This window comes from Pantoea sp. X-Soil-TKNS-1279, assembly GCF_059730565.1.
The window spans coordinates 978841-1036511 of sequence record NZ_AP035948.1 but is presented as its reverse complement, the minus strand read 5'-3'; the positions used below and the strand labels follow the sequence as shown (position 1 = coordinate 1036511).

Sequence of the window (57671 nt, the reverse complement as noted above, 5' to 3'; positions counted from 1 at the left end):
AACTGACGTCCGGCCATCTGTCCGATATGAAAGCTGTCCAGCCCGGTCACCTGCCCGGCAACGATAATCGGAATCCCCATCGCGCCAAATGCCACCGGCGCGGTATTGACGATCAAGCACAGCCCGGCAGCATATAACGGATTGAAGCCCAACCCCACCAACAAGGCTGCGGTGATCGCCACCGGTGCGCCAAAACCCGCCGCCCCTTCGAGGAAAGCGCCAAAAGAGAAGCCGACAATCAGCATCTGCAAACGCTGGTCAGGGGTGATCGACAGGATCGAGGCACGAATGATATCGAACTGGCCGGTTTTAACCGAGATTTTGTAGACAAAGACCGCAGCGACAATGATCCAGGCAATTGGCCACAAACCATAAAGAAACCCATACGCCACCGAGGCCAGCGCCTGTCCCACCGGCATGCCGTACAACAGCAACGCCACCAGTAGCGCTATCACCACCGTTGCAGTGCCCGCCTGATAGCCCTTCAGCTTGAGCTTAATCAGTGCGAAGAAAAAGAACACAATCGGGATCACCGCCACCAGGCTGGAGAGCCAGATATTATTGAGAGGATCGTAATTTTGTTGCCAGACCTGCATAGCGTGATCTCCAGAGGTCATCAGAAGCCTGCGTGACGGTTACGCCACACGTTACTGCCCGTGTTTATCACTGAATTGGTCGGACCAAAAATCAGTTTCCCGGGCTTTCTGGCTCCAGATAGTTAACGCATTGTTAATCTAAAGCAACGGAACTGGCGTGATTTTTCGTGTTATGTGACCTCCCGGAAACATTTTCGCTACATTGGTAGGACCAATTAAAGACCTGGTTGACCAAAAGCCTGACGATAACCAGCGCCCCTCGACGATCGCGCCACGCGCCGCCAACGCCACCAGCAATAACGTTAATCCTGCCAGCAGCAGGCGTCGCAATGGCAAGCGTTGCATCAGCGGTGCGCCCAGCAGCGCAACCGCGCCCATCATCACCATCGGGACGGCGGGCAATAACGACGCTGCCAGCGGAGAGAGGCCGATACTTTGACGTAACTGTCCCAGCAACGGGCTGACGGAGGTGAGTAACGGACGCATATTCAGCCCGGCCAGCACCAGGGCGGAGAGCGTCGGTCCGTTGGAGTGTCGGGTCATACACAATCCTGCGGGGAAAAGGTTGTCAGGAGGGCAGGGACGGTTACTATTTGGAAATGAAATAACACCATAGTGAACAGTGGAAAAATGAATCGTCAGCCCATGTTTACCCCGCAACAGTTATTAAGCTTTGTCGCGGTGTGTGAAACCGCCAGCTTTACCCGCGCCGCCGACCGGGTGCATTTGTCGCAATCTACCGTCAGCCAGCAGGTGCGACGTCTGGAGGAGATGGTGGGCAAAGCGCTGCTGCAACGCACCTCACATCAGGTGGCCGTCACCGAAGAGGGGGAAAAACTGCTGGGCTACGCGCGCCGCATCATTGCGTTGAACAGTGAGGCACACGATGTGCTGAGCGACAAATGGCGGGATGGTGTTTTGCGTCTCGGTGTGCCGGAAGATTTTGCCGCCCCCACGGCGGGTCTGCTGGCCGATTTTAGCCGCCAGCACCCGCAATTGCGGCTGGATGTGATGAGCGGAATGTATGTTGATTTGCACGCGGCATGGCAGCGAGAAGAGCTCGATATCATGCTGATTAAGCAGCCGGGCGGCGAACGCCCGCTGGCAGCCAGACCGGAACCGCTGCTGTGGCTCGATAGCGCCGATCACCCCTGCTTTGCACAAAACCCGCTGCCGCTGGTGGTTTTCCCGCAACTGGGCTTATATCGCGAGGAGATGTGCCAGACGCTGGATTGTCTGGGTCGTAGCTGGCGCATCAGCTACAGCAGCACCAGCCTGGTGGCGTTAGCCAGCGCGGCGGCGGCGGGTCTGGGGCTGACATTACTCCCCGCCAGTTGCCGCCTGCCGCAACATCGTGTGCTGGGCGAGGCCGAGGGATTGCCGGTAATCAGCCATTTCGAGCTGGCGCTGTTTTGCCGTCAGCCACAGGACGCTCTGCAACAGGCACTGACCGCCGCGTTGGTGGATTTTTGTCAGTTGCGTTGGCAGTGATTTTTCCACTGCCAGCCAGTGGTAAATATCGCAGCGCAGCGGCGAGGCTTTTGCCAGATTAGGTTTTTCCCTTTTGACTGGAGCCTCTGATGCAACTCTCTTCCCCCAGCCGTCGTGATTTCCTTAGCCAGACAGTTCGCTGGACCGCCGCCGGTAGCCTGCTGGCGGCGGGTATGGGCCACGCCAGCCAGACCGTTGTCACCCACTCCGAACGTCCAGCCCTGCCCCGCACCCGCCATTACCAATTGTTGAATGTACGCCTCGAAGAAGGTTTCGAACGTGAAGGTAACGAGGTGATTGCCACGCGTACCGCGTTATATGACATCACCATTAACGACGGGAAATTTATCGCCATCGATCCGGCCGGAAGCGCGCGTAACAGCGACTTAGCCAACTGGGATGCACAGGGTTTATTGCTGCTGCCACGCACCCGCGACATGCATATCCATCTCGACAAAACCTTTTACAGCGGCCCCTGGCAGGCACCCCGGCCACGTCAGGGCAAAACCATTATGGATATGATCGCCCGTGAACAGGTACTGATCCCACAACTGCTGCCCACCTCGCAGGCACGGGCCGAAGCACTGATTGGCCTGCTGCAAAGTAAGGGCAGCACCGCAGCGCGCAGCCACTGCAATATCGATCCCGTCAGCGGCCTGAAAAGCCTGGAACACCTCAAGCTGGCGCTGGCTAATCACCCGGATTTCGACTGCGAAATTGTCGCCTTTCCCCAGCACGGTTTGCTGCATTCAAAGGTGGATGGCCTGATGCGCGAAGCGATGGCGCTTGGCGTGCAATATGTCGGCGGCCTCGACCCCACTAACGTGGACAGCGCCATGCAGGCATCGCTGGATGCGATGTTCCAGATCGCCCTTGATTACCAGCGCGGCGTGGATATCCATTTGCATGAAACCTCCCCGGCAGGCGTGGCGGCGATTCAATATATGGTGGATACCATCGCGAAAAACCCGCAGCTCAAGGGGAAAGTGACCCTGAGTCACGGCTTTGCACTGGGCACGCTGGAAGGAAAAGCGTTGGATCAAATGATTGACGGGATGGCCGAGCAGCAGATGAGTGTGGCCTCCACCATCCCTATCGGCAAGCTGACTATGCCGCTGCCGCAATTGCAGGCGGCAGGAATTACGGTGATGACCGGCACCGATAGCGTGATCGATCACTGGTCGCCGTTTGGCAGCGGTAGCATGCTGGAGAAAGCCAATTTGTATGCGCAACTGTACCGCGGCTCCGATGAGTTTGGCCTGAGCCGGGCATTGCATATCGCCACCGGCGGTATTCTGCCGTTATCCAATCAGGGTGAACGTCAGTGGCCACAGCTCCAGGATGAGGCCAGCATGATGCTGGTGGCAGCCAGTTGCTCCGCCGAAGCGGTGGCGCGCATTGCGCCGGTTCACGCCACATTCCGACGCGGTACCGCCGTGTACGCCGCCTGAAGCAAAAAAGCCTCCGGGAAGGAGGCTTTATGAACGTAAAGGCTGGGACAAGGTGCGTCCCCCGCCGTGCTGGATTATTACGATAACATCTGAATAGCCAGCGCATAGAGCCGCTGGTTTTCTTCGTCGCTGACAGGCTCTTCTTCCGCGTAACAGGCAATCATGGAGCTGACTTTGTCAGATGACAGCGTCTCTCCGTGAATGTGTAGGGTTAACACGGCGCGGCCGACGATTTTCAGAATGTCCTCGTTTTGTCCCTGGACGTAGTGACTCAATGAAGTGACCTCTGAAGTTGTTTTATATCGCCAAATGGCGCGCTAAATATAAAACAATCCAGAGAACGATTTTAATCGGAATTTCCTGTAACAGACGGGACACATAAACATAACAGCAGCAAATGGTCGCCATCGTGCCGCCAGCATGTCGCTATCGTCTGATTAACTCAGCTTTTTTTCAGTTGCGATGGTTTTATGATCATGAGAGTTTTCGGAAAATTCATTAGAACTTTGCGACAATAACCGTCGAAAAACAAACCAAATATTGCCAGATGCTTATTGATTCCCCGCAGTGATCATTCCGCTGATTGCCGCGTGATTTATCATTGATGAGACAGGCCCTTTCTGCCAGACTGGCCGCCGCAACTCCGCCCGATATCAGAGACTGTTCCGTGACTGCTTTTTCTACCCTGACGCAACTGCCCACCAGCCAACTCGACAACCTGCGCGAGATGGGGTTTGACGCCATGACGCCAATCCAGGCTGCCGCCCTGCCCGCCATTTTGCAGGGGCGCGATGTGCGTGCTCAGGCGAAAACCGGTAGCGGCAAAACCGCCGCCTTTGGTATCGGCCTGCTTCAGCGGATTGATAACAGCCAGTTTCATACTCAGGCGCTGGTGCTCTGCCCGACACGCGAACTGGCCGATCAGGTCAGCAATGTGCTGCGTCAGCTGGCGCGTTTCACGCGTAACATTAAGATCCTGACGCTGTGTGGCGGCCAGCCGATGAGCGCTCAGCGTGATTCGCTGGTGCACGCCCCGCATATTGTGGTCGGCACACCGGGACGCATTCTTGATCATCTGAAACGCGATAACCTCGATCTTAGCCAGTTGCAAACCCTGGTGCTGGATGAGGCCGACCGTATGCTGGAGATGGGGTTCCGTGATGATATGGAAGCCATCATCGGCTTTACCCCCTCGTCACGCCAGACGCTGCTGTTCTCTGCCACCTGGCCCGATACCATTGCCAGCCTGAGCGAACGCTACCAGCGTGATGCACTGGCGGTGGCGACCGAAACCGAAGCCGAGTTGCCAGCGATTGAGCAACGCTTTATTGAAGTCAACGCCAGTGAACGCATCAATCTGTTGAGCGCCCTGCTCAGCCAGCAGCAGCCCACCTCCTGCGTGGTGTTCTGCAACACCAAACGTGAGTGTGATGATATTGCCGCCGCCCTGAACGATCGCCAAATCAGTGCCCTTGCGCTGCATGGCGATCTTGAGCAGCGTGACCGCGAGCGTGTGCTGATCCGTTTTGCCAACGGCAGCATCCGGGTGCTGATTGCCACCGACGTGGCAGCACGCGGTCTGGACATTAAATCGCTGGCGCTGGTGGTGAATTTCCATCTGGCGTGGGACCCGGAAGTGCATCTGCACCGCATTGGTCGTACCGGCCGCGCCGGTGAGTCTGGTCTGGCGGTCAGTCTGGTCGCCGCCGATGAGATGGCGCGCGCCCATGCGCTGGAAGATTATCTGCAACAATCACTCAACTGGGTTGCCGCCAGCACGCTGAAAGGCAGTGCGGCGAAAGCGCTGCCAGCTACCATGATGACGTTATGCATTGATGGTGGTCGTAAAGCGAAAATTCGCCCTGGCGATATTCTCGGTGCGCTGACCGGTGAGGCCGGATTCAGTGCCGATCAGATCGGTAAGATCGATCTGACCCCAACCCATGCCTATGTGGCGATTGCCGCCTCTCAGGCCAAAGCCGCATTGATCAAGCTAAAAGAAGGCAAGATCAAAGGGAAAAGCGTACGTGCCATCCTGTTGAAATAAGTCGCTAAAACGTGAGGGCGCTCGCCCTCACGTCAAAATTCCACCCGCCGCTCTCTATTTTTTAACCATCCTGCCGATAACTCCATCACGGCGATGTTGCCATGCCCTTAACGCAGCCCTGAGCGAGGCCAGGATGGATAATTTCCAGAAAGAGATCGATGAACGCGCTAACCTCGCGTTATCAAACAAATTCGAACTGTTGTTGTTCCGCCTCGGCTCCGATCAGCGGAAAGGCAAATCCGAGCTGTACGGGATTAACGTATTCAAACTGCGTGAAATCGTGCCGATGCCGAACATCACCCGTGCTGCCGGAATGCAATCGCCGTTGTTGGGCATGGCCAGCATCCGCGACCAGTTTATCCCGGTGATTGATCTACCGGCGGTGACCGGTTGCACCCCGGAAACCGGCCTCAACCTGCTGCTGGTGACCGAATATGCCCGCAGCACCCAGGCGTTTGCGGTGGAATCGGTAGAAAATATTGTGCGCCTCGACTGGAATCAGGTGCATACCGCTGAAGCGGGCATTGGTAGCCGCAATATCACCAGTATCGCCTGTCTCGACAGCGACGGAGAAAGCAACAATCTGGCGCTGGTACTGGACGTGGAACAGATCCTGTATGACATCATTCCGTCTGTTCGTGGTGTCGAGCCGGGTGAAGAAACCGTGAAAAACTTCAACCTGAAACCGGGTCAGGTCGCGATTGTGGCGGAAGACTCCAAAGTGGCGCGCCAGCTACTGGAGCAAGGCCTGAAAAGTATGGGCATTCCGGCACTGATGCATAACACCGGTCTCGAGGCATGGCAGAAAATCACCCAGATGCAACAGGAAGCGCAGGCGGCAGGTGAGTCGATCCACGACAAAATCGCGCTGGTGCTGACCGACCTCGAAATGCCCGAAATGGACGGCTTCACCCTGACGCGTAACATTAAACGCGATGATGTGCTGCGTCATATCCCGGTGGTGATCCACTCTTCACTCTCCGGCAGTGCCAACGAAGACCATGTGCGTAAAGTGGGTGCCGATGGCTATGTGGCAAAATTTGAAATCAATGAACTGTCGAATGTGATTTATCGGGTACTGGAAGCAGCGCATTAATGCTTACCCTTGTCGTAGCGGCGCGATTTATCGCGCGGGTTTTTCCAGCATCGTGCATGGAATTGCGCGATAAATCGTGCCGCTACACATCCCCTGCGAAGTTTTTGTGACAAACCTCTAAAAAATTAAAGTAAAAACATTAACATCCGATAACCCATAGCGCTTGCGCGTGCGGGTCAAGGCTTCCCCCGCCGCAGTAAGTAAGCAATTTTCGCTTAAAAAACATCAACCTGATGCAGATGTTCCATCTGCTTTTCTATCTTGCAAACCAAACTTTTTGGCATCACGGGGAGAAACCTATGTTGAGCTTTAAGAACCTGAAGGTCGGTGTCCGGCTGGGCATCGCCTTTGGCCTGGTCGTGGCGTTGCTGGTCGTGGTGGGGATCACCTCTATCACCAAAATCAGCAATATTAAAAACGGCATCACCTCGATCGTGGAAGATCGTTATGTAAAAGTACGACTGGCCTATGATGTGCGTGATGGTGTGAACGATCAGATCAAATACCTGCGCGGCATCGTGATTGATACCACTCGCCCGGAAAATAACGTCAAACGCTTCCAGCAATTGGCCGAGGCGACTGACCGTACCAACAGCGCGATGAAAAAGATCGAAGCCATCCAGACCACGGTTGTGGGTAAAAAGAAGATTGCTGGTCTGCTGGCTGCCAGCCATCTGTTTGAACAACAGAAAGATCAGCTGGTTGCGCTGGTCAAATCGGGCGATCTGGAAGCCTCCAGCACCTTTGTGCTGAAAAAGATTACCGACACTCAAAACGCCTTTCTGGATAGCGCCAATGCTTTTGCCGCTTCTCAGTCCGAGCAGTTACAGAATGAAGGTATTAACATCATTGCCGATGGTTCCACCGCCATCATGGTAACGCTGGTGTTCTCCGCCGTGGCGATTGTGGCCTCCATTATCCTCGGCTTCCTGCTGACCCGTTCGATTGTGCGCCCGCTGAATGAAGCAGTGGAGATTGCCGGGAAAGTGGCAGCAGGCGATCTCAGCACCCATATCGAAGTCAAAAGCACCGATGAAACAGGCGTGCTGATGCGTGCGCTGCAAAGCATGAACGACAACCTGCTGACCATCGTTTCGGATGTGCGCGCCGGTTCCGACACCATCGCCGTGGCATCAAATCAGATTTCCAGCGGCAACCTTGACCTCTCTTCACGTACCGAGCAGCAGGCCAGCTCACTGGAGGAGACAGCTTCAGCCATGGAGCAGATGACCTCCACCGTGAAGCACAATGCCGAAAACGCGCGCGAAGCCAATAAACTGGTCGCCAACACCTCTGATGTGGCGAAAGAAGGTGGCGTGGTGATGGAACAGGTGATTGAGAAGATGGAAGCCATTGCGCTCTCCTCGAAGAAGATCGTCGACATTATCAGCGTCATCGACTCTATCGCCTTCCAGACCAACATCCTGTCGCTTAATGCGGCGGTGGAAGCGGCGCGTGCCGGAGAACAGGGACGCGGCTTTGCCGTGGTGGCCAGCGAAGTACGTAACCTCGCACAACGTTCAGCTTCCGCAGCCAAAGAGATCAAAGTGTTGATTGAAGATTCTGTCGCGAAAGTGGATGAAGGGAGCCGCCTGGTCTCTCATGCCGGTTCAACCATTGGTGAAGTGGTGAACAGCGTGAAGAGCGTGGCGGATATCATGAGTGAAATCACCATCGCCAGCAGCGAGCAGAGTAGCGGTATCAGCGAGATCAATCTGGCGATTACCCAGATGGAAGCGGTGACGCAGCAGAACGCCGCACTGGTGCAGGAAGCCTCGGCAGCCTCACAGGCCTTGCAGGAACAGGCCGAGCGTCTGGCGCAGTCGATGAGCGTATTTAAGACCGGTCGAAGCATGGAACTGAGCGTGGTGTAACCACGCCGTTCAACCGTGGCGGCGCGATGAATCGCGCCGTTACGGATTTGGGTTTAATTCGCCAGCGAATAGAAAATCGAAGAGATTGCCAGCAGCCCGACAATCACCACAAATCCATTGCTGATTTTGCCGCTGTACTTGCGCATCGCCGGTACTTTCTGGATGGCATACATCGGCATCAGGAACAACAGCATAGCAATCACTGGCCCGCCAAGCGTTTCAATCATCCCCAGAATACTCGGATTCATTGTCGCCACCAGCCAGGTGGTCAGCAGCATAAACAGCGACGTCATTCGGTTCAGACGTTGTGGCGCAACGCTCTTGCCACGGCTGCGCAGTGACTTAATCACCAGGCCGTTAAAACCTTCACGCGCACCAAGATAGTGACCGAGGAACGATTTGGTGATCGCCACCATCGCCACAATCGGTCCCAGCCAGGCGATCATCGGCACATTAAAGTGGTTCGCCAGATAAGACAGGATGGTGATGTTCTGCGCTTTGGCCGCATCAAGGTCGGTGGGTGACAGGCTCAGTACGCAGCTAAAGACAAAGAACATTACTGTCAGCACCATCATCAAATGCGCACTGGCGAGGATACGTGAGCACTTTTGCTCCGCCGCAGCGCCATACTCTTCACGCTTCGCCACCGCGAATGAAGAGATGATCGGAGAATGGTTGAAGGAAAACACCATCACCGGGATGGCTAACCACAGCGTCATCCAGATATTGCTGTCGCCACTGCTTTGGCCGGATGACAATGTCTCCAGCGCGGCACCGTGCCAGTGTGGCACCAGATAGCAGGCCAGCAACATCAGCACCGCAACAAACGGAAACACCAGCACGCTCATCGCTTTAACGATCATCTGCTCACCAAACCGCACCACGGTCATCATGCCGACAATCAAAATCAGCGACAGCACCGCACGCGGTGGCGATACCAGGCCCAGCTGATGCACGATGAAGCTGTCAACGGTGTTGGTGATCGCCACGCTGTACATCAACAGAATGGGATAGATAGCAAAAAAGTAGAGCAGCGTGATGATCTTACCGGCACCTGCGCCAAAATGCTCTTCCACCACCTCGGTAATATCTTCGCCGGGGTTTTTCCCGGAGAGAACAAAGCGCGTCAGGGCACGATGGGCATAAAACGTCATCGGGAAGGCGAGAGCGGCCATGATAATCAACGGAATCAAACCACCTGCCCCGGCATTGATGGGCAGAAACAGCACGCCTGCGCCAATTGCCGTGCCATACAGCCCCAGCATCCACACGGTGTCACTTTTACGCCAGCCCTTTGCGGGCGCCTCAACGGCACCTAATGTGCCGGTTTGCGAGGTTTCCATCTGTCTCTCCAGAATTACTCTTAATCAAAAGCACAGCCGCCAGGGCTGCGAATTATGACGCGGTTGGCGCGACGTGATCATGCTAACCGTTTTTTATCGGCGCGCATGACTTAAACGCAAAAATCAGTGCATAAAGTCAGCACTTGTGTGCAATACGATGCATTTATCATCTAAAAATGCACGATACACGCACGCAACCGTTTGCCTGGGCGCTATTTGACCTGAGACGCAGAGAGAGTGCAAGGGAGAACTCGTAGCGGCGCAATTTATCGCGCCGCCACGGTGAGGGACAGTGATGGTCAGAATGCACGCATTCTGTAGAGGGCATAAAGAAAATAATACGCTGTGATAGTATTCAAATTCATAATCATATATTTCATCTTCTCATTTTTATTCAACAGAATAAAAATGCCTTTGGAATATTTCCCCCGCTTAATTTCATTAATCTCCTGAGCAATATCGCCCGGTGTAAAAGATGAATGATACATGGCTGTGACAATTTGCATATCCAGCGCCAGAACGCGTTTAGAAATACCCTTAAGAAAGTAATCGAGATCGCTTTCCTTATATTTTTCCACAATTCCATCATACAACACCGTCAGTGATGTTTTTCTCACCTTCAACTCATTGTAATTGGACTTGCGTTTGGAGAGCGAGCCTTCAATATCTTCATAATGATAGGCGCTACCCGGCATCACCAAAAAGTTACTGACGCAGCTAAAAAATTTAAGGTTGAATAATAAATCTTCGCTCATTGAGATACCTTCAATAAAGCGCAATCCCATCTCTTCAACCATTTTTCGGCGATAACATTTGTTATGCAAATAACCAATATTGTCGCTCATCTCCAGCTCTCCGAGCACGAAAGGAATATCTTCCAGCTCAAAAAAACCCGCGTGAGAAACCTTGCCTACACGATCATCATTCAGGTTTCCCACCATCAGATCAATCGTTTGGGCTGGCCAGGCTGCAAGGTTCTGCTTAAACACCATAAGAAAGTTAGTCTCGACCCAATCATCCGCATCCAGAAATAATACATATTCTCCACAGGATAATTGCAAGGCGTTATTTCTCGCCGCACTGACACCTGCATTCGTCTGGTGAAGAATGGTGACTTGCGGCCAGGAGAGAAACTCTTCAAGTATTCGTGGGGTTAAATCACTACTCCCATCATTAACAACGATAACTTCATAATTTCTGTAGGTTTGATTAAGCACACTCAGAATTGTTCGCTTAATGGTTTTTTGTGCGTTAAAGGCTGGGATAATAACACTAAATAATGGCTTTTCATTCATGATAAACTCTCTTTACTGTCTGAGGTTTTGACATTGTTAAATAACAGCCATAGTTTCCTGGGGTTGATAAAAATGAGATGAATACGCATGACTGGTTGCGCAAAAAAGAAATAATTAAGCAGCGTAAAAGACAAAAACTCGGTCAATACCACGCTAATTGCGGCACCAGTCAGACCGAAATGCGGCACCAAAAGGAGTGATGACGCAAGACAGATTAATAAAACAGCGAAGGTTTTTTTCACCAAATAACGATAACCGTTGTACTTAATAATGAAGCGGTCCATTACGCTACTTAACACAGCGCACATCGCGCCAAAACTGAGGAGCACCGTTGGCGCGATAGCATCCAGCCAGGCCGCGCCGTAAAAGTCACGAATAAACCAGCCCGAGAGCAACCAAATAGAAAAAATCACGCCAGCGGAAACACCAATCACCAACAAATGCAGCTTCTGGGCTTTCACAATGGCCTGTTCAGGATCGCGCTCGGCAAAGAATGAGGGATAAAACGATGCCAGCAAGGCGCTGGGCAAAAACACCCAGGCCGTGGATAACGTCAGTGCAACCGAGAATATACCCGCCTCTTTCACCCCAAGAAAATAAGAGACGCTGACCTGATTAACTCGGGTATACAGCGCAACGGCAATCACAGATAAAATCAGTGAGAATCCCGATGCCACCATATAACGTGAATATTTTTTGAACTGCCGAATAGCGGGTATCGACCTCTGTTGCTCCGCCAGCAAAAACCAGCCCGTCTTCAACACAAACGGAATCAGCGTGGCCAATACGATAGGAATCGCCAGATATTTGGGATCGAGAGTGAAGTACGAAATAAAGTAACGCACCGTCAGGCTGATAACCAGGCCAATAAGATTGGCAATAACATTCCGCCGCGCATGCAGCATCGCTTCGTTATAGACATTCACCAGGTCGATAGCGGAAAACAGACAGGCAAATGCGGCGGCACCAATAAACACCAGTGCATCTGAGCTCAGTTCTTCCTGCATCACCAGAAATCCCACCAGCGACAATAGCGCGTACAACACCAGCACCAGGAAAAAGGTCGAGATCATCAATCTGATGCCGGAATAGCGCTTCTGTGAAATGCGTTTCAACAGAATCACATCGCTGCCCATCTGGGCGATGGTTTGCACAAACTGAAACACCAGCATGGAGAGGGAGATAATGCCGAAAGTGGTTGGACCGACGTATTTCGCCACATAGGAGGTAACGAAAATCAGACCCAATACCGCGATCAGCTTCTCAGCAATCATCCATAATGAGTTTTTTAATTTATCTTTCACAACGTCACCCCAAAGGGAATTATTTCCGCACCCACTTGCGCAGACGCGACACCAGACGAGGGCTGAGGAAGAAAAACGTGAAGTACAGACTCCAGGCATTGATCATCAACCCCGAGGAGAGATAGGATTTAAACGATTGCCGATAAAGCGCAATATATTCATCGATAAAGTCGCGACTGAACCCCTCACTATTAAGTGCTTTGTAGATATAGGAGGAAGTGACTTTCAGATAGAGATGGTAATAACAACGATGATGCTGCGCTGACAAAAACGTTTTCATGCTGCTAAACGAACGGGCAAACGAAAAATGTTTTTCCTTTAATGACGATCGGGTTGCCGAGTGGGTCGATTTAACGTAGTGATAAACCACTTTATCGGAGAACACCACCTGACGATGTTGTTGCAGCCAGAGATAGTTCATCACAAACAGCAGGTCTTCGAAGTTATAAATCTCCTCATTGAAACGCAGATGATGTTGGCGAATAACATCACCGCGAAATACCTTGTCGCAAATGCCGTGTCGTGGATTGAAATAAAGCAATTCATTAATCGCGGCTGACACTGCCATCGGTCTGGCATGATCCGATGCCACCGGAAAATCCAACGCTTGTCCCTGTGGCGTAAAGTGTTGCGACTGACCAACGGCCATACAAACATTTTGCTGCATCAGACACAGCCAGGTCGAAAATGCCGTGGAGGGGAGAAAATCGTCGGCATCCAGAAAGCAAAGAAATTTGCCGCGCGACGCGCGAATACCATGATTACGTGCCGACGAGACGCCACCATTCACTTTATCGATGATGTGAAAGTGTGGATAGTGCGCGTAATTTTGCAGCAACGACAGCGAGTGATCTGTCGAGCCATCGTTAATAAAAATCACTTCAAAGCGAGATTCATCCTGCTGGATCAGACTATCAATGCATCTCTCCAGATAGGCTGCGGCGTTATATACCGGCACGATGACGCTCAATAACACATCGTTGACAGGATTTAGCATGTGACCTCTGAAGCATTAAACCGATTAGCCAGTAATGTTACTTCCGCATGATACTTATATTCGCCTTATAATTTATTTCGGAGTTTCCTCAGGTAAAAACACCAGAAATTAAAGAGGGGCGAATGATTGAGGCCATTAAGAATTACGCCATATAAACAGGACAATTTAAATATTGATAAATGGCAAGAAAAAAACAAGCTACCGCCCCTGGCTTACCGTCACCAGTTAAATAATTGGGGTTAACTCTTTTTTTTGGCAAAAGTCACCAGACTGAACTCTGTTGGGTCCAGTTAAATTTCAGCCACTTAAATTGTCATACCCGGGTGAAAAGGTGCATCTAAAAATGGGCCTTCCCATCGCGGGCATCTACATTAATGATCTTGCTGTATGTCCTGCATTTTTATTACCGGGAGCATCTCAGCCCCGGCGAAAAATGCAAGGGGCGTTAATTCAGCACGGTCATCGCGAGCGCACTGCAACAGGCCATAAGCCAAAAAATTGCGATCTGATTCAAAACTCCGTCCAATAATCTTACCAGGCAGGGTTATAAGGTCAATGTCAGCTATATCAAACCGGAATTTCCGTATCAGCCATCATCCTGTAATGGTGCCAAATAGATTAGCCAGCATGAATTAAGAATTGATGCATTGATTAGCGCAGGTCGTCGAAATACCAGGAATTAAGTGAAGGTAATGTAAGGTGATGTACCAAAATATTTCTGCGGTATTTTTCACTGTGACATTTATTCCACGCTCACTCCTGGCAGTTATACACGCGCGTCCTTCAACAGAGGGGTTAATGCGACGCAGCGACATGCTCAGGAACGATGAATTCCACCGTTTTGCTGTCCAGCGGTTTATGCGTGGGATCGGCAAGAATAATGGTCACTTTATGCTTGCCTGCGGGCAGCCCTACCAGGATCACCGGTTCCCCACTGGCGTCAGCCCAATGCCAGGGATTGCCGTCAACAACGACGTGGATATGACCGATACGTGGCGTGACCTTTAACGCCTCTGGCCCAAATACCGGTTCGATACGCAGGTTTTCCGCCCGATATTGAATAAATACCGCGCCCTTACGCAGCGGCCCGGCCAGCGGCGCATCAACGATAAGCCTCGCTGGTGGCTGTGGTTTTTCCAGCGGAGCGACGGCGGCAGGCCCCAGGACGTCGCCCGCACTCAGGCCGCCCAGCTCAGCGGCCCATACGCAGGTGGCGGATGAGAACAATATCGGGGAAATAAGGATCAGTTTACGCAGCATGATGGTGGCTCCTGTGGGTAAGTAAATAACAACAGACACAGAAGACCACGCTGATGTATCGGCTTTATTTGGGCGATGCCGCGTTATGTATTGCTCTGTAACACCCGCCGCGTCAGATACAGAGAGAAACCAAAAAAGATGATTATGCGAGTGCAGCCAGCACCCAGGCGACGGCCAGCAAATCGGCACTGCCGCCAGGACTTAAACGCCGCGCCATTAACGCCTGATCCATCTGGCGCAGCGCGGCGTTATCCCAACCGGTTGCCAACAGCATCGCGGCATACCGCTGGACATAGCGCAGCCCTGCCTGGCCCCCACGCGACACCAGATTGCTGTCCGGGTTTGATGCCATCAGGCGCAACAAAGCATGTTGTAACTGCCGCTCGCCCTGCTCCAGATGCCAGAATGGCAGCACCCTATTGCGTACCGTGGCGAAGCCACTTTCCACCTCACCACGCACGCCCGTCAGGCCATAGTCACGAAACTGCTGCTCCCCGGCAGTACAACAGGTTTTGCGGTTAACCAGTTCACGCGCTACCAGGCCTCGACATATCTCACTCACCTGACGGCACAAGGCGTCAGCACTCACCCTGCGCCCCTGCCCCTGCAAACGCCCGGCAGCAAAGCACAGCAATCCCAGAGAGAAAATGCCGCCTTTGTGGGTATTCACCCCACTGGTGGCAGTGAACATCGCCTGCTCACAAGCAATACCCGCCGGACGTAACAAACGCAGCTGTTCTGCGGCGGGATGGTGCGCATGCTCAAACCCGATGTTGGCAAAAACCGTCAGCCAGGGGGTGATGGCCGTAATGCTGGTTAACAGCAAGGCATGATCCATATCCTGATGCGAACCGTTATTAGCCCGATCCACCAGCCCCGGTTTCGGCGTTAAATCCAGTTCCAGACGCAACGCCAGTGCTGCAAAGCCGGGCACGTCGGGTTCTGTGGCGTTAATCGCGAGCAAACCAGCCATCAATCATGTTCTCCACACGCGCTACCACCTCCTCAAGCTGATGGCGGCGCGAACGCGCGCAACCATGCGCCGGTTGATCGCAGACCAGACAACGACGGGTGTGCAAATCCAGTGAATGTCGTCCAATCTGCCCCAGTTGCGGGCAAAACACGTCAAAATCCCACAACCTGCCGAGCGGGAAGGTTTGTTCCAGTTCGACGCACTGCGCTTTGATTTCCACTGCCGGATGTTCCACGCACCACAGCGCTTCCGGTCCGGTTTCCAGCCACAACACCTGGTGGGCCAGCACCGGCCAGCGATGCTGCCACAGCAGTTGGTCGCAGGCCTGCACAGCCACCCCCATGGTGTTGCGATAACGGATGCTGTCTTTCACCGCTCCCGGTGTCACCAGCGTCAGCGAAATGATCGGTTGTTGATAGCGAGTGAGCCAGTCAGCCTGACGCGCCGCGCGAGCCTCTTTCGCCGCCAGCAGCGCTGTCAGACTGACGCCCGCTTGCACGGGCGTCATCATGGTCATAGTTCTTCCTCTTTAACCTGCCGAACAACGTCAATCACGCTGCCATCACGATAGCGGATCACCCCGACAATCCGGTCGGTAAAGGCGATCGGTTTGGGTTCACCGGTCAGCGAAACCGCACGCTGATAGAGCGCCTCGATATCGACCACTTTCAACCCGGCGGCCAGCAAGCGCTCGCGAATTTCCGGGCGCGCCGGATTCACCGCGATACCGTGGTCGGTCACCAGCACATCAATACTCTCGCCGGGCGTCAGCCGGGTGGTGACGCGTTTAACCACGGTGGGAATGCGACTGCGCAGCAGCGGCGCGACCACAATCGTCAGATTGGCGGCGGCGGCAACGTCGCAGTGACCACCAGAGGCACCGCGCATCACGCCATCGGAGCCGGTAATGACGTTCACGTTGAATTCAACGTCAATTTCCAGTGCGCTCAGGATCACCACATCAAGTTGATCGCAACTGGCCGCTTTGCCGCCGGGATTGGCATACACGTCGGTGGAGATCTCCACATGATTCGGGTTGCGATGCAGTGAGGCCGCTGCTTCACTGTCAAAGCATTGGGTATCGAGTAATTTTTCGATCAATCCCTTTTCGTGCAGATCGACCAGGCCCCCGGTGATACCACCAAGAGCAAAACGCGCTTTGACGCCGTGGCGCGCCATTTTTTCTTCCATAAAACGGGTGGCCGCCGTGGCCGCTGCGCCCGAACCGGTCTGCATCGAAAAGCCTGGGCGGAAATAGCCCGAGTGTTCAATCACATCGGCGGCGTAGCGGGCAATCATCAGCTCACGCGGGTTGCTGGTGACGCGTGCCGCCCCAACGCTGATTTTCGCCGGATCACCCACACTGGCGACCTGAACGATCAAATCCACCTGATCCTGGCCGAGGCTGGCGGGCATATTGGGAAACGGCACCAGCTCCTCGGTCAGCAGCACCACCTTTTTGGCGAAACGGGCATCAACCATTGCATAACCGAGCGACCCACACGCGGAACGGCCTTGCGTACCATTGGCGTTGCCAAACTCGTCGCTGCACGGCACGCCGAGGAAAGCGACATCAATGTTCAGTTCGCCATCCTGTAATAGCTTGACCCGACCACCGTGGGAATGGATCTGCACCGGTTCTTTCATCAGCCCATGTGAAATTGCTTCCGCCAGTTTGCCGCGCATCCCGGAGGTGTAGATACGCGAGATCACTCCGCTTCGAATATGCTCGATCAGTGCATCGTTGCAGGTCATCAGCGAACTGGAAGCCAGCGTCAGATTTTTAAATCCGAGCCGTGCCAGCGCCGCCACCACATTGTTGATAACCTGATCGCCTTCGCGAAATGCGTGGTGGAAGGAGATGGTCATACCATCCTGTAAGCCGCTACGCGCGATGGCATCATCCAGCGAGGCACACAATTTACGGGTGTGTTTGGCATGGATATCTGCCAGCCACGGCGTGGTGTGATGGGCGCTTTCAAAAGGTTTTAACTCACGCAGATGCGGGAAATTAACGTGAAGAAGTTCTGTTTGATTCATGATTTTTTCCTTAACGCCGCACGCCGGATGCCGCCGCACGTTCCAGTACCATCAGCGCGTGATTGATAATCGGGGCATCGATCATTTTGCCGTTTAGCGACACCACGCCGAGGCCATTACGCTCACCCTCTTCTGCTGCTTCGATCACGCGTTGCGCGTGATCCACTTCCTGCTGAGTGGGTGCATAGGCGTTATGCAGCAGATCAATCTGGCGCGGGTTGATTAACGATTTGCCGTTAAAACCCATTTTGCGGATCAGCTCGACTTCACGCAGAAAACCGGCTTCATCGTTCACGTCTGACCACACCACGTCAAAAGCATCGATACCAGCAGCGCGGGCGGCGTGCAGCACGGCACAACGGGCATAGAACAACTCGGTGCCATCGCCACGTTCGGTTTGCATATCCATCACATAATCGAAAGCCGCCAACGCAATGCCGATCAGCCGCTGGGAGCTGCGCGCGATCGCCACGGCGTTGATTACGCCAATCGCGGATTCAATCGCCGCCATCACTCGCGTAGATCCGACTTCACGACCACAAGCTAACTCGATCCGTTCGAGGTGACGCTCCAGTTCGTAGATATCTTCCGGGGTATCGGTTTTCGGCAAGCGCACCACATCAACACCCGCACGCACCACCGCCTCCAGATCCGGCAAACCAAACGGCGTGTTCAATGGGTTAATGCGTACCACGGTTTCAATGTCCTGATACATCGGGTGCTGCAATGCATGGAACACCAGCAAACGCGCGGTATCTTTTTCCCGGAGTGCGACCGCGTCTTCCAGATCGAACATGATCGAATCAGGCCGATAGATAAAGGCGGTGGAGAGCATGGCCGCATTGGCCCCCGGCAAGAACAGCATGCTTCGGCGTAGTTTCCTCATAGCAGTTTTCCCCAATCGATCTCCACGTCTGGTGCGGCGCGCAGTATGGCGCTTTGCAAACGAGCGCGGATCACACAATCCAGCGCGCCTTTGTCTTCGATAATGATCAAGCCCTGATGGACCTGCATATCACGCAGCGTGCTGTGCACCACCTGGCGGATCTGATCGCCGAACTGCTTGATCACCTCGCTATGAATCACCACTTCCAACCCGTCTCCGGCGGGGGCGATTTTTACCATCAGGTCGCTGGACTCCAGGGTTCCTGCCAGCGCCTCCCTCACAATTTTCATATTTATATTCCTGATTTTTAAGCAACTTCTGCGCTGTAATGGGATGTCAGATGCGCAAAAGTGGTATCCGGTACGATTTCCCGAATGCGGGAAAACTGGTGTGTTTTTAATAAGCGCCGCACTTCTGAAGCCGAGATGGCATGGCCTGCGGCTTTGATACGCGGGATTTCCACCACCTCCACCGCGCCCGCCAGCAGCTGATGCATGCTGTGGTTGTACTGGCGGGTGATGTCGCAAAACGGTTCGCTGCCGATAAAGCGATGGGTAATACCTAACGCCGGGGCGATATGGTTGCGGAACAGCAGCAGGTCGATCTCACTCCACGCCTGCTGGACCTTGCCGGTTTCTTTCAGGAAATAGGCCGGAAAGGTGGCGCGTGAGATGATGTACTGAGAACCTTCATGCAAGGTGATATTGGGCAGATGGGCGACGCCGATCTGCACCATTTTCCAGCGTGCGCTATAGGGGAAGAACGAAGCGTCTTCACTGACCACAAACAGGTGCAGCCAGTCACAACGTGCTGCCGCCTGCTCCACCAGATAACGATGCCCCAGCGTAAAAGGGTTGGCGTTCATCACAATCGCGCCAATACGTTGCCCGACGACACGGCTGGCCTGCAATGAACGACAGTAGCGCTGAATACCTGAGGGGGTGTTTTCCAGCAGAATGGCGTTCTCCCCACTCTGTACCACCGGCCAGAACCCGTTACGCTGGAACCGCTCCCGGTTGCAGGGGCGCGTACACAGGAACAAGTGAAAATGTCCACGCGCCAGCGCCAGGTGTTCCACTTCAGCCAGCAACTGTGCGCTGAGATTTTCACCGCGCCACTGCTCATCAATGGCGACACATTTGATAACGTTAGCGGCGAGGCCAGCGCAGCCCACCAGCCGATCGTTCGACCAGGCTTCAACAAAGGTGGTGATGTCGCTGTCCATGCCTAATCCGCTATCCGCCAGCAGCGCACGGATAGTCTCGCGCCGCCGGGTATTACCGCTGACTTCCGCGATGCGGAAGTCGATGGGGGGTCGTGGTTGCATAATCTCGCCTGCGCCTCAGTGCGTCGCCGTCAGCGCGTGAGCTGGCGCATCGATAATCACATTGCTGAGATGGCCGATGTTTTCAATCTCCACTTCAATGCGATCGCCTGCCTGCATAAACAGCGGTGGATTGCGTTTCTTACCCACGCCACCCGGCGAGCCGGTAATGATGACGTCTCCGGCATGAAGGCTGGTGAAGGTGCTGATGTACTCAATGAGTTCGGCGACTTTATGGATCATGCTGGCGGTGTTGTCATCCTGCACCATGCGGCCATTCAACCAGGTGCGAATCGCCAGCCGATGCGGGTCCGGGATTTCATCGGCGGTGGTCATCCACGGGCCAAATGCGCCGGTCTGCCGCCAGTTTTTTCCGGCGGTAAACCAGGTGTGCTGCCAGTCACGCGCGGAGCCGTCCATATAACAGCTGTAGCCCGCCACATGATTCAGCGCGTCCTCGCGTGCGATATCCTCGCCGCTTTGACCAATGATCACCGCCAGCTCACCTTCATAATCAAATTCGCTGGAGTGGCGCGGTTTCAGTACCGGCGCGTTATGGCCGGTTTGCGAGTCGGCAAAACGCACAAATAACGTCGGTGCCGGGTTATGTTGATCAAACTCTTTACGTTTTTCGGCGTAGTTCATGCCGACGCAAAGAATCTTCCCTGGGTTATCAATCACCGGTAACAATTCAAGATCGTTAAAGCGCAGATCCGGCACCTCCTGGCTCAGCTGTTGCGCTTCAGATAAGGCGTTGGCAGCGAGCAGCGATTTTAAATCCGCGTAGCGGTCACCAAGACGGCGACCCAGATCGATCACACCGTTATCCCTGACGATGCCGTAGCTACGCTTTCCCTGGTGGACAAAGCTTGCAAGTTTCATATTCGTTCCTGTAACGCATAAATCAGACGAGGAAGTTGCCGAGGATGAGCAGCGATACCGACACGTTGATCGCCCCGCCGATACGGGTGGCAATTTGAGCAAATGGCATCAGGCTCATACGGTTACCCGCGGTGAGGATGGCGACATCCCCGGTGCCCCCCTGACCGCTCTGGCAGCAGGAGACGATGGCGACATCGATAGGATGCATACCGATCTTTTTGCCGACGAAGAAGCCCGTCGCGACCAGTGCAGAAACGGTGCTGACGATCACCAGCAGGTTATTGATGGTGAATGCGTGCACCAGTTCCTCCCACGGCGTAATCGCCACGCCAACGGCAAACAGGATGGGATAGGTCACCGAGGTCTGGAAGAATTTGTACACCACCTGCGACCCTTCCAGCAGGCGTGGTGAAACACCGTGTGCCAGCTTGATCAGCACCGCGACAAACAGCATGCCAACCGGCGCTGGCAGGCCAATCAGTTTGTGGCCGAGCATACCGATCATGTACAACAGCACCGCCAACAGCGCCCCGGCGGCGATGGTAGTGACATCGGTTTTACCCGGTGCCGCTTCTGGCGCTTTGGTGTCGCCGTTGCTGCGGTTTGGCATCAGTTGGCCTTCACCGGTCAAATGCGGAAAACGCTTACCAAGTTGGTTCAGGCAGCCGGAGATAATGATCGCCGTCAGACCACCCAGCATCACCATTGGCAACACGCGACCAAGCGCAACGCCCTGATCCATATGCAGCAGTGTGGCGTAGCCAATTGACAGCGGGATCGCCCCTTCGCCAACGCCACCGGCCATGATCGGCAGAATAATAAAGAAGAAGATCTGGAAAGGTTCCATACCGAGCATCAGGCCAACGCCCATTCCCACCAGCATGCCGACGATTTCACCGCACAACATGGGGAAGAAAATACGCAGGAATCCCTGAATCAGGGTGGTGCGATTCATGCTCATGATGCTGCCGACAATAATGCAGCAGATGTAGAGATAGAGGATGTTGGTGGATTTATAGAATTTGGTGGTGGACTCCACCACGACATCCGGCAGCAGGCCATAGTAGACCATTGCTGACGGGATAAAGGTGGCGCAAATCGCAGCAGCCCCGAGTTTGCCCACAATCGGTAGACGTTTGCCAAACTCACCACAGGCAAAACCGAAAAACGCCAGTGTCGCGACCATCACCACAATATCGCTGGGTAACTTGCCGCCCAGACAATCGATAGCAATCAACGCCCCGGCCAGCAGAAATAATGGCAATGGAATAATCCCGATTTTCCAGGTATCCATAATATGCCACCACCGGTCCTTAAGTGATTTCTTTTGAATCGCCAATGATTCAGAGGTAACAGAAAACGAATCGTCAGTTGTGCTCATAATAAGCCCCTTGGTTATTTTGTGCCTTCAGGGTAAAGGGCTAATGGCGTAGGTTATGTGAGGGAAAGCATAATAAAACCGGAGTTTTAATGGCACCTATGGTTTTTATGGTTTCTTTTATTTTCTGTGATTCACACCTTAATTATTGCCGTGGTTTTAATGGTTTTTATATCCAGAGGTACATGTTAATAACATTTCCAAAAATGAGTATTTAACATGTCATTTTTTGCGCCAGATCTTGCTGTGCAAGGGATCACAAGTTTCCAGTAAACTACGCACAATGATGATAAAAAATGGTACATTGGCGCTTTGCTGGCTGTGGTGTGTGCCGTTATGAAGCTATCATTCCAAATCAAACTTTTTATTTCTCTGGTGCTGTTCTTCTCCGGTTTGTTTGTTTTGCTCGGCATTTATTACTACCAGGATGTCAGTCGCCAGCTTTATCAGGAAATGAGCACCAGAGCAAAAATACAGGCAGAAGAGATCGCGATTATTCCGAATTTGCGCAAGGCGGTCGCAGACAAAGATATTCCGGCGATTAATCAATTTATGCACCAGGTGGTTTTGCATAGCGATGCCAGCTTTATTGTGGTGGGGGATAATAAGGGAATTCATCTATTTCATTCGGCGCACGGGGAGGTTGTCGGCAAAAAGCTGATTGGCGGCGACAATGACGCAGTGCTGCGGGGAATCAGCACCACCACGATTCGCAAAGGTGGGCTGGGAATATCTCTGCGCAGCAAAGCGCCGATATTTGACGATAACCATCAGGTGATCGGCATTATCTCAGTGGGTTATCTTACCAGCTATCTCGACACCATTACGCTGAGTAAAGTGATCAATATCTTTATCGCCGCCGTGTTACTGCTGGCCGCCCTGTTTATCTTTTCCTGGTTTTTCACCCGCGGAATCAAAAAACAGATTTTTTCGCTGGAACCACGGGAAATTGGTCTGCTGGTACGTCAGCAGAAAGCCATGATGGAATCCATCTATGAAGGGGTCATTGCGGTCGACAGTGAGCTGCGCATTGAAGTGATCAATCAGGCAGCACGCAAACTTTTAGGGTTGAGCCAACCAACCCGCCTGCTACGTGGTCATCCTATTAGCGAGGTGATTGCTCCGGTGCCCTTTTTCACCCGCGAGGTGATACTGGAAAACGATACCCACGATGAAATTTGCCGTTTCAATCAGTTAACGGTGATCGCCAGCCGGGTGCGAATTATGCTGGAGGATGAATTGCAGGGGTGGGTCATCACCTTTCGAGATCGCAACGAAATTGACAGCCTGAGTGCGCAACTCAGCCAGGTTAAACGCTATGTCGATAATCTGCGCATCATGCGCCATGAACAGTTAAATCGCATGACCACCCTCTCCGGGCTGTTGCATATGGGACGTTACGACGAAGCGGTGCGCTATATCCAGGCCCAGTCAGAGCATGCGCAGGAACTGCTGGACTTTATCTCCGCCCGTTTTAGCTCACCGACGCTGTGCGGCCTGCTGTTAGGCAAAGCGGCGCGGGCGCGGGAAAAAGGCGTGGCGTTAGCCTTTGATCCGTTATGCGAGATGGCGCGACCTTGTCGTATGCTGGGAGAGGCCGAGCTGATCTCAATCATCGGTAACCTGCTGGATAATGCAATCGAAGCCACCCAGCGCTCTCCTCTGCCTCACGATCCAGTGGAAGTACTGATCCTGCTTAATGAGCGGGAGCTGATCATTGAGGTGGCGGATCAAGGTATCGGTATCGATCCGACCATTCGTGAGCATATTTTTGAACGCGGGATGACCACCAAGCGCAGTGGCGATCATGGCATCGGCCTGTATTTAATCGCCAGCTATGTCACGCAGGTTGGCGGGTCAATTGAAGTCTCTAACAATGCCCCGCGAGGTACGATTTTTTCGTTATTTATTCCTGAAATGGGCGACCAGGCGCGTCCCGTTCCGACGCTGGAAGAACAGTATTATGCAACCTGAAATGATAGACGTATTGATTGTAGAAGATGAAAACACACTCGCGCAGTTGCATGCCGATCTGATCGGTGAACATCCGCGCCTGCGGCTGGTGGGGGTTGCCTCATCACTCGCTGAAGCCCGGGTGTTAATGAAGAGCAAGCAGCCAAAGCTGGTGCTGCTCGACAATTATTTGCCGGACGGTAAAGGCATCACGTTGATCAGCGATCCATTGGTTTTGCACGCCAACTGTTCGGTGATTTTTATCACTGCCGCCAGCGATATGGATACCTGTAGTCAGGCAATCCGCAATGGTGCCTTCGACTATATTCTCAAGCCTGTATCATGGAAGCGTTTAAGCCAATCACTGGAACGTTTTGTGCAATTCGCCGAACAACAGCGAGTATGGAAGATTGTTGATCAGCAAAACGTTGATTCGCTCTATCAACTTCAGGCGAAAAATTACCGCCAGGATAACGGCAGCAAAGGTATAGAGGAAAAGACGCTGGCGCTGGTACAAAAAATGTTTGCCGAAGCCGCACAACGTTGTTTTTCCGTGGACGAGGTGGTGAGCGAAACCGGACTGAGTAAAACCACCACCCGACGCTATCTGGAACACTGCGTGGATGCGGGGTTCCTGGCGGTGGAGATGCAGTACGGCAAGATTGGTCATCCGAGGAGGATGTATCGACGGGTTGAGGAGTCATGATGGGAAATGCGCGGCACGGTGGTCGCTTTTGATGAATCGTTCTGCGTGACTTACCTCAAATTTAATCGTTTACGATACCCGATGTAAAAACAACGTCGTATACTTTCGCTCTTACCTGACAAGTAGAAACTAATAATAAAATCATATAGTTAAAATCATCATTTTCAATGACTCACCTTTCAAGTGTGCGCACACTTGACTGTACGCAAATTGTCGTACAAAATACAAGGAATGTAGAATGGCTTTCAAAGAGATAAAGTCTAAGGCAATAAGCTGTCTGAAAAATGGATGCTATGACCATGAAGCAAGGTGCGATATTGATACGAAGAATCTGTTTTCTGTTGGGGAAATAGACGAAGAATATGTAATTTCTTTGATACAGCGAACATTTGGGGATCAATATACTTACAGCCCACATCATCAGGACAGTCATACTTACGTTCATCTATGCCGTCCATATAAAGATGGCTATTATTGGTATGTAAAGTTTTATTTCATTGAACCCGACATTATCTTTATCAGCGTTCATAGATAACAGGAGAGGTTAAGATGAGAATCGTTAAAGAAGGTGATACACGACAGGTTATCTGCCATAACTGTGGAAAAAGTCAGGCGACCTATTTATTACGCGATGTCGATTTCAATGATAAAAGTGGCACTGTTAAAAATATTTTAGCGGCTGTATGTAATAACTGCAATGAAGTCGTCAGCATTCCAGCGCAATCGACACCAAAGATCAAAGAAGAATACGATAAAATAAAGGCATCTTTAGAGGTAAGGGTTCCGGCACATTTCCTGGACATCTTAAATGTAGCCTCTCAGAAAATAAACCCCGCTGTGGATGATAGCTTCAGCCGCGCGCTGATACTTTATTATATTCATGCCTTAAACTCTGGACGCTATGAGCAGCAGGATTTAGCAAAGCTATTGAATGGTGATTTAGCCAAAGCCAAAGCTTCGAAAAGAATCTCGATAAAGATAACGCCCTGGCAGCTCAACGAACTCAATGAGCTTATGGCGAAGCAACATATTGAAAAGAACACCGATGTAATTAAGGCAGTAATACTTAAGATCAATGAAGACATTATCCAAAATGACAAACCCGAACAACTTTCTGAATTAAGAAATGTTGCGGCTGCATTTTCATAATGCCATCAACTGAATCAACAGATGATGAGTTAGTTAAAGTTAAGCATTCATGTTAATCAGAGCCGCTTCACATTTTTTTAATTTCCCTGAATCAAATGGTTTTTGCTGATTTACTCACCACCGATTAAAAAGTAAACTCCCCCGCTGACGGATAAAAGGGCAACACAGGACCAGGGAAATGGCGAAAGGCATCGTGCTTTGTCAGGGTGACAAGACTAAATGCGGCGGTAAAATTACCGCAGGAACAGCGCAGGGTTTTTCTTTCGGTAAGCCTCAGGCAAGGGAAGGCGATCCTGTTACCTGTGGGAAAAATGGCAAAACGTATCGAATTATTGGCGGTATATCTCACTATACCAGCGGACCCGATAATAAACGTATTGCCGGGTCGTTGGACAGCCACAGCTCCTGCCCCTGTAAGGCGAAAATTATTCCTTCCAATCTTTATCCTACTTACACACAGGAAGATGCTCCGGTGATGAGGGGAATGGATGCCACCAAACAAGTGCCTGCTGAAACGGCAACAAAACCGAATCAATTTATCCAAAATCTTCTGGAGCAAAACAGGCAACTTGTTATCAGCCAACAAAATGTAAAACCTATACCAGATGGCGTTTATATCTGGACAGAAGTCATCGGTGCAGGACACACGTTTGTTTCTGTTCACGAAAATGACCGCATATACCTTTATACCTATGGGCGGTTTGGTAGAACCGGGCCTGGTGGATTCACAGGAGATGGAATTCTTAATTTTTTAAAAGATGAAGATGCAGAGGTCTACTATAAAAAGGAACTCCATAGAATGAATGCTCGTGTCTTTCGTATTGATGATGCAGACAAAATATTGATCAGAACGTACTTTGAAGATCTTTGGATTAAGGGCAACCCAGCAATTCAAACAGAGAAAATGAATGAAACAACCAAAAGGAGAGGTCGTACGATAGACGAGTATGATGTCACTGGGAATAACTGTACAACACATTCAGTTTCTGGAATAAAACTCTCTGGCTCAAAACTATTTAAAAGTGGTTATACTTCACTTACTACTCATTTACCCATCGAAGCAGAGGACGACTTTACCGTCCCGATTTCTCTGCAACGACATTTAGCAAAAAGAGCAGCGGATATGTCTTCTATGTCCGTCATGGAGATGACAAAAAACTTTAAAACACAATATCCTAATAATGATAGCATCCACCCTTTAGAAAAATATCCCGGCAGAATGATCGACCAAGTTGCTGCGGAAATCGCTACTACTGGAAATTCTTTATCTCCGTACTCAGGTGGAACCATTGGTGGCCTTCTTGGAGGTTCTTATGACATTAACGAACAAGACTAAATTCTTTCTGCGTTGGAGTGGGATTGGAATTGTATCCATATTCTACTTTTTGGGTTTGATGATATCATCTTTTTCCTACTCTGATATCTACGATAAACAATCAATGCAGCTTACCAAAACCATACCCGTGACTGAGCATTGGGCAATAACTGAATCTTTAATTGAATCATTAAATGTAATTATTAATACAGCCTTTTTGGGGTTTATTATTTGCGTTCCCCTGATCCTGATTATATTCAAAAAAGTAAGATGATCCTGAATCCACCCGAGTGCAAATTTTTATAATAAATCAAAAAAGTAAATGCGATATCGTGAGTTAGTCTCACACGTTAATGGCCGGAAGAGAATATGGCATAATTTATGGGTTTTACATGGTGCCGGTAATAGGAGTCGAACCTACGACCTTCGCATTACGAATGCGCTGCTCTACCAACTGAGCTATACCGGCATTGAGGCGGGTAACTACGGGGCAATAAGTTAGAAAAAACCGCCAAACGAGTCAAGGGGCAACATACCGCGGGCGGAACTTATCAGCATTCCCTGATAAAACCGTTCATATCGCAAACACCCACCTATAGGTAGCGGCGCGATTTATCGCGCCGCTGCGACTCCTTCAACCAAAGGTGTCTGCTGAACAGGAAAGATTCATCGCGCATATTATATTCAATTTTTTTGAATTATTTCAGCAAATCCCTCAGCTTTTACTCATCCGGCGACAGGTCTATTCTCTCTCACATCGAGGCACAACGCCTCACCGATTAAACAAACTTCTGAGGAAATGACCATGAAATCTATCAAAACTTTCGTTGCAGTTGCGGCCCTGTCACTGGTTTCTTTCGGTAGCTTTGCGCAGAGCATCACTGCTTCCGCTTCCACCCTGGATGGCGCAGAAGCCAAAATCGCGGCGCAGGCCAAACAGGCAGGGGCGTCATACAAAATCACTGGCGCACGCGTGGACAACGGTGCTTACCTGTCAGCTGAACTGACTAAATAAGGTAATAATTAGCACGATCACAGTTATCGCACTAATTATCAATCAAGAAACGATAACTATAGTTATTATTACTTCCATCGAAGGCACACAGCCTTCCAAACAAACAAATTAAGGATTAAGACCATGAAAACTATCAAAGCACTGTCCATCGCCGCTGTCGCCGCTCTTTCCCTGATGTCAGCAGCCAGCTTCGCGCAGAGCATCTCTGTTACCTCTTCAACCCTGGACGGTGCAGAAGCGAAAATCGCCGCGCAGGCCGCACAGCAGGGTGCGCAGTATAAAATCACCGAAGCGAACACCAATAACCGTGTTCACATGACCGCTGAACTGTACAAATAACGGATGGTCGTACAGGGAAGTGCCGGAAGAGGTCGCCGCAAGGCGGCCTTTTTCGCATCTGGAGACTGGACAGTTGCGCGATAAATCGCGTCGCTACGAATCAGTGACAAAAAAGGCACCGTAAAAGGTGCCTGTTTTTCATCTGACAACACATCAAGCGCGTGGCGTATCGTCGCCCCAGCCAATCCATTTGTAGGTAGTTAACGCTTCCAGACCCATTGGCCCGCGCGCATGCAGTTTTTGCGTGCTGACTGCCACTTCAGCCCCAAGACCAAACTGGCCGCCGTCAGTAAAGCGGGTGCTGGCATTGACGTACACCGCCGAGGAATCCACCTGATTAACGAAGCGGTTAGCATTGCCAATGCTGCGCGTCAGGATGCCATCGGAGTGCTGGGTGCCGTGTTCACGGATATGATCGATAGCCTCATCAATATTTTCCACCAGCTTGACGTTAAGATCGTTCGACAGCCACTCATCGTCATACTCGGCAGCCTGCACCGCAACCACGCTGGCCGGGCCGTTCTGCACCAGACCAATTATGTTTTCATCGGCGTGCAGGGCAATTTTTTCATCCGCCATCCGTTGCAGGAAAACCGGGATAAAACGCGCCACCTGATCACGATGAATCAGCAGCGTTTCCAGCGAGTTACAGGCACTCGGGCGCTGTTTTTTGGCGTTAACGATTACCGTCAATGCCGCCTCTGTTTCCATAGTTTCATCAAGGTAAAGATGACACACGCCGATCCCGCCGGTGATCACCGGGATGGTGGAGTTTTCACGGCACAGCTTGTGCAGGCCAGCGCCGCCACGCGGGATCAGCATGTCAACATAGCGGTCAAGCTTCAGCAGTTGATTCACCAGTTCGCGATCCGGGTTCTCAATCGCCTGTACCGCACCCGCCGGTAAACCGTGCTGCATCAGGGCATTCTGAATCACCCGCACTGTCGCGGCGTTGGTACGATACGTCTCTTTGCCGCCGCGCAGAATCGCCGCATTGCCGGTTTTCAGACACAGCGATGCAACATCCACCGTCACATTGGGACGTGCTTCATAAATCACCCCAACCACACCGAGGGGTACGCGACGACGTTCAATACGCAGACCGCTATCGAGCAACCCGCCATCAATCAATTGCCCGACCGGGTCGGCCAGACGGCACACCTGACGCACATCATCGGCAATACCTTTCAGACGCTGCGGGTTGAGTGTCAGACGATCCAGCAGCGCTTCGCTCATACCGTTCTGGCGCGCATCGGCCAGATCCAGCTCATTGGCCGCAAGGATATCTGCGCTTTCCGCTTCCAGCCGATCGGCGATAGTCAGCAGCACCTGATTTTTCTGTGCGGTGGAGAGTTCCGCCAGTTTGTACGACGCTGCCCGCGCCGCTTTACCCATTTCTTCTAACATCATCCGCTCCTTAACTGACGATCATATCGTCGCGGTGCACCGCCACCGGGCCATATTCATAACCGAGGATCTCGCCAATCTGCTGGCTGTGATGCCCGGCGATCATCCGCATCGCATCGCTATTATAACGCGTTACGCCGTGGGCAATATCACGCCCCTCAAGGCTACGAATACGGATCACTTCCCCACGCGAGAAGTTGCCCTGCACCTCACGGATACCCTTCGGCAGCAGTGAGCTGCCGCGTTCAAGAATCGCCGCCAGCGCGCCATCATCCACGGTGAGTTCACCGGCCGGTGGTGCGCCAAAGATCCAGCGTTTACGGTTTTCCAGCGGCGTTTGCTGAGCATGGAAACGGGTGCCAACCGGCTTACCTTCAATCACTTCGCCAATCACATTGCTACGGCTTCCGGCAGCGATAATCACGTCGATACCGGCGCGACAGGCCACATCCGCCGCCTGCAACTTGGTCGCCATACCGCCAGTGCCCAGGCCCGAGACGCTGCCACCCGCCAGGGTACGCAACGCATCGTCGATCTGGTGTACATCGCTGATCAACTCAGCTTCTGGGTTGCTGCGCGGATCAGCGGTAAATAACCCCTGTTGATCGGTCAGCAGCAACAATTTGTCGGCTCCGGCTAACATTGCCGCCAGCGCGGAGAGGTTGTCGTTGTCGCCAACTTTAATTTCGGCGGTAGCAACCGCATCGTTCTCGTTGATCACCGGCACAATATGGTTGTCGAGCAACGCGCGTAGCGTATCGCGCGCATACAGGAAGCGCTCGCGATCTTCCATATCCGCACGCGTCAGCAGCATCTGGCCGATATGGATGCCATAAATGGAGAACAGCTGCTCCCACAATTGAATCAGACGGCTCTGCCCCACCGCAGCCAGCAGCTGCTTTGAGGCGATGGTAGGTGGCAGTTCCGGGTAACCAAGGTGTTCGCGCCCGGCCGCCATAGCGCCCGAAGTAACGATAACAATACGATGGCCCGCCGCGTGCTGCTGTGCACACTGACGAACCAGCTCCACCATATGCGCCCGATTCAACCGACGTGAACCGCCGGTGAGAACGCTGGTACCCAACTTGACCACAAGGGTCTGACTGCCACTCATGTTTTTCCTGCCATATAAGAAAAAAGTTCTGCGAAGGGACGTTTTATCAGGAGTGAGCAAGGAAGCCAACAACCACCGGGGGAAAAGCACAAAATTCCCCGGACAATGCCGTAGACCAAAAGTTCGCGATTAACAAGAAATCAGAAAAACTGTCATAAAACTTTCATCGCCACCCGGTAAAAAGTCCCCGTGATTTATTACAAGTCCTTTCACGGGCATAACAAATTTTACTCATTGGGATTGATAGCAAAATGATGAAAAGCAAACTGGCATTAGTCGTCTCCGCGCTGGCTCTGGCTTCCACCGCACATGCCGCCGAAGTGTATAACAAAGACGGTAACAAACTGGACTTCTACGGCAAGGTTAAAGCTGAACACTACCTGAGCGACAACGCCAGCTCAGACGGTGACAAATCATACGTTCGTATTGGCTTTAAAGGCCAAACGCAGATCAACGACCTGATGACCGGTTACGGCCAATGGGAATATCAGTACAACGTCAACAACTCGGAAGGTTCAGACGCGAACAGCGGCAACAAAACCCGCCTGGGCTTTGCCGGTCTGAAGTTCAGCCAGTACGGTTCATTCGACTACGGCCGTAACTACGGCGTGCTGTATGACGTGGAAGGCCTGACCGACGTGTTCCCGGAATTCGGTGGTGACGGCACCGCACGCTCTGACAACTTTATGACCCAGCGTGCTACCGGTGTAGCAACCTACCGTAACAACAACTTCTTTGGCCTGGTGGATGGTCTGCGCTTCGCGCTGCAATATCAGGGCAAAAACGACGCCACCAGCGCCAATGCCCGTGGTAGCGCCACCGATACCTCTCGTCAGAACGGCGACGGTTATGGTGCGTCACTGGGTTACACCTTTGGTGACACCGGCATCAGCGCCATCAGTGCCATCACCTCTTCTGACCGCACCAACCAGCAGGAAGCCCGTACCTACGGTAAAGGCCAGAAAGCGGAGTCCTGGGGTGCTGGCCTGAAGTATGACGCCAACAGCGTTTACCTGGCCGCGATCTACACCGAAACCCGCAACATGACGCCAATCAGCGGCACTTATCAGGGAGCTTCAGTAGCCGGTGCGGCGAACAAAGCGCAGAACATCGAATTGGTGGCACAGTATCAGTTTGATTTCGGCCTGCGTCCGTCACTGGGCTATGTGCAGACCAAAGGCAAAGATATCGAAAACGGTATCGGCGATGCCGACCTGGTGAAATATATCGACGTGGGTGCGACTTACTACTTCAACAAAAACATGTCCATGATGGTGGATTACAAAATCAACCAACTGTCTGACGACAACAAACTGGCACTCAACAACGACGACGTTGTGGCCGTGGGCATGACTTACCAGTTCTAAAAACGTTTTACCCTCAATGTGTCTGTAATCAGAGGGCAGGCTCATCACCTGCCCTTTTTATTGGTTACGCGCTCAGCTTTACCGGTTGTTCATCAAATCCCGCAGCAGGTTTGAGATCCAGTTTCAACTCATGCAGTGTCACTTTAAGACGCTCGTGGAAGTTGCGCAGCGTCTCCTCAACTTTTGCATTGTTATCTTTGCCCTTGATAGCGGCAGCACTCCAGTTACCCGCTTTATCGAACAGACCAAAGGTGTACTGGTAGGTAAAGTGATCTTCCTGCGCTTCCAGCTCCATCCACCAACCCCAGAATTCACGACTTTCCGGTGCTGGTTTCACATTGATGCATACGGCGAGGCAATCAAAGAAGAAGCGTGTTTCTTCGCATTTCCCTTCACGAATATAGGGGCCAAGCTCGGTGAAGCGCTTAAGCAGACGGCTGCGGGGGTGACCACTCGGTAACGACATGCTAATTCTCCCTTTTCGATTAACGGACCGTGTAACGATTGCTACTTAGTCTTTTAACTGCTTTGCCAGCCAGTCGCAAATCTGATTTAGCGCTTTGTCGAAGCTACTGAAGACCGGAGCAGTTGGAATCATCAACGTTTTCCCCTGTGCAGAGGAGCTGGCAATCATCCGTGCATCGTCTTCAGGACAGAACAGATCGTTGTTCCAGTAAGCCGCCAACATCGGAATCGGAGTACGGCGTCCCAACAACCCCTGCACTTTCAGCGAGTAGCGATTAAGCTCCGTACGCAGATTGCTGTCCGGGGTGGATGACATACCGAGGCGGCTCGCCAGCATATCCATATACATATCTGGCAGTTGATCCTGACGCTGCGCATCGACAAACACGCCATGAACCATCGCACCCAGCGTGGCGACCGCACGCAAACGCGGCACTTCGAGATAAGCCAGTCGCGTTGCGACGTTGGCACCAAAACGGTAACCAAACAGCCCCACGCGCGTGTGATCAATCCACGGGATGTTGCTCAGTTCACGCAGCACCTGCTGATGCAACTGACTGGTGTCCTGATTCAGCGTCCATTTGCTGCTCAGACCCACCGACGGCATATCCAGCGTCAGCATCGCGATACCGCGTGGAGCAAGGTAATCGTGGAACAGACGATAATGGTCGATTTGCAGCGAATCCAGCCCGCCGCACAGCATCACCGTCGGATAAGGCGCTTTGGCCTGCGCAGGCATATGCAGAAAGCCGGTCACCGGGCTGCCGCCGCTGATGGAGAAGGTCAGGGCTTTTAACTCGCCCGAAAGGCGCTGGGTGGCTTCTTCGTAAGCCCGGTTGGCGAGCACCTGCGCCTGATCGGCCAGCTCGTCGCCTTTGATGTAGGGATAAGCTGCCAGGCTGAAGAGATTGGCCGCGTGTAACCACTCCTGACCTGCTCGTTCCGGGTTTTCATCTTGCATCGCTTCCTGCTGCCACACCGCCGCCTGCTTCGACCACTCAAAATTCCAGTTGCCGCTGCGGTAGCCAATCACCGTATCCAGCAAGTCATCGCTGGTGTGTTCAACATTGCTGATGGCGATACGCGCCAACACTTCGCTGATCTCCTGCGGTGTCAGGCCACGCCAGGTCCACAGCAGTTTGTTCAGCATGCGATACCAGCAATGCTGGGTATCCCCTTCCAGCGCGTTATGTACCTGGATTGGGCTATGGTGCTCACGTCGCACCAGGGCGGAGGTTTCAGGGTGTTTGAAACGCGGTTTGAATAGCTCTTCGCTGAGGTTTTTGCTCGGCATCGTAAACTCTCTCCTGCGACGGTTACGGCGAGGATCAGTTTACTGCACCCGCCCTGTCGGTGCGAGAGACAGAAAGCACAACGCCCGGCGAAACCGGGCGTTGTTTGCGTTACATCAATCAGCTTTTGACGATGGGGGGAATGTACACCACACCCATGTCCCACGGCTGTTCGATCCAGGTGTTCTGCGGGATATCGACGATGTAATCATCCACCAGCGCACGGCCTGCCGGTTTCGCAAAGATGGTGACGAAACGTGCTTTCGGGTACATATCGCGGATTGCCTGCGCGGTGCCACCGGTATCCACCAGATCGTCAATCACCACGAAGCCTTCACCATCACCTTCTGCGCGCTTCAGCACGGTCATCTCACGCTGATGGTCGTGATCGTAGCTGGAGATGCACACGGTATCGACGTAGCGAATACCCAGTTCACGCGCCAGCAATGATGCCGGCACCAGACCACCACGGCTTACCGCGATGATGCCTTTCCACTGTTCCACAGGAAGCAGGCGCTGGGCCAGTTTACGGGCATGAATCTGCAACATGTCCCAGGTGACGACGTATTTTTCGCTCATAAAAGGAGTCCCGGCCAATTGAAGTTGGCTTAAAAATGTGCAAGGGGGAATGGGTTGCGCGAGATTATAAGGATCTGTCGCATTAAAAACCAGCATCTGCACATCGGTTGCGGGTTTTTAACGCGCCTGATTACGCACCCGGCCAGAAACAGTGATATTCTCAGCCCCATCACGTCAGATGAGCTGACGGCGATCTTTCACTGGAACCCCGCGTGCGAGCGGCCTGTCCGCCACGCTGACACAGGAGACGCGTTGTGTCTGAATTGTCTCAACTTTCCCCCCAGCCGCTGTGGGATATTTTCGCCAAAATCTGCTCCATTCCACACCCGTCTTATCATGAAGAAGCGCTGGCCGAATACATCGTCGGCTGGGCCAAAGAGCAAGGATTTTGGGTTGAACGCGATCAGGTCGGAAACATCCTGATTCGTAAACCCGCCACCAAAGGCATGGAAAAACGCACGCCGGTCGCCTTGCAGGCGCATCTCGACATGGTGCCGCAGAAGAACAATGACACGGTGCACGACTTCACCAAAGATCCCATTCAGCCGTATATCGATGGCGAATGGGTGAAAGCGCGCGGCACCACGCTGGGTGCAGATAACGGCATCGGTATGGCCTCGGCGCTGGCAGTGCTGGCTGACAACAGCCTGACACACGGCCCGATTGAAGTGCTGCTGACCATGACGGAAGAATCCGGTATGGATGGCGCATTTGGTTTACAACCAAACTGGTTGCAGGCCGATATCCTGATCAACACCGACTCAGAAGAAGAAGGTGAGATCTACATGGGTTGCGCGGGCGGTATCGATTTTATCACCACCCTGCCGTTGAGCCGTGAGGCAGTGCCTGCCGGTTATGAAACCCTGAAGCTGACGCTGAAAGGCCTGAAAGGCGGCCACTCCGGCGCAGATATCCACCTCGGTCTGGGCAATGCCAACAAGCTGCTGGCGCGCTTCCTCGCCGCCCATGCGCGCGCCCTTGATGTGCGTCTGATTGAGTTCACCGGCGGTACGCTGCGTAACGCCATCCCACGTGAAGCCTTCGCGACCCTGGCGATCGACAGCCATAAAGTGGACGCGCTGAAATCAGCTGCGGCGCATTTCCAGGCGACGTTGCAAAACGAGCTGGGTATTAAAGAGAAGAACATCGCGCTGCTGAGCGAGCCGTTGGCGCATCAGGGCCAGGCGCTGACTGCCGACAGCCGTGACCGCTTCCTGAACCTGCTGAACACCACCCCGAACGGTGTGATCCGCAATTCAGACGTGGCGAAAGGCGTGGTGGAAACCTCGCTTAACGTCGGCGTGGTGACGATGGACCAGGACAACGCAGAAATCATCTGTCTGATCCGTTCTCTGATCGATACCGGTAAAGACTACGTGGTTGAAGTGCTGACCTCGCTGGGTGAGCTGGCGGGTGCCAAAACCGCACCGAAAGGCGGTTACCCAGGCTGGCAGCCGGATGCCGATTCGCCGATCATGGCGCTGACGCGTAAGACCTACGAAGCGCTGTTTAGCAAAACGCCGAACATCCAGGTGATCCACGCCGGTCTGGAGTGTGGTCTGTTCAAGAAACCGTATCCGAATATGGATATGGTCTCCATCGGACCGACCATCACTGGCCCGCACTCCCCGGATGAGCAGGTTCACATCGCCAGCGTCGGTTTGTACTGGCAGCTGCTGACCTCTTTACTGAACGTTGTGCCGGAAAAAGTGTAACTATTTCGTAAAGTGACTAACCAGGCTCCGGCCTGGTTTTTTTATGCCTGTTAACAACCCCAGCATAATTCGCTACAAATCCCTCACATCACCTCCCTCTTTCACCAGTCGCTTTGGTTACAGCCAGTTTTAGCCGCCGTTACGCCCAGATGTCTGGATGGCTAATAAGATTTTGTGCTAGCTTATGCGCTTTCGTTTGTTGCCGAGCCTGGATGTTCAGGAAAAAATGCGCCCAATTCTCTTTATTAAAGGCCCTGTCCATGAGTGCGATTAACCGCCTGGAGATGCGTAATATCTCCATCGCTTTTGGCGGTTTTGCCGCGCTGACCGAGGTGGATTTCACCACCGACGGTGGCTCGGTGCATGCGCTAACCGGCGCGAATGGCGCGGGGAAATCAACACTGATGGCGGTGCTGGCTGGTGCCCACAGCCATTATCACGGCGAGATCCTGCTCGACGGTGCTCCCGTGACCATTCGCTCGCCGCGCGATGCCAAAAAACTGGGTATTCATCTGGTTCAGCAGGAAGTGGATGTGGCGCTGGTGCCACAGCTCAGCGTGGCGGAAAACATTCTGCTTGATCAGCTGGCAGAACCCGGTCACGGCTATCGTTGGGGCGAGATCCGTCGCCAGGCGCGTGCGCTGCTGGAGCAGCTGGAAGTGAACATTGATGTCAAACGCCTGGTGGAACGCTGCTCGCTGGCGGAGAAGCAGCAGATTTTGCTGGCACGCGCCCTCTCCCACCACTGCCGCTTCCTGATTCTGGATGAACCCACCGCGCCGCTTGACCAGCATGAAAGCGAGCGTCTGTTTAACGTGGTACGCCGTTTACAGGGCAACGGCATTGGCGTGGTGTTTATTTCCCACCGTATCCATGAACTGAAAGCGATTTGCGACCAGCTGACGGTGCTGCGTGACGGACGGTTAATCGAAACCGCACCGATGGCGGCACTCAGCGGTGAACAAATCGTCGAGAAAATGCTCGGCCACCAGCTGACCGATGTCTACCCGCCACGTCGTGAACGCCAGTCGCAACCGCTGCTGCTGTCGGTGGAAGGTCTGCACGACGACCAGTTGTTGCAGGATATCTCGCTGCGTCTGCATAAAGGGGAGATCCTGGGGATCGCCGGTCTGGCCGGTGCCGGGAAAACCGAGCTGTGCAAAGCATTATTTGGTGCCAGCAAAAGCCGCGTCAGCAAAGGCGAGTTACATGGTAAGCCGTGGCAGCCACGTTCCCCGCACGATTCGGTAGAAAATCGCATGGCGCTGGTCCCGGAAGAACGGCGTAAAGAAGGGATCTTTATTGATGAGTCGGTGGCGATGAACCTGAGCATCAGCGCCGATAACAGTTTCTCCCGCTGGAGCCTGTTTGGTCATCGCCAGGCCTGGCGCTGGGCGGAAGAGGTGATTAACCGCCTTAACGTGCGTACCACTGGTCCGGCGCAGACGCTGCGCCGCCTGTCCGGCGGTAACCAGCAGAAAGTAGCGATCGGCAAATGGCTGCGCAATAACGCTGACGTGCTGATTTTTGATGAACCGACTAAAGGTGTCGATATCAAGGCGAAAACCGATCTGTTCAGCCTGATCGACGGTTTAGCGCGGGAAGGCAAAGGCATCATCTACGCTTCGGGCGAGTTTTCCGAACTGGTGGGCCTGTGTGACCGTATTTGTGTGCTCTGGGATGGGCGCATTGTGGCAGAAATGGAGGGACGTGAGGCCACAGAAGAGACGCTTTTGCTTTATTCCACCGGAGGAACCCCTGCGTGAGCAGCAAAGAAATAATCCTGAACCCGCAGCCTTCTCTGCGCCATCAACTGTTTGATTTTCTCTATAAATGGGGCATGTTGCTGACGGTGGTGATCCTGATCGCTGCCTTTGGCCTCGCGTCAGACAGCTTCCTTGAACCCACCAATATCATCAACATTCTGCGCTCAATCGCCATTGTGACGGTGATTGCGATTGGTGTGTCGATCTCGCTGACCATCGGCGGCTTTGACTTGTCGGTTGGCTCCACCGCGTCGTTAGCAAACGCGCTGGTGATTTCGCTGTTCGTCTGGTACGGCTTTGGCACCACCGAGGCGATCATTATCACCCTGCTGCTGTGCACCCTGGTGGGCCTGTTTAACAGCTTCCTGATTGTGGTGCTGCGCATTCCCGACATGCTGGCGACCCTTGCCACCCTGTTCGTGATTCAGGGCGTGGCAATGACCTACAGCTTTGGCGGCTCGATTACCGAGAACATGGTAATGCCAAACGGCGACATGGCGGAAGGGGCCATTCCGGCAGGTTTTAACCTGCTCGGCCAGGTACCAACCATCGTCATTATTATGCTGGTGGTGACCGTGGTCGCCCAACTGGCGTTGTCGCTGACCAAACATGGCCGCCGTATGTATGCCCTTGGCGGCAACCCGGAAGCGGCGCGTCTCTCCGGCATTCGCACCACCCGCTATCGCGTGCTGGCTTATGTGATCGCCTCACTGCTGGCGGGGCTGGGCGGCATCTTGCTGGCATCGCGTATTGGCTCGTCACAGGTGAATGCCGGTGGCGGCTATCTGATGGATGCGGTGGCGGCGGCGTGGATTGGCTTCTCGCTGGCCGGTTCCGGCAAACCTAACGCGCTCGGCACCCTGGTGGGAGCGGTGATCCTCGGCGTGCTGCAAAACGGGCTGGTGATGCTTTCCGTGCCTTACTACGCGATGGACATTATTAAAGGCCTGGTGCTGGCTCTGGCCCTGGCGATTACCTATATCCAGCGCCGCTAAGGCGCTTCCCTTGAGAAAGAGAACAACATGAAAAAAATCACCCTTTCGCTGCTGGCCGTAAGCCTGCTGAATGCCAGCGCTGCCTTTGCCGACACCGTGGTGCCGGTACCTGCCGCCATCGCTAATCATCAGGGACCGGTGCGTATCGCGATTATTCGTAACCTCGGTTCTGACGATAACACCACCCAGTTTGTCGCCGGTGCGATTCAGCAGGGCCGCCAGTTGGGCTTTAAAGTCAGCACCTTTCTGAGCAACGGTGATGACGCTCGCTTCCAGGATTTCGTCAGCCAGGCCATCAGCCAGAAGTATGACGGCATCATCCTGTCTCACGGTAAAGAACCCTACTCCACAGCGCTGGTGAAGCGTATCGCTGATGCCGGAATTAAACTGTCGGTGTTCGATACTCCGGTGGATACCCCGGTGAACGGTGTGACGGTGACGGCGCAAAATGATGCGTCACTGGCGCAAGAGTCACTCGGCCAGATGATCAAAGATTTCAATGGTAAAGCGAATATCGTCAAGCTGTGGGTCGGTGGCTTCCCGGCGATGGATCGCCGCCAGGTGGTGTATGAAAAACTGCTGAAAGAGAATCCGGGCATTCATCAGCTGGAGTCGATTGGTGCCGTTTCTTCTGACGTTCAGGGCGACACCGCCAACAAAATTGGCGCGATTCTGGCCAAGTACCCGAAAGGGAAGATTGATGCCATCTGGGGTTCGTGGGATGCCTTCAGCCAGGGGGCTTACAAGGCGTTGCAGGAGAATGGTCGTACCGAGATCAAGCTTTACAGCATTGATGTCTCCAACCAGGACCTGCAACTGATGCACGAGAAGAACAGCCCGTGGGTGCAGACGGTAGCGGTTGATCCAAAAACCATCGGTGCGGTGAATATGCGCCTGGTGGCGAATAAAATCGCCGGTGAAGCCACCCCTGCCAGCTACGAGTTTAAAGCGTCGGCAATTTCGCAGCAGCAGCTGAACAGCCAGCAAGGTGCGGTGAATGTGGCGTCGCTGAACAAAATCATTCCGGGCTGGGGTGAAAACAGCGATTTCGTCGCTCCGTGGTTCGCCACGCTGGAAGCGAAGTACGGTAAGAAATAATTTTGCCCTCACCCTAACCCTCTCCCGCAAGCGGGAGAGGGGGCTGATCGAGCACGTTGCACCTCCCTCTCCCTCATACGAGAGGGGACCGATCGAGCATAGGACACATCTCCCTCTCCCTCATGGGGACCATCGAGCATAGGGCACATCTCTATCTCCCTCATGGGGACCATCGAGCATAGGGCACATCTCCCTCTCCCTCATGGGAGAGGGCCGGGGTGAGGGTAACAGCCCGCACCTCACTACAACCCCAGCAACAACTGCCTTTCCAACTGTGGATTCACCAGCGTGACATGCAATCCCACCAGCCTGACGCCCCGTCCGGCACGGCGTTCATCCCAGGTTTTGCGCGCCACGGCGATCATGTCCTCTTTATTCAGCACCGGCCAGATATGCTCCTGGGTCGTCAGTTGGAAATCATTAAACTTCAGCTTCACCCCCTGACGGGCGATCAGCTTATCCGGGCGAATCCGCGTCAAACGACGATCCAGCTCCTCGTACAGATAATCAATAATTTCCAGGCACTGCTCCCAGCGATGAATATCTTCCATCAGGGTGCGTTCAACGCCGAGAGATTTGCGTTCCCGCTCAACCACCACGCCACGCTCATCAACGCCGTGGCTGCGCTCCCACAACACCCGACCAAATTTGCCAAAGCGTTTGAGCAGACGCGCCAGGTCGGTTTGCTGCACATCGCCACAGGTCAGAAGCCCCATCTCCTCCAGTTTTTTCGCCGACACTTTGCCAACGCCTGGAATTTTGCTCAAAGGCAGCGTCAGCAAAAAATCCGGCATCGCCTGCGGCGTAATGACGAACTGGCCGTTGGGCTTGTTCAAATCAGACGCGATTTTGGCGAGAAACTTAATTGGCGCGATACCTGCTGATGCGGTGAGCTGCGTTTCCCGCCAGATGTCGGCGCGGATCGCCTGCGCCATCAAAGTGGCAGACCCCTGACAATGTGGACTGTCAGTCACATCAAGGTAAGCTTCATCCAGCGAAAGCGGCTCAATCAGGGAAGTATACCGGGCAAAGATAGTGCGGATCTGGCGCGAGGCTTCTTTATAGGCTTCGAAACGTCCGGGCAGCAGACGCAGATGTGGACAGAGCTTTAACGCCATCGCGGTAGGCATCGCGCTACGGACGCCATACTCGCGTGCCGGATAGTTGGCGGTACTGATGACGCCACGCTGTACCCGGCTGCCGCCAATGGCGATGGGGATATCACGCAAAGAGGGATCGTCGCGCATTTCAACTGCCGCGAAGAAGCAGTCCATATCGACATGAATGATCTTACGCATACCCCCTCCGAATACTGGATAAGTATACAGCATCGAAAGATATCAGCAATATTTGTCGCTGCCAGCATTAAAGTTTACAAATTTATGGCCGTAATCCCATTGAGAAATGGCTATTTTCTCAGCCACTGGCTTGATTAAACGCCAGACAATGTTAATGTTGCGCTGCGGTAGCGGATATTTCCGATAATGCAATACAGAGACGTTATGCGTCAGAGTTTTTCTTCACTTCAAGGTACACACAGAATGGGCAGAATCGCATTATTCCTTGCGATGATTGTTATGCCGGTCCTTAGCTGGGCAATGACGCCAGAGCCAGTTAACCCACAGGCTCCGGTCAGTAAAGAACTAAAAAAACAATTACTTGGCACGCCGGTTTATATTCAGATCTTCAAGGAAGAACGCACGCTGGAACTGTACGGCAAGATCGGTAATGAATATCGTCTGCTGGATAGCTACCGCATTTGTAATTTCTCTGGCGGTTTGGGACCCAAACGCCGTGAGGGCGATTTTAAAAGTCCGGAAGGATTTTATAGCGTCAAGCTGAATCAGTTAAAACCGGATAGCCACTATTATCGCGCCATCAATACCGGCTTCCCGAATCAATTTGACCGTGATAATGGTTACAGCGGCAAATATCTGATGATTCACGGCGACTGTAAGTCAATTGGCTGCTATGCCATGACCAACGCCTACATGGACGAGATTTATACCTATGTGAACGCGGCGCTGCGTAACGGCCAGCAAGAGATCGCCCTGAGCATCTTCCCGTTCCGTATGACCGACAGCAATATGCAGCGTCATCGCTACTCCACTTACGCCAGCTTCTGGCGTCAGTTGCAGCCGGGCTATGCGTACTTTGAGAAGTACCATCAGCCGCCGACGGTCAACGTTACCGCCACCGGCCAGTATGCGGTGAACAGCAGTCCGGCGGTGATGACCGCGCCAGACGCTGCATCAAAATCATTCCTGGCGCTCTCCCAGGCAAAATAATACCCATTCACCTGGCACTATCCGGTGCCAGGTTTCATTTCCCGTTAGCGGCTGCGTTGCAATCACCGTCACCACATCCTGCGGCGTGGTCTGCTGCTGAAAATCAATTTCCACATCCTGATCAAGCAACTTCGCTTTACCAAAGGGCGCACGGCGGGTGATCCAAAACAGATTGGTGGAACAGAACGCCATCAGATAACGTCCGTCCGACAACAGCATATTAAACACCCCTTTCTGCCGCAGTTCCGCAGCCAGCTCGGCGATATAACGGAACACTGCAGGCCAGTTACCCGGCGTACGCGGATAACGCGTGGTGAGTTTGTGCAGGATCCAGCAAAACGCTTTTTCACTGTCCGTCTCGCCAACCGGACGGAAATGGCCGGTATCAAGCTGACGATACCCTTTCAGCTGGCCGTTGTGCGCATAGGTCCAGTTACGGCCCCACAGCTCGCGAGTAAAGGGATGGGTGTTTTCCAGCGACACTTCGCCACGATTCGCCTGGCGGATATGGGCCACCACCGAATGTGACTTGATCGGGTATTCCTGTACCAGACGGGCAATCGGCGAGTTAAAGCTCGGCAGCGGATCTTTAAAGGTGCGGCACCCTTTATCTTCGTAAAAGGTAATGCCCCAGCCATCTTTGTGCGGCCCGGTTCCGCCGCCACGCTGTACCAGACCGGTAAAACTGAAACAGATATCCGTGGGGACATTGGCGCTCATCCCGAGCAATTCGCACATAGCTACCGCCTTAGTAAAATTCCTCCCACTGACGTGGGAGGAGAAGCCACCACTTACTTCACCATCTCTTTTTCAATCAGCAGCATCAGGATATGGATCACTTTAATGTGAATCTCCTGGATGCGGTCAGCGTAGCCAAAATGCGGCACACGGATTTCGATATCCGCCGTTCCTGCCATCTTGCCACCGTCTTTACCAGTCAGGGTGATCACTTTCATGCCCTGCGCGCGTGCGGCTTCCACCGCTTTGATGATGTTGGCGGAGTTGCCAGAGGTGGAAATACCCAGCAGCACGTCCCCCGCACGGCCCACCGCTTCGATATAGCGAGAAAACACGTAATCGTAACCAAAATCATTGCTGACGCACGACAGGTGGCTGACATCAGAGATAGCGATGGCCGGATAGCCAGGACGGTTTTCACGGTAACGCCCGGTCAGTTCTTCAGCGAAGTGCATGGCATCGCAATGCGAGCCGCCGTTACCGCAGGAGAGAACTTTGCCGCCCGCTTTGAAGCTATCCGCCAGCATCACTGCGGCGCGCTGAATCGCGTGGATATTGGCTTCATTGCTGAGGAAGTTATTCAGCGTATCGGCGGCTTCATTAAGCTCTGACCGGATAATGTCCTGATACATAGGGATGTCCTTTAGAGGAAAGATTGACTCCGCAAGTTTAACGGAATGGCGTTAAGGCGCAAAGCTTCCAGACCTGACGTCTGGCGGGAAAAAGCGTCGGGTTATGTGTCAGATCAATCTGCCAGGATGATTTTGTGAGTTTGGTTGTAATTGCGTTGTAAACAGATTGATAAATTTTCGCGACTGCTCTAAACCTTAACACATAACAGGTCAGACCTCTTACAACTTACGGAGCGGTTCATTATGCTGGTTGCCTCAATCGTTGCGACGCTGATATTGATTAGCGCCCTCTTCTATCATCAACTTTCTCTGCGGCTGAGCAGTGCCATTTTGCTGTTGTGGACCGCTGCGCTGGCGTTTAGCGGGCTGTGGACACCCTGGTTGCTGCTGCCTCTCGCGATTATTCTGCTGCCGTTTAACCTGCCGACCATGCGTCGCAGCATGTTTTCCAAACCGATGTTACATAGCTTCCAGAAAGTGATGCCGCCGATGTCGCGTACGGAAAAAGAAGCGATTGATGCGGGCACCACCTGGTGGGAAGGCGATTTGTTTCGTGGCAAACCGGATTGGCAGAAACTGCACAACTATCCGCAGCCGCGATTGACGGAAGAAGAACAAACCTTCCTGGATGGCCCGGTGGAAGAAGCCTGTCACATGGCGAACGATTTCCAGATCACCCACGAAATGGCCGATCTGCCGCCAGAGCTGTGGGCCTATCTGAAAGAACATCGCTTCTTCGCCATGATCATCAAGAAAGAATACGGCGGACTTGAGTTCTCCGCTTACGCCCAGGCGCGCGTACTGCAAAAACTGGCTGGAGTCTCAGGCATTCTGGCGATCACCGTTGGCGTACCGAACTCCCTCGGCCCCGGTGAACTGCTACAGCATTACGGCACCGATGAGCAGAAGGATCACTATCTGCCACGCCTGGCGCGTGGCGACGAGATCCCATGCTTTGCTCTGACCAGCCCGGAAGCCGGCTCCGATGCCGGGGCCATTCCCGATACCGGCGTGGTGTGCATGGGTGAGTGGCAGGGTAAGCAGGTACTTGGCATGCGCCTCACCTGGAACAAACGCTATATCACGCTGGCACCGATCGCCACCGTGCTCGGTCTGGCGTTTAAACTGTCCGATCCGGATCACCTGCTGGGTGAGACGGAAGAGTTGGGGATTACCTGCGCGCTGATCCCGACCCATACCCCAGGGGTGGAAATTGGTAACCGCCACTTCCCGCTGAACGTGCCCTTCCAGAACGGTCCGACGCGCGGCAAAGATATCTTTGTGCCGATTGATTACATTATTGGCGGCCCGGCAATGGCCGGTCAGGGCTGGCGTATGCTGGTGGAATGCCTGTCCGTCGGTCGTGGTATCACCCTGCCCTCCAACTCCACAGGCAGCCTGAAAACCATCGCTCTGGCGACCGGTGCCTACGCGCACATCCGCCGTCAGTTCAAAGTCTCCATCGGCAAGATGGAAGGGATTGAAGAACCGCTGGCACGCATTGCCGGTAACGCCTATGTGATGGATGCGGCGGCAACCCTTATCACCAGCGGCATTATGCTCGGCGAGAAGCCAGCGGTGCTGTCGGCGATTGTCAAATATCACTGCACCCATCGCGGCCAACAATCGATTATCGATGCGATGGATATCGCCGGTGGCAAAGGCATTATGCTCGGCGAGACCAACTTCCTTGCCCGCGCATACCAGGGTGCCCCGATTGCGATCACCGTCGAAGGCGCCAATATCCTGACGCGTAGCATGATTATCTTCGGCCAGGGTGCGATTCGTTGCCATCCGTGGGTGCTGGAAGAGATGAATGCGGCGGCGAAAAATGATTTGGTCGCGTTTGACCGTGCATTGTTCAGCCATATCGGCCATGTCGGCAGCAATAAAGTGCGTAGCCTGTGGCTTGGTCTGACGGGCGGTCGTACCAGCGCCACCCCAACCCGTGACGCCACACGCCATTATTATCAGCAGATTAACCGTCTGAGCGCCAACCTTGCCCTGCTGTCGGATGTCTCGATGGCAGTGCTGGGCGGCAGCCTGAAACGCCGTGAACGCATCTCCGCGCGTCTCGGCGATGTGCTGAGCCAACTCTATCTGGCGTCAGCCACGCTGAAACGCTATGAAGATGAAGGACGCAACGAAGCCGATTTGCCGCTGGTGCACTGGGGCGTACAGGATGCGCTGCATCAAGCCGAAGTGGCGATTGATGATCTGCTGCGCAACTTCCCGCATCGCCTGGTGGCTGGCGCGCTGCGTATGGTGATCTTTGCTGGTGGGCATCACTGCCCGGCTCCGTCTGATAAGCTCGACCACAAGCTGGCGAAGCTGTTGCAACTGCCGTCAGCCACTCGCACCCGTCTGGGACGTGGTCAATATCTGACACCGAGCGCGCATAACCCGGCTGGACAACTGGAACAAGCGTTGCAGGATGTGATGGCGGCTGAAGTGATTCACGATCGCCTGTGCAAACAGCTGAAGAAAAACCTCTCCTTCACCCGTCTGGATCAACTGGCCCAGCGTGGACTGAAAGAGGGTTGGATTGATGAGACAGAAGCCCAGGTCCTGACCCGTGCCGAAGTCAGTCGCTTGCGTGCGATCAACGTTGATGAGTTTGCACCGGAAGCGCTGGCGGTACCCAAACCGCAAAGCAAAGCGCCCACCCGCGCCAGTGAAGCGGCATAAACGATGACGAAACGCGCCGCACGAAGTCGTAGCGGCGCGATTTATCGCGCTTGCTGAACGATTTATCCCGCCTGACGAATCCGGGCAATCAATCCATCAACATCATCAATATGGTTAGCCGCCAGAATCAACGTGCGTCCCAGGGTGATACAGCTGCGGATGCACTCGGTACGCATCGCATCATCGCCAATCAGTTTGAAATCCGCCACATGCGACATCCCTACGGTACGGCGAATCAGCTCGGTGCCGCAGTAACCGATGGTATCGCTCCAGACTTTACGCAGGAAGGCTGCGGCATAACCCGGATATGCCAGCGCCACGTCGGAGGTTTTGGCGGCAGCCAGCTCGAGGAAACGGCTCTCGAAAATGCTCCAGACCTGATGAACATCGCTCAGGCGACGTTCGCGCGCTTCCGCCGCTTCACGCGGGGCCAGCAGACCCGGCAGGCAGCAGTAGTTAATCAGCAGGTTCCCCAGCGCGGTGCCAACATCAAAACCAATCGGACCGAAGTAGCCAAATTCCGCATCAATCGCTTTCAGGCTGCCATCCGCCACAAAGATTGATCCGCTGTGAATATCGCCGTGTAACAAGGCTTCCGCATCGGCAAAGAAACGGTGCTTCAGACCAGCCACCGCAATTCTCAGCGCATCATCGCTGCGCAGGCTTTCCACCAGCGATTGCAGCGCTGCCGGATATTTGTTGCGTTCATGGTCGATATAGGGGTCGTTGAAGAACAGATCTTCAGTGATTTCGCACATCTCCGGGTTGATAAAGCGCGCAACTTCGGCTTTTTTCTTATGCGGATGCAGAATGAAATCGGAGGTATGGAACAGGGTCTGCGCCAAGTATTCGCCCAATTGGCTGGCCGCCTGCGGATAATATGCGCCTTTCACCAGCTCACCACGCCAGATGCGATGGCTGGAGAGATCTTCCATCACCATCACCGCCAGATCGGCATCGTAATGGGTTACGTGCACGGTATGCTGCGGGCAATGTTTGTAGTGTTCTACCAACGTCTGCGCTTCCAGACGGGCACGATCCAGGGTTAACGGCCAGGATTCACCGACGCAGCGCACATAAGGCAGCGCCTGCTTAACCACCACACGGCTGACGCCCTGGTTGTCGTAAATCTTAAATACCAGGTTAAGATTTCCATCACCGATCTCCTCGGCGCTCACCAGCGCTGACGGATCGTCCACACCGCCAAATTGTTTTGCATATTCCACAGCATCGGCAGCGGTGAACGTACGGTATTGCGACATTGCCTGTTCCTCGTGAATCGTAAGTAATAAGCCGTTCAGACGTCTATACATCCGTCACGCATGTTGGCACAATAGCCGCCATTAACGCAACAGGGATTTCACACCATGCAAACACTTCGCACTACCAGCCTGGAAATTCGCGATAACCAGCTCTGGATCCTCGACCAGCAGGCGCTACCCCAGCAGAAAAATTGGTTGCCTGCACACGATGTCGCACAACTGGTTGATCATATCCACGCATTGCGGGTGCGTGGCGCACCGTTAATCGGCCTTTCCGCCAGCCTGCTGCTGGCGTTGCTGGCGGAACAGGGCATGGCGCAGGCGGCACTGGCTGAAGCGCTGGAGGTACTGCGTGCGGCGCGTCCGACGGCGGTAAATCTGATGAACAACCTCGATCGCATGAAAGTGGCGCTGGCACAGCCGGATTTTGTCAGCGCGCTGACCCACGAGGCACTGCGCCTGGTAGAGGAAGATAAACAGTTGTGCGACAACATTGCCCGGGCAGGTAGCGCGTTAGTGAAGCCAGGCAGCCAGTTGCTGACCCACTGCAACACCGGAGGCCTGGCGACCGCAGGCGTGGGCACCGCGCTGGGGGTGATTGCTCATGCGCACCAGCAGGGTAAGGTGAAAAATGTTTGGGTGGATGAAACCCGTCCGTTGTTGCAGGGGGGCCGTCTGACCGCATGGGAATTGGGTGAGTTGGGAATTCCTTACCATCTGATCACCGATTCAATGGCTGCCAGCCTGATGGCGCGCGGCGTGGTTGATGCCATTTGGGTTGGTGCGGATCGCATTGCGGCCAATGGCGATGTGGCGAATAAAATAGGCACCTACAGCCTGGCGGTGCTGGCGCAGTACCACGGCGTACCGTTCTATGTAGCGGCACCGCATACCACGCTGGACCGCCTGTGCCCGAATGGCGACGCCATTCCGATTGAACAACGCGCCGCCAGCGAAGTCACCGGCGTAGCAGGCAGTTTTGGCAGCGTTCAGTGGGCACCAGAGAACGCTGCCGTTTACAACCCGGCGTTTGATGTCACGCCCGCGGCGTTAATCAGTGGTTGGGTGCTGGATACCGGCGTGGTGACGCCTGAGCAGGTTAAAGAGGGGATTTTTCAGGTGAGGTGAGGTGCGGTGAGGTGCGGTCTGTTACCCTCACCCCGGCCCTCTCCCATGAGGGAGAGGGAGACGTGCAATATGCCAGACTGACTCGATCGGTCCCCTCTCCCATGAGGGAGAGGGAGAAGTGCAATATGCCAGATTGACTCGATCAGTCCCCTCTCCCATGAGGGAGAGGGAGATGTTCCATAGGCTCGATCAGTCCCCTCTCCCGCTTGCGGGAGAGGGTTAGGGTGAGGGCCATAACTCGCGCCAAATCAAGCCAGACGCGGATAAGCATCCGCAATGCTGTCGCCAGTGAAGTTCGCAATCCAGCCTTCCTGGTTGTCGAAAATACGGATGGCGGTAAAGTGCGGCTCAGAACCCATATCAAACCAATGCGGCGTGCCAGCCGGCACTGAAATCAGGTCCTGTTTTTCACACAGGATCTGGTACACCTGACCATCCAGATGCAGGCAGAACAGACCTGAACCTTCAACAAAAAAGCGAACTTCATCTTCGCTGTGAGTATGTTCATTGAGAAACTTGCTGCGCAGCGCTTCTTTCTGCGGGTTGTCGGCACGCATGCTCAACACATCCCAGCTCTGATAACCTTTTTCGGCCACCAGACGATCGATCGCATGCTGATAAGCTTTGATCACCGTGTCAGAATCCGGGTTGGCACCCAGATCGCGATCCGCCTCCCAGCGTTCAAAACGCACGCCTTTGGCGTTGAGACGCTCGCGAATCGCTTCTGCATCGGTACTGTGCCACACCGGCTGGCTGGCTTCGGTATCGGTAAAAATGGTCAGTGCACTCATCCTAAATCGACTCCGGGTTAATCTGGGAAAAATCATTTACCTGACGATGACGGCTTTCGCTATCCGCCTCGCCGCGAATTAATTGCAGGGTATGCCAGCCCGCTTCGGCAGCGGCATCCAGTTCCTGATGAATATCGGACAGGAACAACAGTTCCGACGGCGCATAACCAATCTGCTGCGCGATATTGCGATAGGACTGAGTTTCGCGCTTGGCACCGACGCCAGTGTCAAAATAGCCGCTAAACAACGACGTTAAATCACCTTCATCGCTGTAGCCAAATAATAATTTCTGCGCCGCCACTGAACCGGAGGAATATACGTACAGCGCCTTGCCCTGCTGTTGCCAGCGTTCAAATGCGGGTAACACATCCGGGTAGAGATGGCCGGTAAACTGGCCGCTGACATAGCCATCTCGCCAGATCATGCCCTGCAACGCTTTCAGGCCGGGTGATTTGCGATCCTGATCGATGTAGCTCAGCAGGGTAGCAATCACCTCGTCCAGCGAAGCTTGCGCTGCGCCGGACTCCTCACGTACCGCCGCAAGCGCCGCCGCCACTGGCGCGTCGTCCTGATGTTCACGAACAAACGCCGTCAGATGCTGACGGGCATAGGGGAACAGCACGTTGTGGACAAAGCGAATATCGCTGGTGGTGCCTTCAATATCGGTAACAATTGCGCGAATCATCTGGCCTCCAGCAGCCGACGTTGTAGTTCACATTCAAACAAAAATTCCAGCCCTTCCAGATGACGGCGGGCTTCATTGACGTCTTTGCCCCAGCAGGTCAGACCGTGGCCGCGGAGCAAAAAGCCGTAACGCAGCGGCGTCTCACGGGAAAAAGCCGCGATACGTTCCGCCAGCGCATCAATATCCTGGTCGTTATCGAACAGGGGAATCGCGACAGTGTTAAGGTGAGTCTCCTGACCGGCGAGGGTTTTCTGCATCTCATAACCACTCAGCAGCAACGCGCTGCCCTTTTCCACGCGCGACAGTACCGTCGAGTTCACCGTATGGGTATGCAACACCGCGCCTGCTTGCGGAAACAGGCGATAGATTAAGGTATGCAGGCCGGTTTCCGCCGACGGCTTACGCCCGGAGGGTACCGCGTTAGTGGCGATCTCTACCTGAATAAAGTCATCGCGCGTCAGACGCCCTTTATCCTTGCCTGATGCGCTCAGCAGGCAGTATTCGTCATCCTGACGCACTGACATGTTGCCGCCAGTGGCCGGTGCCCAGCCTTTTGCGCCAATCCAGTGGCAGGCCGCCACCAACTGTTCCAGTGGAAGAAAATCGGTCATAGCGATGTTGATATCCCGCAGGTTAGTTTGGACGTCTAAGCGTCTCGATTGCCAAATATTAACATCCTGTTTATAGTGGCAGCAACAGAGGGTTAACTCCGCAACGACATTCGCGCTGAAGGCAAAGATCAATGACGCAGCACAACCTGATTCCCGAGAGCAAATTACCGGCGCTCGGCACCACCATTTTTACCCAAATGAGCGCGCTGGCGCAGCAATATAACGCTATCAACCTGTCTCAGGGCTTCCCTGATTTCGACGGTCCACGCTATTTACAGGAGCGCCTGGCCTGGCACGTCAGCCAGGGCGCTAACCAGTATGCGCCGATGACCGGTGCACTGCCGCTGCGCGAAGCCATCGCCGCCAAAACCGCTGAGTTGTATGGCCACCAGCCGGACGTCAACAGCGATATTACCGTCACCGCCGGTGCCACCGAAGCCTTATATGCCGCCATCACCGCGTTGGTGCGCCCGGGCGATGAAGTGATCTGTTTTGATCCCAGTTACGACAGCTATGCCCCGGCGGTACAACTGGCTGGTGGCGTGCTGAAACGCATCGCCTTGCAGCCACCGGGTTTCCGCGTCGACTGGGCTGAATTCCGCAGCCTGCTGAGTGCTAAAACCCGTCTGGTGATCCTGAATACGCCGCACAATCCTTCCGCCACCGTGTGGCGCAAAAGCGATTACGCTGCGCTGTGGCAGGCGATCGCCGAGCAGGAAATCTATGTCCTGAGCGATGAAGTTTACGAGCACATCTGCTTCGCCGAAGAGGGACACGCCAGCGTGCTGGCACATGCCGAACTGCGTCAGCGGGCAATTGCCGTATCATCTTTTGGTAAAACCTTCCATATGACCGGCTGGAAAGTAGGTTACTGCGTGGCACCGGCCGCCATCAGCGCCGAGATCCGCAAAGTGCATCAGTATCTCACCTTTTCGGTGAATACCCCGGCGCAACTGGCGATTGCCGATATGCTGCGTGCCGAGCCAGAACATTATCGTGAGCTGCCGGAATTTTACCGCGCCCGTCGCGATCGTCTGGTGCAGGCGCTGGCGAAAAGCCGCTTTGAAGTGCTGCCCTGTGAAGGCACCTACTTCCTGCTGGCGGATTACAGCGCGATTTCCGATCTGGATGACGTCAGCTTCTGCCAGTGGCTGACCAAAGAAGTTGGCGTAGCGGCCATTCCGCTGTCGGTATTTTGCGCCGATCCGTTCCCGCATAAGCTGATCCGCCTGTGCTTTGCTAAACAGGAAGCGACGCTCGACGCCGCAGCGGAGCGTTTATGTCAGCTTTAAAAATTACCGTATTGCAGGAAACCCTGAGCTGGATGGATGGCGCGGCCAATCTGCGTCATTTCGACGGCGTACTGAAGGGAATTGAAGGACGCGATCTGATTCTGCTGCCGGAGATGTTTACCACCGGCTTTGCGATGGAAGCGGCAGAAAGCTCGCTACCGCAGGAAGAGGTCGTCGCATGGTTGCATCAGCACGCCAAAGCCAGCAATGCGTTGATTGGCGGCAGTGCCGCGATTCAGACCGAAAAAGGCGCGGTTAACCGTTTCCTGCTGGTTGAGCCGGATGGCACGCTGCATCAATATGACAAGCGTCACCTGTTCCGCATGGCAAATGAACATCAGCATTATGTTGCCGGTGAAACCCGTGAGGTATTCACCTGGCGCGGCTGGCGTATTCTGCCGCAGATTTGTTATGACCTGCGCTTCCCGGTGTTTACCCGCAACCGTAATGATTATGATCTGGCGTTGTTCGTCGCCAACTGGCCAGCACCGCGTGCACTGCACTGGCAGTCACTGCTGATGGCAAGAGCGATTGAGAACCAGGCTTATGTGGCGGGTTGCAACCGCGTCGGCAGCGATGGCAATCAACATCAGTACAGCGGCGACAGCCGGATTATTTCACCACTGGGTGAGATTCTGGCGGCCGCCGAGCCGTTTGCCCGTGCGCGTATTGATGCGGAATTGTCGCTGGAGGAGTTGCAGGCGTATCGCGATCGCTTCCCGGCGTGGCGCGATGCGGATCAGTTTACGTTGTAATACCCTCACCCTAACCCTCTCCCGCCAGCGGGAGAGGGAACCGATCGAGTCAATCTGGCATATGGCACATCTCCCTCTCCCTCATGGGAGAGGGCCGGGGTGAGGGTAACAGACCGCACTTAACTACCGCGATAAGTCGACCACGACCAGGGCGAAATCAGAAATGGCAAATGATAATGGCTGCCGGTTTCACCCAGCACAAAATCGATCTGGGCACTGACGTATAACGCATCACGCCCTGTTGCTGCAAAATAATCACCAATCTCGGCAACCAGACGATAATGCCCCGGTGCTAACGGCTCCGGTGTCAGGTCTTTAATTCGCCCGTCAGCATCGGTGTGGCCTTGTGCCAGCAGCCACCATCCCTCCGGGCTGTCCTGCTCCAGCGCGACCGCCACCCCAATCGCCGGTTTACCCAGCGCGGTGTCCAGAATATGCGTGGTGATGGTACTCATGCGATGCTCTCCTTTAACCTTAATAAGGTAATTTCCCGCAGTTGCGTCAGCGCTTCTTGCTGTTCGGTCACGACATCATTGTTAAGCCGACGTTGCAGTTCTGCCAGCATCTCTTCACCGCTACGCCCTTTGGCACGAATCAAAAACACCCGGCCAAAGCGCTGTTCATAACGCTGATTACCCGCCAGCATGGCAAATTGTAACGCGCCGTTGGCATCCAGCATCGCCGATTGCTCACTGCGCGAAAACGTGGCTTCTTTGCCTTCGCCAGCGGCTTTTTCCCCGATGCGAGGATGTGCACTCAGCGCCTGCTCCAGCTCCGCCCCCTGCCACTGCTGCGCCAGACGCTCCGCCTCAGCCAGCAACTGTTGTGGGTTGCTGAATGGACGCGCTGCCACCAGCGCCTGTTGCCAGGCAGGAATGGCGACACAATGGGCAATCGCCGCCTGCGCCTCCGCGGGCGACAACTGATTAAAGTTTTCCAGCTTCATGCCACCACTCCTTTTTATCCACGGGCCAGGTCGCACACCGCCTGCACATAAGCCTGCACGCCGAACGCCACATCCGCAGCCTGCACCGACTCTGCCGGATGATGGCTGATACCGCGATGGTTGCGCACAAACAACATGCCGACCGGCCAGCGTTCCGCGATGGCAATCGCATCATGCCCTGCCCCGCTGGGCAGAGACAGGCTGCGCCCTTGCACCGTTTCGACCGCATGACTCAGCGCCTGTTGCAGACGCGCATCACAGGCGGTGGCGTTGATGCGATAAAACTCATCGGCATCAAACGTCAGCCCACGGCGTAAGGCGATGGCCTCGGCCTGAGTCAGCAGCATCGACAGCAAACGTTCCAGCGGTTCATCCTGTGGGCCACGCACATCCAGCGACAGTTGTACTTCGCCGGGGATCACATTCACCGCGCCGGGCGCGCAGTGCAGCGTCCCGACCGTCGCCACCAACTGCGGGTCCAGCTCGCGGGTGGTCTGCTCAATAAACACCATCCACTCGGCGGCAGCGGCCAGCGCATCTTTACGGTGCGTCATCGGCACCGTACCCGCGTGCCCCGCCTCGCCGGTAAAGCGACAGTTCAGGCGGCGTGCGCCGTTGATGGCGGTCACTACGCCGAGCGCCAGATCGTCCTGCTCCAGACATGGGCCTTGCTCGATATGCAGCTCCAGATAGGCGGCGATATCGTTCACATCACGCGCGGCGTCGAGAATTTTTGCCGCATCTAAACCGACATCCTGCATCGCCTGAGCCACGGTGATACCGTTGCCATCAGGATGGGTAATCCAGCTTTCCGGCCAGCTTCCGGTAATGCCCCGGCTGCCGAGCAGCGTGATACCAAAACGCGTGCCCTCTTCATCGCCAAAGCCAACGATTTCCACCGCCAGCGGCAGACGCTGTTGGTGATCGTGCAGCCACTGCACGGTTTCAATGGCCGTCAGCACACCGAGCATACCGTCATAGCGCCCGGCATTACGTACAGTGTCGAGATGTGAACCGAGCAGCAGCGCCGGTGCGCCTGGAGTGGCGGATTCGTAGCGGCCACAAATGTTACCCACCGCATCCTGCCACACCGTCATTCCTGCCGCCTGCATCCACTCGCCGACACGCTGATTGGCACGCATCTGCTCCGGCGAGAGGTAGACACGCATCAGACCATCGTCGGTTTCGCTGATCTCAGCCAGTGCATCGCAACGCGCCATGACACGGGCGGCGGCTAACTGCGCCTCGCTGGCGGTCATCAGGCTTTCACTCATGCGTGGCTCCCGTAGTGATCCCAGGCCGCCTGGAGCGCCGCACCTTGGGTGGAACGGAAGCCGAGATGATTCAGCACCGCTTCCAGCGCCGTCAGGGTTTGCATCACGCAATCTTTGCGCGCGTTATAGCCCATAGTGCCGATACGCCACACTTTGCCGTGCAGGGGACCAAAGGAAGTGCCAATCTCGATACCGAAATCTTCCAGCACCAGCTTACGCACCTGATCGCCGTTGACGCCCTGCGGGATCACCACGCCTAGCACGTTATTCATTTTATGTTGCAGGTCGCCGAAGGTTTCCAGTCCCATCCCCTGAATGCCTTTCAGCAGCGCATCGCCGTGCAACTTATGACGGGCGATTCCGTTATCCAGACCTTCCTGCATAATCAGGCGCGCGCACTCGCGTGCGCCAAACAACGCGGTAGTGGCTTCGGTATGGTGATTGAGACGCTCCGGTCCCCAGTAATCCATGATCATGCCGAGGTCGAAGTAGTTGGAGTAGATCATCTCGTCGTCGCCGTCCTGATGATCGGCGGTGCGGATGCCCTCTTCCACGCATTTACGCTTGCGGATCACCGCTTCCATCTGCGGGCTGAGGGTGATCGGCGAGGTACCGGATGGACCGCCAAGGCATTTCTGCATCCCGGCAGACACCGCATCCAGCCCCCAGGCGTCAGTCTCCAGCGCGTTCCCCCCTAATGAGGCGGTGGCATCGGTGTAGAACAGCACGCCATATTTCTGACAAATCGCCCCCAGCTCGGCCAGCGGTTGCAGCATGGTAGTGGAGGTGTCGCCCTGCACCGTCAGCAGCAGACGCGGCTTGATACGTTTGATGGCATCTTCGATCTGATCCGGTGTGAACACCTCGCCCCACGGCACTTCAATGGTGTGCACTTCCGCACGGCAGCGACGCGCGATTTCACACAACAAATGACCAAAACGACCAAACACCGGCACCAACACTTTGTCACCCGGACGGATCGCTGACAGCAGGACCGCTTCGATCCCGGCGCGTGAGGTGCCGTCGATCAACATCGTCCAGCGGTTTTCGGTGCGGAATACGCCACGATACAGCGCCATCACCTCATTCATGTAATTCGTCATCGCCGGATCGTATTGACCAATCAGTTGCGTCGACATGGCGCGCAGCACGCGCGGATCGGCGTTGATCGGTCCCGGCCCCATCAGCAGACGCTGCGGCGGATTGATTTGCGGAAATTGCGTGATGTCCATGATGAATTCCTTGTTGATGTCTTAGAGACGGACCGTCGAGATAAACTGTTTCAACTCCGCCGTTTGCGGATTGGCGAACAACGTTTTGCTGTCGCCCTGCTCCCAGACGCGCCCCTGATGCATAAAGACCACTCGATCGCCCACATCGCGGGCGAAGTTCATTTCGTGTGTCACGAGAATCAGCGTCATACCTTCGGCAGCCAGCTGCTCCAGCACTTTCAACACTTCACCCACCAGCTCGGGATCGAGTGCGGAGGTGATCTCGTCACAAAGTAATACTTTGGGTTGCATTGCCAGCGCACGGGCGATCGCCACACGCTGCTGCTGACCACCCGAGAGATTGGCCGGGTAATAATCCAGGCGTTCACCGAGGCCAACTTTTTCCAGCATCTGCTTCGCCAGTTCCCGGCATTCGGCTTCGCTTTTTTTCAGCACGCGGCGCGGAGCCAGCATCACGTTTTCCAGCGCCGTCATATGCGGGAACAGGTTAAAACTCTGGAACACCATTCCGACCGAGCGGCTGATTTCACGCGCCTGCGATTCACGGTCGGTAATGGTCATCCCGCCCAGTTTGATGCTGCCTTCCTGATAGCCTTCCAGCCCGTTCATGCAGCGCAGCAGGGTACTTTTGCCCGATCCGCTCCGTCCGATGATGGAGATCACTTCGCCCATTTCGATATCGAGATCGACACCTTTAAGGACGTGGTTGTCGCCGTAGTACTTCTGTACCTGATTAATGGTGATGAGCGGCATTGAATTTTTTCTCCAGGTACTGGCTGTAACGCGACAGCGGATAACACATCAGGAAGTAACCCAACGCCACCAGGCCAAATACCT

54 protein-coding genes, 1 tRNA gene and 1 pseudogene (2 of these 56 only partly in view) are annotated in these 57671 nt (G+C 54.1%); 21 read left to right on the top strand and 35 right to left on the bottom strand.

Translation table 11 applies throughout. The features are described from left to right. Window positions 1-596, bottom strand: partial view of an L-lactate permease gene (gene lldP, locus AC6I8N_RS04690; RefSeq protein ID WP_021185914.1) — the 5' portion only. The gene continues 1060 nt to the left of window position 1, outside the view; only the first 596 of its 1656 coding nucleotides appear in the window; its start codon is at window positions 594-596; its stop codon lies beyond the left edge, outside the window. A 246-nt stretch (window positions 597-842) separates the two neighbouring features. Then, window positions 843-1139: pseudogene (locus tag AC6I8N_RS04685) on the bottom strand (cyanate transporter); the annotation flags it as partial. A gap of 87 nt (window positions 1140-1226) precedes the next feature. Here AC6I8N_RS04685 and AC6I8N_RS04680 point away from each other — a divergent pair. After that, a complete protein-coding gene (locus tag AC6I8N_RS04680) occupies window positions 1227-2087 on the top strand; it encodes a LysR substrate-binding domain-containing protein (protein ID WP_497830143.1) in 861 nt (286 codons plus the stop codon). Window positions 2088-2176: 89 nt separating this feature from the next. Beyond that, window positions 2177-3538 carry an amidohydrolase family protein gene (locus tag AC6I8N_RS04675; RefSeq protein WP_497830142.1) on the top strand — a complete coding sequence of 454 codons (1362 nt, stop codon included), beginning with the start codon at window positions 2177-2179 and terminating at the stop codon, window positions 3536-3538. Window positions 3539-3615: 77 nt separating this feature from the next. Here the strand turns inward: AC6I8N_RS04675 and AC6I8N_RS04670 are convergent, their stop codons facing one another. Beyond that, on the bottom strand, window positions 3616-3813 hold the full coding sequence (locus AC6I8N_RS04670; RefSeq protein WP_021185917.1) for a hypothetical protein: 198 nt from the start codon (window positions 3811-3813) through the stop codon (window positions 3616-3618). Between the two features lie 392 nt (window positions 3814-4205). Between AC6I8N_RS04670 and dbpA the strand changes: the two genes are divergently transcribed. The 3 genes from dbpA (at window position 4206) to AC6I8N_RS04655 (ending at window position 8555) form a co-directional block, all read left to right on the top strand. Beyond that, complete coding sequence (gene dbpA / locus AC6I8N_RS04665) at window positions 4206-5585, top strand: ATP-dependent RNA helicase DbpA (protein WP_208724922.1); 1380 nt, start codon at window positions 4206-4208, stop codon at window positions 5583-5585. Between the two features lie 133 nt (window positions 5586-5718). Further along, entirely contained in the window at window positions 5719-6681 is a 963-nt protein-coding gene (locus AC6I8N_RS04660) for a chemotaxis protein (RefSeq protein ID WP_497830141.1), read from the top strand. 299 nt (window positions 6682-6980) lie between these two features. Further along, window positions 6981-8555, top strand: coding sequence for a methyl-accepting chemotaxis protein (locus tag AC6I8N_RS04655; protein WP_497830140.1), 1575 nt, complete (start codon window positions 6981-6983; stop codon window positions 8553-8555). Between the two features lie 53 nt (window positions 8556-8608). Here AC6I8N_RS04655 and AC6I8N_RS04650 read toward each other — a convergent pair whose 3' ends face one another. The 13 genes from AC6I8N_RS04650 to AC6I8N_RS04590 form a co-directional block, all read right to left on the bottom strand. Beyond that, the gene (locus tag AC6I8N_RS04650) at window positions 8609-9898 is read right to left on the bottom strand and encodes an HAAAP family serine/threonine permease (protein ID WP_497830139.1); all 1290 of its coding nucleotides are present in this window, start codon (window positions 9896-9898) and stop codon (window positions 8609-8611) included. Window positions 9899-10197: 299 nt separating this feature from the next. Then, window positions 10198-11193 (bottom strand): glycosyltransferase family 2 protein, encoded by a 996-nt coding sequence (locus AC6I8N_RS04645; protein ID WP_497830138.1) that lies wholly within the window; start codon window positions 11191-11193, stop codon window positions 10198-10200. Next, complete coding sequence (locus AC6I8N_RS04640) at window positions 11190-12497, bottom strand: oligosaccharide flippase family protein (RefSeq protein ID WP_497830137.1); 1308 nt, start codon at window positions 12495-12497, stop codon at window positions 11190-11192. The genes AC6I8N_RS04645 and AC6I8N_RS04640 overlap by 4 nt, the downstream gene beginning before the upstream one ends. Before the next feature lie 19 nt (window positions 12498-12516). After that, window positions 12517-13494, bottom strand: a complete 978-nt coding sequence (locus AC6I8N_RS04635) for a glycosyltransferase family 2 protein (RefSeq protein WP_497830136.1) — start codon at window positions 13492-13494, stop codon at window positions 12517-12519. Window positions 13495-14289: 795 nt separating this feature from the next. Continuing rightward, on the bottom strand, window positions 14290-14754 hold the full coding sequence (locus AC6I8N_RS04630) for a DUF6130 family protein (RefSeq protein ID WP_497830135.1): 465 nt from the start codon (window positions 14752-14754) through the stop codon (window positions 14290-14292). Window positions 14755-14896: 142 nt separating this feature from the next. After that, window positions 14897-15727 carry a triphosphoribosyl-dephospho-CoA synthase CitG gene (gene citG, locus AC6I8N_RS04625; protein WP_497830134.1) on the bottom strand — a complete coding sequence of 277 codons (831 nt, stop codon included), beginning with the start codon at window positions 15725-15727 and terminating at the stop codon, window positions 14897-14899. Continuing rightward, window positions 15705-16244: a citrate lyase holo-[acyl-carrier protein] synthase gene (citX, locus tag AC6I8N_RS04620; protein ID WP_497830133.1), complete on the bottom strand. Its 540-nt coding sequence runs from the start codon at window positions 16242-16244 to the stop codon at window positions 15705-15707. The genes citG and citX overlap by 23 nt, the downstream gene beginning before the upstream one ends. After that, window positions 16241-17767 (bottom strand): citrate lyase subunit alpha, encoded by a 1527-nt coding sequence (gene citF / locus AC6I8N_RS04615; RefSeq protein ID WP_497830132.1) that lies wholly within the window; start codon window positions 17765-17767, stop codon window positions 16241-16243. Before citF ends, citX begins: the two co-directional genes overlap by 4 nt. Before the next feature lie 10 nt (window positions 17768-17777). After that, the gene (gene citE / locus AC6I8N_RS04610; RefSeq protein ID WP_036628187.1) at window positions 17778-18653 is read right to left on the bottom strand and encodes a citrate (pro-3S)-lyase subunit beta; all 876 of its coding nucleotides are present in this window, start codon (window positions 18651-18653) and stop codon (window positions 17778-17780) included. Then, window positions 18650-18943 carry a citrate lyase acyl carrier protein gene (citD, locus tag AC6I8N_RS04605; protein WP_497830131.1) on the bottom strand — a complete coding sequence of 98 codons (294 nt, stop codon included), beginning with the start codon at window positions 18941-18943 and terminating at the stop codon, window positions 18650-18652. The genes citE and citD overlap by 4 nt, the downstream gene beginning before the upstream one ends. Before the next feature lie 17 nt (window positions 18944-18960). Beyond that, entirely contained in the window at window positions 18961-19980 is a 1020-nt protein-coding gene (citC, locus tag AC6I8N_RS04600; protein ID WP_497830130.1) for a [citrate (pro-3S)-lyase] ligase, read from the bottom strand. A gap of 15 nt (window positions 19981-19995) precedes the next feature. Next, window positions 19996-20859 (bottom strand): fumarylacetoacetate hydrolase family protein, encoded by an 864-nt coding sequence (locus AC6I8N_RS04595; RefSeq protein WP_208724911.1) that lies wholly within the window; start codon window positions 20857-20859, stop codon window positions 19996-19998. A gap of 22 nt (window positions 20860-20881) precedes the next feature. Further along, window positions 20882-22240: a 2-hydroxycarboxylate transporter family protein gene (locus AC6I8N_RS04590; protein ID WP_036628181.1), complete on the bottom strand. Its 1359-nt coding sequence runs from the start codon at window positions 22238-22240 to the stop codon at window positions 20882-20884. Window positions 22241-22573: 333 nt separating this feature from the next. On the opposite strand from AC6I8N_RS04590, the gene AC6I8N_RS04585 reads away from it, so the two are divergent. The 4 genes from AC6I8N_RS04585 (at window position 22574) to AC6I8N_RS04570 (ending at window position 27381) form a co-directional block, all read left to right on the top strand. Continuing rightward, a complete protein-coding gene (locus AC6I8N_RS04585; protein ID WP_208724910.1) occupies window positions 22574-24211 on the top strand; it encodes an ATP-binding protein in 1638 nt (545 codons plus the stop codon). After that, window positions 24201-24896, top strand: coding sequence for a response regulator (locus AC6I8N_RS04580; protein WP_497830129.1), 696 nt, complete (start codon window positions 24201-24203; stop codon window positions 24894-24896). The genes AC6I8N_RS04585 and AC6I8N_RS04580 overlap by 11 nt, the downstream gene beginning before the upstream one ends. A 549-nt stretch (window positions 24897-25445) precedes the next feature. Continuing rightward, window positions 25446-26045 (top strand): hypothetical protein, encoded by a 600-nt coding sequence (locus AC6I8N_RS04575; protein ID WP_036628175.1) that lies wholly within the window; start codon window positions 25446-25448, stop codon window positions 26043-26045. Window positions 26046-26223: 178 nt separating this feature from the next. Beyond that, window positions 26224-27381: a PAAR domain-containing protein gene (locus AC6I8N_RS04570; RefSeq protein ID WP_497830128.1), complete on the top strand. Its 1158-nt coding sequence runs from the start codon at window positions 26224-26226 to the stop codon at window positions 27379-27381. Between the two features lie 372 nt (window positions 27382-27753). Here the strand turns inward: AC6I8N_RS04570 and AC6I8N_RS04565 are convergent. Beyond that, window positions 27754-27829 (bottom strand) — tRNA-Thr (locus AC6I8N_RS04565). Between the two features lie 336 nt (window positions 27830-28165). Here AC6I8N_RS04565 and AC6I8N_RS04560 point away from each other — a divergent pair. Then, window positions 28166-28375 carry a YdgH/BhsA/McbA-like domain containing protein gene (locus tag AC6I8N_RS04560; RefSeq protein ID WP_013508023.1) on the top strand — a complete coding sequence of 70 codons (210 nt, stop codon included), beginning with the start codon at window positions 28166-28168 and terminating at the stop codon, window positions 28373-28375. A gap of 123 nt (window positions 28376-28498) precedes the next feature. Further along, window positions 28499-28714, top strand: coding sequence for a YdgH/BhsA/McbA-like domain containing protein (locus AC6I8N_RS04555; protein WP_013508022.1), 216 nt, complete (start codon window positions 28499-28501; stop codon window positions 28712-28714). 153 nt (window positions 28715-28867) lie between these two features. On the opposite strand, the gene proA is transcribed toward AC6I8N_RS04555, so the two are convergent. Further along, on the bottom strand, window positions 28868-30121 hold the full coding sequence (gene proA / locus AC6I8N_RS04550) for a glutamate-5-semialdehyde dehydrogenase (protein WP_497830663.1): 1254 nt from the start codon (window positions 30119-30121) through the stop codon (window positions 28868-28870). A gap of 10 nt (window positions 30122-30131) precedes the next feature. Then, on the bottom strand, window positions 30132-31235 hold the full coding sequence (gene proB / locus AC6I8N_RS04545) for a glutamate 5-kinase (protein ID WP_021186172.1): 1104 nt from the start codon (window positions 31233-31235) through the stop codon (window positions 30132-30134). A 251-nt stretch (window positions 31236-31486) separates the two neighbouring features. Between proB and ompC the strand changes: the two genes are divergently transcribed. Continuing rightward, a complete protein-coding gene (gene ompC / locus AC6I8N_RS04540) occupies window positions 31487-32602 on the top strand; it encodes a porin OmpC (protein ID WP_208724903.1) in 1116 nt (371 codons plus the stop codon). A gap of 64 nt (window positions 32603-32666) precedes the next feature. On the opposite strand, the gene crl is transcribed toward ompC, so the two are convergent. The 3 genes from crl to gpt form a co-directional block, all read right to left on the bottom strand. Beyond that, window positions 32667-33068 carry a sigma factor-binding protein Crl gene (gene crl, locus AC6I8N_RS04535; RefSeq protein ID WP_497830127.1) on the bottom strand — a complete coding sequence of 134 codons (402 nt, stop codon included), beginning with the start codon at window positions 33066-33068 and terminating at the stop codon, window positions 32667-32669. A 45-nt stretch (window positions 33069-33113) separates the two neighbouring features. Continuing rightward, complete coding sequence (gene frsA, locus AC6I8N_RS04530; protein WP_497830126.1) at window positions 33114-34361, bottom strand: esterase FrsA; 1248 nt, start codon at window positions 34359-34361, stop codon at window positions 33114-33116. Between the two features lie 118 nt (window positions 34362-34479). Continuing rightward, entirely contained in the window at window positions 34480-34938 is a 459-nt protein-coding gene (gene gpt, locus AC6I8N_RS04525; protein ID WP_021186168.1) for a xanthine phosphoribosyltransferase, read from the bottom strand. Between the two features lie 254 nt (window positions 34939-35192). Between gpt and pepD the strand changes: the two genes are divergently transcribed. The 4 genes from pepD to AC6I8N_RS04505 all read left to right on the top strand — a co-directional run bounded on the left by pepD (window position 35193) and on the right by AC6I8N_RS04505 (window position 40512). Beyond that, on the top strand, window positions 35193-36653 hold the full coding sequence (gene pepD, locus AC6I8N_RS04520; protein WP_021186167.1) for a beta-Ala-His dipeptidase: 1461 nt from the start codon (window positions 35193-35195) through the stop codon (window positions 36651-36653). 260 nt (window positions 36654-36913) lie between these two features. Beyond that, window positions 36914-38419 carry a sugar ABC transporter ATP-binding protein gene (locus AC6I8N_RS04515; RefSeq protein ID WP_021186166.1) on the top strand — a complete coding sequence of 502 codons (1506 nt, stop codon included), beginning with the start codon at window positions 36914-36916 and terminating at the stop codon, window positions 38417-38419. After that, window positions 38416-39414, top strand: a complete 999-nt coding sequence (locus tag AC6I8N_RS04510; protein ID WP_021186165.1) for an ABC transporter permease — start codon at window positions 38416-38418, stop codon at window positions 39412-39414. Before AC6I8N_RS04515 ends, AC6I8N_RS04510 begins: the two co-directional genes overlap by 4 nt. A 27-nt stretch (window positions 39415-39441) precedes the next feature. Beyond that, window positions 39442-40512: a sugar ABC transporter substrate-binding protein gene (locus tag AC6I8N_RS04505; RefSeq protein WP_021186164.1), complete on the top strand. Its 1071-nt coding sequence runs from the start codon at window positions 39442-39444 to the stop codon at window positions 40510-40512. A gap of 242 nt (window positions 40513-40754) precedes the next feature. Here AC6I8N_RS04505 and dinB read toward each other — a convergent pair whose 3' ends face one another. Continuing rightward, window positions 40755-41810 carry a DNA polymerase IV gene (dinB, locus tag AC6I8N_RS04500; protein WP_021186163.1) on the bottom strand — a complete coding sequence of 352 codons (1056 nt, stop codon included), beginning with the start codon at window positions 41808-41810 and terminating at the stop codon, window positions 40755-40757. Between the two features lie 243 nt (window positions 41811-42053). On the opposite strand from dinB, the gene dpaA reads away from it, so the two are divergent. Next, window positions 42054-42800, top strand: coding sequence for a peptidoglycan meso-diaminopimelic acid protein amidase (gene dpaA, locus AC6I8N_RS04495; protein ID WP_021186161.1), 747 nt, complete (start codon window positions 42054-42056; stop codon window positions 42798-42800). On the opposite strand, the gene AC6I8N_RS04490 is transcribed toward dpaA, so the two are convergent. Together AC6I8N_RS04490 and lpcA are read right to left on the bottom strand one after the other, a co-directional pair. Next, a complete protein-coding gene (locus tag AC6I8N_RS04490; protein ID WP_021186160.1) occupies window positions 42771-43538 on the bottom strand; it encodes a class II glutamine amidotransferase in 768 nt (255 codons plus the stop codon). The genes dpaA and AC6I8N_RS04490 overlap by 30 nt on opposite strands. Window positions 43539-43591: 53 nt before the next feature. Next, window positions 43592-44170 (bottom strand): D-sedoheptulose 7-phosphate isomerase, encoded by a 579-nt coding sequence (gene lpcA / locus AC6I8N_RS04485; RefSeq protein ID WP_013508007.1) that lies wholly within the window; start codon window positions 44168-44170, stop codon window positions 43592-43594. Window positions 44171-44413: 243 nt separating this feature from the next. Between lpcA and fadE the strand changes: the two genes are divergently transcribed. After that, a complete protein-coding gene (fadE, locus tag AC6I8N_RS04480; RefSeq protein ID WP_497830125.1) occupies window positions 44414-46858 on the top strand; it encodes an acyl-CoA dehydrogenase FadE in 2445 nt (814 codons plus the stop codon). A gap of 62 nt (window positions 46859-46920) precedes the next feature. Here the strand turns inward: fadE and mtnK are convergent, their stop codons facing one another. Continuing rightward, a complete protein-coding gene (mtnK, locus tag AC6I8N_RS04475; protein WP_021186158.1) occupies window positions 46921-48120 on the bottom strand; it encodes an S-methyl-5-thioribose kinase in 1200 nt (399 codons plus the stop codon). Window positions 48121-48225: 105 nt separating this feature from the next. Between mtnK and mtnA the strand changes: the two genes are divergently transcribed. Continuing rightward, window positions 48226-49248 carry an S-methyl-5-thioribose-1-phosphate isomerase gene (gene mtnA / locus AC6I8N_RS04470; RefSeq protein ID WP_415175019.1) on the top strand — a complete coding sequence of 341 codons (1023 nt, stop codon included), beginning with the start codon at window positions 48226-48228 and terminating at the stop codon, window positions 49246-49248. A gap of 248 nt (window positions 49249-49496) precedes the next feature. On the opposite strand, the gene AC6I8N_RS04465 is transcribed toward mtnA, so the two are convergent. The 3 genes from AC6I8N_RS04465 to AC6I8N_RS04455 are packed head-to-tail and all read right to left on the bottom strand — an operon-like array spanning window position 49497 to window position 51335. Continuing rightward, window positions 49497-50039 carry a 1,2-dihydroxy-3-keto-5-methylthiopentene dioxygenase gene (locus AC6I8N_RS04465; RefSeq protein ID WP_497830124.1) on the bottom strand — a complete coding sequence of 181 codons (543 nt, stop codon included), beginning with the start codon at window positions 50037-50039 and terminating at the stop codon, window positions 49497-49499. Between the two features lies 1 nt (window position 50040). Next, window positions 50041-50724 (bottom strand): acireductone synthase, encoded by a 684-nt coding sequence (gene mtnC, locus AC6I8N_RS04460; RefSeq protein WP_021186155.1) that lies wholly within the window; start codon window positions 50722-50724, stop codon window positions 50041-50043. Beyond that, window positions 50721-51335, bottom strand: a complete 615-nt coding sequence (locus AC6I8N_RS04455) for a methylthioribulose 1-phosphate dehydratase (RefSeq protein WP_208724896.1) — start codon at window positions 51333-51335, stop codon at window positions 50721-50723. The genes mtnC and AC6I8N_RS04455 overlap by 4 nt, the downstream gene beginning before the upstream one ends. A 131-nt stretch (window positions 51336-51466) precedes the next feature. On the opposite strand from AC6I8N_RS04455, the gene AC6I8N_RS04450 reads away from it, so the two are divergent. Beyond that, window positions 51467-52627: a pyridoxal phosphate-dependent aminotransferase gene (locus AC6I8N_RS04450; RefSeq protein WP_497830123.1), complete on the top strand. Its 1161-nt coding sequence runs from the start codon at window positions 51467-51469 to the stop codon at window positions 52625-52627. Next, window positions 52615-53382 carry an amidohydrolase gene (locus tag AC6I8N_RS04445; RefSeq protein ID WP_021186152.1) on the top strand — a complete coding sequence of 256 codons (768 nt, stop codon included), beginning with the start codon at window positions 52615-52617 and terminating at the stop codon, window positions 53380-53382. Before AC6I8N_RS04450 ends, AC6I8N_RS04445 begins: the two co-directional genes overlap by 13 nt. A gap of 119 nt (window positions 53383-53501) precedes the next feature. On the opposite strand, the gene uraH is transcribed toward AC6I8N_RS04445, so the two are convergent. The 6 genes in view from uraH to AC6I8N_RS04415 are tightly spaced (at most 21 nt apart) and all read right to left on the bottom strand, a layout consistent with a single transcriptional unit that may run on beyond the window. Continuing rightward, entirely contained in the window at window positions 53502-53837 is a 336-nt protein-coding gene (uraH, locus tag AC6I8N_RS04440) for a hydroxyisourate hydrolase (RefSeq protein ID WP_497830122.1), read from the bottom strand. Continuing rightward, window positions 53834-54328 carry a 2-oxo-4-hydroxy-4-carboxy-5-ureidoimidazoline decarboxylase gene (gene uraD / locus AC6I8N_RS04435; RefSeq protein ID WP_021186148.1) on the bottom strand — a complete coding sequence of 165 codons (495 nt, stop codon included), beginning with the start codon at window positions 54326-54328 and terminating at the stop codon, window positions 53834-53836. Before uraD ends, uraH begins: the two co-directional genes overlap by 4 nt. Window positions 54329-54342: 14 nt before the next feature. Beyond that, window positions 54343-55602: an allantoate amidohydrolase gene (gene hpxK / locus AC6I8N_RS04430; protein WP_208724888.1), complete on the bottom strand. Its 1260-nt coding sequence runs from the start codon at window positions 55600-55602 to the stop codon at window positions 54343-54345. Continuing rightward, entirely contained in the window at window positions 55599-56834 is a 1236-nt protein-coding gene (locus AC6I8N_RS04425; protein ID WP_497830121.1) for a pyridoxal-phosphate-dependent aminotransferase family protein, read from the bottom strand. The genes hpxK and AC6I8N_RS04425 overlap by 4 nt, the downstream gene beginning before the upstream one ends. Window positions 56835-56855: 21 nt before the next feature. Further along, window positions 56856-57587 (bottom strand): amino acid ABC transporter ATP-binding protein, encoded by a 732-nt coding sequence (locus AC6I8N_RS04420; RefSeq protein WP_013507994.1) that lies wholly within the window; start codon window positions 57585-57587, stop codon window positions 56856-56858. Then, window positions 57568-57671 carry the 3' portion of an amino acid ABC transporter permease gene (locus AC6I8N_RS04415; protein ID WP_021186145.1) on the bottom strand. It continues 553 nt past the right edge of the window, so only the last 104 of its 657 coding nucleotides appear in the window; the start codon falls outside the window, past its right edge; it ends in the stop codon at window positions 57568-57570. Before AC6I8N_RS04415 ends, AC6I8N_RS04420 begins: the two co-directional genes overlap by 20 nt.

Bases quoted from the DNA above. Each gene is read 5' to 3' on its own strand.
- AC6I8N_RS04680 (WP_497830143.1), top strand. From the start codon at position 1,227: ATGAATCGTCAGCCCATGTTTACCCCGCAACAGTTATTAAGCTTTGTC.
- AC6I8N_RS04675 (WP_497830142.1), top strand. From the start codon at position 2,177: ATGCAACTCTCTTCCCCCAGCCGTCGTGATTTCCTTAGCCAGACAGTT.
- AC6I8N_RS04660 (WP_497830141.1), top strand. From the start codon at position 5,719: ATGGATAATTTCCAGAAAGAGATCGATGAACGCGCTAACCTCGCGTTA.
- AC6I8N_RS04655 (WP_497830140.1), top strand. From the start codon at position 6,981: ATGTTGAGCTTTAAGAACCTGAAGGTCGGTGTCCGGCTGGGCATCGCC.
- AC6I8N_RS04650 (WP_497830139.1), bottom strand. From the start codon at position 9,898: ATGGAAACCTCGCAAACCGGCACATTAGGTGCCGTTGAGGCGCCCGCA.
- AC6I8N_RS04645 (WP_497830138.1), bottom strand. From the start codon at position 11,193: ATGAATGAAAAGCCATTATTTAGTGTTATTATCCCAGCCTTTAACGCA.
- AC6I8N_RS04635 (WP_497830136.1), bottom strand. From the start codon at position 13,494: ATGCTAAATCCTGTCAACGATGTGTTATTGAGCGTCATCGTGCCGGTA.
- AC6I8N_RS04630 (WP_497830135.1), bottom strand. From the start codon at position 14,754: ATGCTGCGTAAACTGATCCTTATTTCCCCGATATTGTTCTCATCCGCC.
- citG (WP_497830134.1), bottom strand. From the start codon at position 15,727: ATGGCTGGTTTGCTCGCGATTAACGCCACAGAACCCGACGTGCCCGGC.
- citX (WP_497830133.1), bottom strand. From the start codon at position 16,244: ATGACCATGATGACGCCCGTGCAAGCGGGCGTCAGTCTGACAGCGCTG.
- citF (WP_497830132.1), bottom strand. From the start codon at position 17,767: ATGAATCAAACAGAACTTCTTCACGTTAATTTCCCGCATCTGCGTGAG.
- citE (WP_036628187.1), bottom strand. From the start codon at position 18,653: ATGAGGAAACTACGCCGAAGCATGCTGTTCTTGCCGGGGGCCAATGCG.
- citD (WP_497830131.1), bottom strand. From the start codon at position 18,943: ATGAAAATTGTGAGGGAGGCGCTGGCAGGAACCCTGGAGTCCAGCGAC.
- citC (WP_497830130.1), bottom strand. From the start codon at position 19,980: ATGCAACCACGACCCCCCATCGACTTCCGCATCGCGGAAGTCAGCGGT.
- AC6I8N_RS04595 (WP_208724911.1), bottom strand. From the start codon at position 20,859: ATGAAACTTGCAAGCTTTGTCCACCAGGGAAAGCGTAGCTACGGCATC.
- AC6I8N_RS04590 (WP_036628181.1), bottom strand. From the start codon at position 22,240: ATGAGCACAACTGACGATTCGTTTTCTGTTACCTCTGAATCATTGGCG.
- AC6I8N_RS04585 (WP_208724910.1), top strand. From the start codon at position 22,574: ATGAAGCTATCATTCCAAATCAAACTTTTTATTTCTCTGGTGCTGTTC.
- AC6I8N_RS04580 (WP_497830129.1), top strand. From the start codon at position 24,201: ATGCAACCTGAAATGATAGACGTATTGATTGTAGAAGATGAAAACACA.
- AC6I8N_RS04575 (WP_036628175.1), top strand. From the start codon at position 25,446: ATGAGAATCGTTAAAGAAGGTGATACACGACAGGTTATCTGCCATAAC.
- AC6I8N_RS04570 (WP_497830128.1), top strand. From the start codon at position 26,224: ATGGCGAAAGGCATCGTGCTTTGTCAGGGTGACAAGACTAAATGCGGC.
- AC6I8N_RS04560 (WP_013508023.1), top strand. From the start codon at position 28,166: ATGAAATCTATCAAAACTTTCGTTGCAGTTGCGGCCCTGTCACTGGTT.
- AC6I8N_RS04555 (WP_013508022.1), top strand. From the start codon at position 28,499: ATGAAAACTATCAAAGCACTGTCCATCGCCGCTGTCGCCGCTCTTTCC.
- proA (WP_497830663.1), bottom strand. From the start codon at position 30,121: ATGTTAGAAGAAATGGGTAAAGCGGCGCGGGCAGCGTCGTACAAACTG.
- proB (WP_021186172.1), bottom strand. From the start codon at position 31,235: ATGAGTGGCAGTCAGACCCTTGTGGTCAAGTTGGGTACCAGCGTTCTC.
- ompC (WP_208724903.1), top strand. From the start codon at position 31,487: ATGATGAAAAGCAAACTGGCATTAGTCGTCTCCGCGCTGGCTCTGGCT.
- crl (WP_497830127.1), bottom strand. From the start codon at position 33,068: ATGTCGTTACCGAGTGGTCACCCCCGCAGCCGTCTGCTTAAGCGCTTC.
- frsA (WP_497830126.1), bottom strand. From the start codon at position 34,361: ATGCCGAGCAAAAACCTCAGCGAAGAGCTATTCAAACCGCGTTTCAAA.
- gpt (WP_021186168.1), bottom strand. From the start codon at position 34,938: ATGAGCGAAAAATACGTCGTCACCTGGGACATGTTGCAGATTCATGCC.
- AC6I8N_RS04515 (WP_021186166.1), top strand. From the start codon at position 36,914: ATGAGTGCGATTAACCGCCTGGAGATGCGTAATATCTCCATCGCTTTT.
- AC6I8N_RS04505 (WP_021186164.1), top strand. From the start codon at position 39,442: ATGAAAAAAATCACCCTTTCGCTGCTGGCCGTAAGCCTGCTGAATGCC.
- dinB (WP_021186163.1), bottom strand. From the start codon at position 41,810: ATGCGTAAGATCATTCATGTCGATATGGACTGCTTCTTCGCGGCAGTT.
- dpaA (WP_021186161.1), top strand. From the start codon at position 42,054: ATGGGCAGAATCGCATTATTCCTTGCGATGATTGTTATGCCGGTCCTT.
- AC6I8N_RS04490 (WP_021186160.1), bottom strand. From the start codon at position 43,538: ATGTGCGAATTGCTCGGGATGAGCGCCAATGTCCCCACGGATATCTGT.
- lpcA (WP_013508007.1), bottom strand. From the start codon at position 44,170: ATGTATCAGGACATTATCCGGTCAGAGCTTAATGAAGCCGCCGATACG.
- fadE (WP_497830125.1), top strand. From the start codon at position 44,414: ATGCTGGTTGCCTCAATCGTTGCGACGCTGATATTGATTAGCGCCCTC.
- mtnK (WP_021186158.1), bottom strand. From the start codon at position 48,120: ATGTCGCAATACCGTACGTTCACCGCTGCCGATGCTGTGGAATATGCA.
- mtnA (WP_415175019.1), top strand. From the start codon at position 48,226: ATGCAAACACTTCGCACTACCAGCCTGGAAATTCGCGATAACCAGCTC.
- AC6I8N_RS04465 (WP_497830124.1), bottom strand. From the start codon at position 50,039: ATGAGTGCACTGACCATTTTTACCGATACCGAAGCCAGCCAGCCGGTG.
- mtnC (WP_021186155.1), bottom strand. From the start codon at position 50,724: ATGATTCGCGCAATTGTTACCGATATTGAAGGCACCACCAGCGATATT.
- AC6I8N_RS04455 (WP_208724896.1), bottom strand. From the start codon at position 51,335: ATGACCGATTTTCTTCCACTGGAACAGTTGGTGGCGGCCTGCCACTGG.
- AC6I8N_RS04450 (WP_497830123.1), top strand. From the start codon at position 51,467: ATGACGCAGCACAACCTGATTCCCGAGAGCAAATTACCGGCGCTCGGC.
- AC6I8N_RS04445 (WP_021186152.1), top strand. From the start codon at position 52,615: ATGTCAGCTTTAAAAATTACCGTATTGCAGGAAACCCTGAGCTGGATG.
- uraH (WP_497830122.1), bottom strand. From the start codon at position 53,837: ATGAGTACCATCACCACGCATATTCTGGACACCGCGCTGGGTAAACCG.
- uraD (WP_021186148.1), bottom strand. From the start codon at position 54,328: ATGAAGCTGGAAAACTTTAATCAGTTGTCGCCCGCGGAGGCGCAGGCG.
- hpxK (WP_208724888.1), bottom strand. From the start codon at position 55,602: ATGAGTGAAAGCCTGATGACCGCCAGCGAGGCGCAGTTAGCCGCCGCC.
- AC6I8N_RS04425 (WP_497830121.1), bottom strand. From the start codon at position 56,834: ATGGACATCACGCAATTTCCGCAAATCAATCCGCCGCAGCGTCTGCTG.
- AC6I8N_RS04420 (WP_013507994.1), bottom strand. From the start codon at position 57,587: ATGCCGCTCATCACCATTAATCAGGTACAGAAGTACTACGGCGACAAC.